We start from the raw sequence: 57,671 nt of genomic DNA on the forward strand, positions 1-57,671 counted from the left end.
AACAACGTCGTGTAATGGTTTTAAAAGCTTATTTGGATATGCAGGCACTTGCTAAAGCTGCAATTAATAAAGGCATAGATAAAACTGAAGCTTTTGGTAAGCGTATGGCGGTTATGCGTGAAAATATTCTTCAGCAGCTTTATTTTAAACAGATGGTTGTTGACAAGATCTCAGATACTGATTTGAAAGCCCGTTACAATCAAGAAGTTGCAGCTTTACCCAAAGAGGATGAAGTTAAAGCACGTCATATTTTGGTCGAAACGAAAAAAGAAGCAGAAGCTATCATTACGCGTTTGGCTAAAGGCGAAAGTTTTGAAGAGATTGCAAAAAAGAATTCAACAGATGGCTCCGCTGCTGTTGGGGGCGATCTGGGTTATTTTAGCCATGGTCAAATGGTTAAGCCTTTTGAAGATGCTGCTTTTGGCTTAAAAGTTGGCGCATACACTAAAAAGCCCGTTGAAAGTCCTTTGGGGTGGCATGTTATTAAGGTAGAAGATCGCCGTGTGAAACAACCTCCTTTATTTGATGATATTAAGGAAATTTTGCGTACACAGTTGATAAAAGAGCGCTACCAAAACCTGATTGTAGAATTGCGCAGCAAGATGGATGTAAAATATCCTGATCCTAATGTTGTAAAGCTCATGCAATCATTCAATCAAAATGGAACATCGCTTTCGGATGAAACATCAGATGAAGAAGACATGGAATAGTGGGCAACAAAAAGCAAACAGTGTTTTTTCTGGGTGTTTTGAGTGATAGGTTTTATTCAAAAAGTCTAACAGGTGTTTATTAGAGATTATTTACTTATAATAATTTTACTTGTTTGTATGGAAAGTGTACCGTGGCTTTTAAAATATCTCCTTTATCTCCCAAAAACATACAGGAGCTTCCGCTTTTATCTGGTGTGCGGATAGCAGTAGCTGAGGCCGGGATTAAATATAAAGGTCGTACAGATCTTCTTTTTATTATATTTGATGAGCCAGCGAGTGTGGCGGGTGTTTTTACGCGTTCAAAATGCCCATCTGCTCCTGTAGAGCATTGCCGTGCATCGCTTCCTCATGGCATTGCTAGGGGAGTTGTTGTTAATTCTGGGAATGCAAATGCTTTTACGGGACGCAAGGGTAAGCACACAACAAATGAGATTATATGTGCAGCAGCGAGCGCTTTACAGGTGAAAGAAAATGAAATTTTCATAGCTTCTACGGGTGTTATTGGGGAGCCAATGGATGCATCATGTATTGTAAGTTTTTTACCACGTATGGCGAAGATAGCAAAAGAAGGGAATTGGTTAGAAGCAGCAAAAGCCATTATGACAACTGATACATTTCCAAAACTTGCTACGCGTAGATTTTATTGCGGTGGAGAGACTGTTACCATTAATGGGATTGCAAAAGGTGCTGGTATGATTGCGCCAGATATGGCGACGATGCTATCTTTTGTCGTAAGCGATGCAAGGATTTCTCCAGATATGCTCCAATTTATGTTATCAGAGGCGGTTCAGGGGTCTTTCAATTCGATTACTGTTGATAGTGATACATCAACATCAGATACACTTATGATGTTTGCAACAGGAAAAGTAAAGGCACCTTGCCTTACACGTAAAGATGATCCACGCTATAATATATTTGTGAAACAATTGAATGGACTTCTGCGTGAGTTAGCATTGCAAGTTGTTTGTGATGGAGAAGGTGCTCGTCATTTAATTGAGGTTAACGTGACTGGTGCTAAAACGGATAACGCCGCGAAGACTATTGCTTTGTCAATTGCAAATTCACCACTTGTAAAAACAGCTATTGCTGGTGAAGATGCTAACTGGGGGCGGGTGGTTATGGCAGTTGGTAAGGCAGGTGTTGAAGTAGAGCGTGATCTGTTAACGATTTGGTTTGGTGAACATCGTTTGGCAATTAATGGCGAACGAGATCCTGATTATCGTGAGGAAACAATAGATGCTTATATGCAAGGACAACACATCACAATTCGTGTTGATATTGGTCTAGGTAGTGGTAAGGCGACAGTTTGGTCTTGTGATTTGACGCAGGAGTATATCATGATCAACGGTAATTACAGAAGTTAATTAGTACACCATAAGTTTTTATTGGATCCTTGTACATTTTCTCAGAGAGGGTTAAGTATTTTAATCCTTTCGTTTTTGAGTGAGGGTGTATTATAAAAGGGATGATTGTTTTTATTATTCCTGTGGGAGATGGTATGCGTGTAAAAGGTTCACTTCTTCTTGTCGTTACATGTGCATTGTTAGATCAAAATAATCATGTTTTGCTTACAGAGCGTCCTCAAGGAAAATCACTGGCTGGTTTGTGGGAATTTCCTGGTGGAAAGGTTGAACAAGGTGAAACTCCCGAAGGATCATTGATTCGTGAGTTAGAAGAAGAACTTGGTATTCATGTTCAGCAAAATGATTTGTTGCCTTTAACATTTGCAAGCCATGGCTATGAGACATTTCATCTCTTAATGCCTTTGTATCTTTGTTACCATTATGAGGGGACTGCACAAGGACGAGAAGGGCAAAATTTAAAATGGGTTTTTATTGGTGATCTTGATAAATATCCTATGCCTGATGCTGACAAACCACTGATTCGAGTATTAAAAAACTTTCTTCTTTAATGGGGCTTTGAGAAGGCAATGTCGCTTACAGATAAGAATCATCTATTTGCTTGAGTATTGATAAAAAAGATTTTTTTATGTGAATTAATTGCTTAACCATCATTTATAACGTACTTATATGACAACAAATTAATTTATAATATTAAATTACTTGTTCCGTAATGAATTATTATCCCTTTATGTTGTCTGAAAAATACCTACTTGAATGAAAACTATTAAGTAATTCGATTTATGAATTATCACAATATCAAAAAAACGCATGAATTTTGATAAAGATTTTTGAATGAATGCTTAAATATAAGATTTAAGAAAAGAGCATGTGACTAATTTAATTTGATACAAGTAAACTTTTGAAAGTGTTTTTCGTTCATATACGGTCTGTAACTAGTTGCTATTAGCATGGTTATTGTAAAGACTTCAGCAAGGATGTATCAAAGAATATAATAGTAGTAGAGGTGTTTATTAGCTGTGCTCAAATAAAAGCGTATATTATGTTTTATGTTCCTGGAATTGGACGGCGTTTTTCTATGGGATATTGGTGTTTTTGAGCAATACGCGTAACTGCCTCTTCCAATGGCTCGATCATAACATTCATAGAGAAGCCATTTGCATGAATGATGTTTTTACGATCAATCATAATGGCAACGTGATCTTTCCAAAAAACCAAGTCACCTCTTTGAAGTGTATCACTGTCTTTGAGTTGTTTTCCTATAGTTGTCTGCTGCATGTCAGTATCACGTAAAACTATTTGGTTGGCCATCATCATGGAGAGTTGAACAAGCCCAGAGCAATCAATCCCGAAACCACTGACTCCACCCCAAAGATAAGGTGTATAAACAAAAGTTTCTGCAGCTGTAACATAATCTTCGTACACGCACCCAATAGGGCTGAGATGATGGCTAACGATAGTTTTTCCGTTTTCAAGTATAGAATACATCGTACCACGGACTTCAATTTCATCAACGACACTTACTTTGCTGCCCATGGATAAGGAGCATTCCATTCGACTGCGTAAGTCAGCCTGTAAATATTGAAAGGTGCGTGGTACTGAAACGACATGTGTCTGTTTTACTGTTGAAGTACAAAGAACTGTTGTATCAATATAACCGACATAACCATCTTTGAGTGATTGCCCCCATGACATCGTTTCTCCTTGTTCAAAGATGAGGAGCTCTTCTCCTAATAAGCACTCAGTTTGTCTTTCGCTGTTTTTATTATTTTCTTTAAAAAGTCCGGTGACAGCTGTATTAACGCGCTTCTTTTCACCCTGAACAAAGCATTGGGCTGTAACTTCTGCTTCAAGACGCTTATCTGCAAGATCATTTCTGAATGCATGCAACCTTGGATCTTTATAGACCATCTATTTACCTTCCATTGGGGGACTTTTGCTTTTAAACAGACTCATAAAAACTGTATTTGTAAGATTTTTTATTTTCAAATAAAGCACTGAGTACAATTTAAGACAATAAGCAACCGTTCTCAAAGTTACAGCCTTATCCATCTTTGTGGATATTTTGTGTCAATCTTAACTTTTAAAAAGGTTATACAAGGCACGAATAGCCTGTGCAGAGCCACCGACAGGATAGCCTGGTTTTTCTTTTTGAACCCACCCATAAAGATCAAAATGCGCAAAATGTTTGGTTTTTTCAACAAAAGAGTTAAGAAATAAAGCAGCGATTATGGAGCCAGCAAAGCTACTTCCAGTTACATTGTTAAGGTCAGCAATTGGCGATGATAACATTTCTTGATAGGGTTTCCAAAGTGGCATTTGCCAAAGAGGATCGGAAACAGAATGGGCAGATTGAGAAATTTGTTGCGCCCATAGTGAATCATTGCAATAAAATGCAGGAAGGTCTGGTCCTAACGCTATATGAGCTGCTCCTGTTAAAGTAGCCATACACAGCATGAATTGAGGGCTTTCTTCATCGCCATAAGTGAGTGCATCAGCAAGGATAAGCCGACCTTCAGCATCTGTATTACCAATTTCAACACTTAAACCTTTACGACTTTGGAGAATATCTCCTGGTCTGTAAGCATTTGCAGAAATTGCATTTTCAACAGCTGGAATCAGTACGCGTAGACGAAAGGGTAATTTGGCATCCATGATAAGTTTAGCCAGCCCCAAAACATGTGCACCACCACCCATATCTTTTTTCATGCGTAACATGTTATTAGCTGATTTAATATTGAGACCTCCAGTATCGAAGGTTACTCCTTTTCCAACCAACGTTATTTTAGGATGATTTTCTTGCCCCCAGTGTAGCTCAATTAGTCGTGGTGCAGTACTGCTGGCTCGTCCTACGGCATGGATCATAGGAAAATTATGTATTAAAAGATCATCTCCACAAATGCTTTGGATTTGAGCACCATAGGTTTTCCCAAGTTGACGTGCTTCTTTCTCAAGGGCATCAGGATTCATATCATTAGCTGGGGTATTTATGAGATTACGAACAAAAAATACGGTTTCATAAATTCGTTGAAGCTCATCAAGATCAATCGTATCGTTAATGTGTATAGACAACGGTTTCGAGGAAGGGTTTTGGCGATAGCGATTGAATTGATAACTTCCAAATGCCAATCCCAGATAGCTATTTATTTCATGGGAAGCTGTGCCTTCTAAATGCCAATGTCCAGCAGGAAGGTTTTTAGCGAGAAGCCCTGTAATAAAAGGTTCATCACCGTTGCCAAGCCCAAATAAAACTTTTTTTAAATGTCCTGTTTCGTGAGGAATGAATAATGTTTCTCCTGCTTTGCCAGTGAAACCATGAACTTTCATCCACGCTATTGTTGATGAATCAAGAGCTAAATCTGAAAGATTTTTTTGGTTTACTAAAAAAATAGGGCAGCTATTATCAACACGTGTTGAGGTAAAATGAATGTGATGTAAATGCATAATTTATGAAATCCTTATAGTCGTCGAAGTGCAACATATTCGACCAAATGGTTTTTTCCCTTTCGTAAAATGAGGTTAGACCGTAGTCGTGTTGGTAATATATTTTCTTGTAAATTTTTAAAATTAATCGTTTGCCAAAGATTTTCAGCGATTTTTGAAGCCTCCTCTTCGTTGAGTTGTGCATAGCGGTGAAAGTAAGATTCAGGATTTTGAAAAGCTGTTTTACGCAAACGCTTGAAGCGTTCCAAGTACCAGCGACGAATTATTTCTGTTTCAGCATCTACATAGATTGAGAAATCAAAAAAGTCTGAAACGAAAGGAATGATTTTTCCATCTTTAGGAAGATCGCTGACTTGTAATACATTAACTCCTTCAACAATTAAGATATCGGGATGATCAATGATAATTGTTTTATTTTCCAGAATATCATAGGTCAAATGCGAATAAAGTGGAGCACTAATATTACCAATACCTGCTTTTATAGCAGAAAGAAAGCAAAGTAATTTCTTAATATCATAGGAATCAGGAAATCCTTTACGATGCATACGATCTTTTTGCTGTAAAACAGCGTTCGGGTAAAGAAAACCATCAGTTGTAATCAAATCCACTTTAAGACCGGAGGTCCAGCGCTTCAAAAGTTCTTGAAGAATACGAGCAGTAGTTGATTTTCCCACTGCAACAGAACCAGCAATCCCAATGATAAAGGGAGTTTTTTTGGTTTCTTCTTGATGCAAAAATTGCTGACGCTTGTGAAAAAGTTCCTGAACTGCTTCAACATGGCACGATAAGAGACGCGATAAGGAAAGATAAATACGCTGTACTTCTTCAAGATCAATGGGATCATCAATTGAGCGTAAACGTTTAATTTCATCAAAGGTTAAAGTAAGCGGTGTATCCGCACGAAACTGAGACCATTCTTGCGCAGTAAAGACACGATACGGTGAATATCGATTGGAAATGGATTTGACAAGGTTATCTTCTTGATCAATTTTTGAGAGAGCCGTATCAATCATGTTATTAGTCGAGAATTTTGCTACAGTAATTGATTAAATTAAGGATGGGAAAGCAAGCCGTTTTTTATTCAAATAAATTTTATTTTATAGACTCTTTGATTTAAAAATAATGGATAATTTGTTGCTAACTTATAGTCCAGTCGTTCCAGTGTACATTGATTTGTGCCAATGACAGTCCTTGTGCCAAAAAAGCCCACAAAAGTAAACGTGCTTTTACTGCTGATAAATAACCAGACATGAGGGCGCCAGAAGCAATCATATCGACTTCTGAACCTTTATAGCCATAAGTTATGCGAGTTGTTGAGCCAGTGCAGGTACGGCTAGCAATAATAATTGGTATTTTTCGTGCATATTGTCGCACGATGTCTGCTTCTTCAAAACTGCAGTGGCCTGATCCAAAGCCGGCAATAACAAGTCCATCATAATGCCCACTTTCAAGGCAGAGTTTCATTAACTGTGTATCAGAGGATAAAGAGGAGTATAGGAGAGCAATTTTACGATCAAAGTTTTGAGGAATAGCAAATGTTGTCGGGAAAAAATTTTTATCATTGAAATAAACCAATTTCCCTTCCAAAATACTGCCTAAAATGCCTGCTAGCCCTGATTGAAATGTCTCAATTTTGACAGTATGGTTTTTTTGAACCCAATAAGGTGAGTGAATGGTATCATTTATTACAACTAAAACACCTCTGTTTCGGCTTTTGGGGTGGGCGGCGACACGGGTTGCCGCTAAAACATTAGCTGGTCCATCAGCTCCTGCTTCAGAGGGTATACGCATAGCACCAGTTATAATGAGCGGCTCCGCTTTGTTCCAATAAAGAGAAAGAAAAAAAGCTGTTTCTTCTAGCGTATCAGTACCTTGGGTTAAAACAACACCTTCTGCGCCAGCTTCTATTTGTTGCGTCGCCCACTCTATTATTTTAAAAAGAATTTTAAAAGATAAAGATCCACTCGGTAATTGTGTCAGTGTTTGCGCATGAATATTAGCAATGTTGTTTAGCTCAGGAACACTTTTGATGAGAATATCTGAAGTCAATATTGGTTGCATTTGGCCAAAATTGTCAGTAGCCATTGCAATTGTTCCTCCTAATGTTCCTATTGCTATTTTTTTCATCATTCTTCCTTTGCAAGACGCAAACTGTTTTTACAGGCTATTTAACACCAATTTGCATTGATAACAATGACATCATTTTTTATTTAATAAATTGAATTGTGCTCATCATTGTGTTTTGCAATATATGTTCTTAAATAAAGACAATAATGACTGGATTCTACATTTGATGAAAAGAAATCAATATTAAGGAGTTTCCTTATGGCAGAACATAAGCCAGACATAATGTATGGTACAACTATTATTACTATACGAAAAGGTGGCAAAGTGGTGATGGCTGGTGATGGTCAGGTTTCACTTGGACAGACTATTATGAAGGGCAATGCACGCAAAGTGCGTCGCCTTGGGAAGAGTGGAGAGGTTATTGCTGGTTTTGCAGGTGCTACAGCAGATGCTTTCACCTTACTAGAAAGATTGGAAACAAAGCTTGAGCAGTATCCTGATCAGCTCATGCGTGCATGTGTAGAACTTGCAAAAGACTGGCGAACAGATCGCTATTTGCGTCGTCTGGAAGCAATGATGCTTGTGGCTGATAAAAAAGTAACTTTAGCTTTAACGGGGCTTGGTGATGTTTTAGAACCAGAAGATGGGATTATGGCAATTGGTTCTGGAGGCAATTTTGCTCTTTCGGCTGCTTGGGCCCTGATGGGTATGGATTTGGATGCAGAAACCATTGCTCGTAGAGCTATCGATATTGCTGCCAAGATTTGTGTTTACACCAATGATCATTTTGCAATTGAAACATTGGATGCAGAATTATCTTCTTTAGAGAAAGCTATTTGAATGTGTGTTGTATTTTCCCCTCGTGAGACTGTTTCTGAACTTGATCGTTTTATTATTGGCCAAAATGATGCCAAACGTTCTGTTGCTATTGCACTACGTAATCGATGGCGTAGGCAACAGCTCGATGATCCAATGCGTGAAGAGGTTATGCCAAAAAATATTTTGATGATAGGACCGACAGGTGTTGGTAAAACAGGTATAGCACGCCGATTGGCTAAACTTGCTGGAGCGCCTTTCGTTAAAGTAGAAGCGACTAAATTTACTGAAGTTGGTTACGTTGGACGTGATGTTGAGCAGATTATTCGTGATCTTGTTGAGGTTTCCATTTCTCTTGTGCGTGAAAAAAAACGAGATGAAGTTAAAGTAAAAGCTCACGTTAATGCTGAAGAGCGTGTTTTAGATGCTCTTGTTGGTAAAACAGCAAGTCTCGCTACCCGCGATAGTTTTCGCAAAAAATTGCGGGAAGGTGAATTGGATGAGAAAGAGATTGAAATTGAAATAACCGATAATAATAGCAATAGTGCTTCAACCTTTGATATTCCTGGTATGCCCGGTGCGCAAATGGGAATTATGAATTTGTCAGATATTTTTGGCAAAATGGGGAATCGTACAAAGGTTCGTAAAACAACAGTAAAGGATGCTTTTAAACCTCTTATTGATGATGAATCTGAAAAGCTTCTCGATCAAGATCACATTATTCAAGAAGCACTCCGTGTTGCTGAAAATGATGGAATTGTGTTTATTGATGAGATTGATAAAATTGCGACCCGAGATGGAGGGGCAAGCGCTGCAGTTTCGCGTGAGGGAGTTCAACGGGATCTTTTGCCTTTGGTTGAAGGAACAACGATTGCTACAAAATATGGTCAAATCAAAACAGATCATATTCTATTTATTGCATCAGGTGCGTTTCATGTTTCCAAGCCATCCGATTTATTGCCAGAACTGCAAGGACGTTTGCCCATTCGCGTGGAATTAAATGCTCTAACAAGAGAAGATTTACGGCGTATTCTGACGGAACCTGAAGCCAGTCTGATTAAGCAATATGTTGCTTTAATGGCAACGGAAGAGGTTCATTTAGAAATTACTGATGATGCGATTGATGCTTTAGCAGATATTGCTGTGGATTTAAACGCAAGGATTGAAAATATAGGGGCACGCCGTTTGCAAACAGTGATGGAGCGTGTTTTGGATGAGATTTCTTTTACTGCACCCGATAAAGCTGGAACATCGTTTAAAGTTGATGCAGCTTATGTCAGGCAATCTATAGGTGATCTTGCTTCTGATATTGATCTTTCGCGTTTTATTCTTTAAAGCTATCGTCTATCGTCTATCGGCGTGCTTTGATAACTTTGAAACCATGGTTCTTTTCATGTATCGATACCGTGCGAAAAGCATCTTTTAACAATGTTTCATAAGGCAGGTGGCGGTTAGCAACCATAAGCAAATTGCCGCCTGGCTTTAGGTATTTTGCAGCATTTATAATAAAATTTTTTCCTAACGAGACATCTGTACTTTGTTGTGTGTGAAACGGTGGATTTGAGATAATTGTGTCATACAGCTCTGTGATCGGTTCATGCACAATATCATGCCAATAAAAATGAACTGGGCAAGAAGTTGTTGTGTGTTCTATGTGCTTTTTGGCTGCTTCTAAAGCGTTGTAATCAGCTTCATAGAGGTCGAGAGTTGTTAGTTTTTCACCTCTTTCAAGGGCACTGTAAGAAAGAAAACCCCAGCCAGCACCAAAGTCTGCAGTCTTTCCAGAAATAACTTTATGCATATGCAGAGCAAGTGCGGCAGATCCAGGATCAATCCGACCGTGCGAAAACATGCCAGGGGTAGTTTGAAATTTATTTTCAAAAGTGAGCGCTGGTAAACGTAACTGCGCAATATTTTGTTTTTCTACTTTTTGTGGAACTTGAAGCCAGAAGACTAATCCATGGTTTTTTGACAATTTACCGGTGATGGGAACAAGTGTTTTTACCCATTTCATCATTGAGGCAGCACCAGCAGTTTTATTTCCACCGATAACAATCCACCCTCTAGGTTTTACACATTCTAATAAATCAAGAAAACAATTTTGATTGAAACCACGATATTTGCTCAAATGTAAAAGCGCACCATCATAGGTGAAGGCTTTATTTATTTGAGGAGAGCAGTGAAACTGAGCATTAGCAAATTTTAAAAAGTCGGGTTTCCAAGGTGTTATAACTTTTAAATTTTGTGCCCATTCTTGAGCAGGGATTTCTGTTAAACCAAAACTCAACCAAGATTGACTTGGATTAGGAAGAGGGAGGTCATGGTTTTCAAAAGGCAAAAACAGTAACACATGTGGCTCTTTCAAAGAAAAATGCCATTCTAATATTAGGATGGCAATTTACTTCATAACAAAAAGGAGGGTCACTCTTCTTTTATTGATTTATCAAAGGTAATTTCTTCACCAGTTTTTTGGTTGACGATTTTCATCGATAACCGAACTTTACCACGTTCATCAAAACCCATTAATTTAACCCAAACCTTATCACCTTCTTTAACAACGTCTGTTGTTTTTGTGACGCGTTCTGGTGCAAGTTGAGAAATATGAACGAGCCCATCACGTGAGCCAAAAAAGTTTACAAACGCACCGAATTCTGCCGTCTTTACAACTGTTCCTTGGTAAATAGAACCAACTTCAGGCTCATCAACAATGGAATGGATCCAGCGTTTTGCTGCTTCAATAGTTTTAGCATCAGCAGAAGCAATTTTAACTGTTCCATCATCTTCAATATTGATTTTTGCTCCAGTTTGTTCAACGATTTCTCGGATAACTTTACCGCCAGAGCCTATAACGTCTCGAATTTTATCAACAGAAATGTTCATAACTTCGATGCGTGGAGAAAATTCACTAAGTTCAGCACGGGCACTGGTTAAAGCTTTGGCCATTTCGTTAAGGATATGAATTCGACCATCTTTGGCTTGTTCAAGTGCGATTTTCATAATCTCTTCAGTAATACCATCAATTTTAATGTCCATTTGCAAGGCAGTAATACCATTTTTTGTTCCCGCTACTTTAAAATCCATGTCTCCGAGATGGTCTTCATCGCCTAAAATATCAGAAAGAACAGCAAAACGATCACCTTCCTTGATTAAGCCCATGGCAATACCTGCAACGGGACGTGCTAGAGGAACACCTGCGTCCATTAAAGCAAGTGAAGTGCCGCAAACAGTCGCCATAGAAGAAGATCCATTGGATTCAGTAATTTCTGAGACAGCACGAATGGTATAAGGAAAGGATTCTTTAGTTGGCAACATGGGATGAATAGCACGCCACGCTAATTTACCATGTCCAATTTCGCGGCGGCCAGGAGTGCCAAGACGCCCCACTTCGCCTACTGAAAATGGTGGAAAATTGTAATGAAGGAGGAATGTCTCTTTATACATACCCGTTAAGGAGTCAACATATTGTTCATCTTCACCGGTTCCTAGTGTTGCAACGACAATTGCTTGTGTTTCTCCACGAGTAAAAAGTGCAGATCCATGTGTGCGGGGTAAAATACTAACTTCTGATTGGATGGAACGTACTGTTGAAAGATTGCGTCCATCAATACGCTTTTCAGTTTCAAGAATATTTTGGCGAACAATTTTTGCTTGCAATTGTTTGAAAACGGTTGCAATTTGATCTGCACTAAATTTACAGTCTTCTTCTATTTCTGGCATAAGCTTATTGGTGACTTCTGTTTTTAGCGCATCAATTGCTGCATAACGCTCTTGTTTATCGGCAATTGTGTAAGCCTTTTGTATATCCTGCTCGGCTATTTCCAGCATCATTTTTTCTAGATCAGAGAGATCTTCAGGAACAAAATCGCGTGGATCTTTCGCAGCAACTTCGGCAAGTTTTATGATAGCATCAAGAACAGGCTGAAAGCCTTTTTGCCCAAACATCACAGCACCCAACATGATGTCCTCCGGCAATTCTTGTGCTTCTGATTCAACCATCAACACAGCACTTTCTGTTCCAGCAACAACAAGATCAAGTTTTGATTCTGGCATTTCATCGATGTGAGGATTAAGAACGTATTGTCCATTACAGTAGCCGACCCGAGCACCAGCAATAGGCCCCATGAAAGGAACACCTGATAGAGTTAGTGCTGCAGATGCCGCAATCATCGCGAGGATATCGGGACTATTTTCGAGATCGTGCTGTATAACAGAAACAATGACTTGTGTATCATTTTTATAACCGTCAGCAAAGAGAGGGCGAATTGGACGATCAATTAAACGTGAAATCAATGTTTCATTTTCTGTTGGCCGGCTTTCACGTTTTAAGTAACCACCAGGTATTCTACCCACAGCGTAGGATTTTTCTTGATAATTAACGGTGAGTGGAAAAAAGTCTTGATCTGGTTTTGGATTTTTTGCTGATACAACGGTTGCTAAAACAATGGTTTCTCCATAGGTAGCAACTACTGCACCATCAGCTTGACGCGCTATTTTTCCTGTTTCAATGGTGAGTGGCCGACCGGCCCATTCAATTTCTATCTTGTGCGTTTTGAACATTTTTTATCCTTAATGACCAGTGCTTACATTTTTGTTTTGCGTAGCATATTAAAAAGCTATGGATAGGACAAAAGACACTCCTGTCTTTCCACGTGAAGAGAGGAGTAAGCCGCCATTTAAATACAATGCAACTAGAAATCCTGCTCTATTATGATTATTAGTCAGTTTTTAAAGTTTTTAACTAAAAGCAGCAAGTTGAAAAAATGGGTGGTTTTTGTAAAAATACCACCCATATATTTTTCTCTTAGCGACGCAAACCCAATTTCCTTATAAGTGTCTGATAACGATCTTGGTCAATTCCTTTAAGATAATCGAGAAGACGACGACGTTGAGACACCATCTTCAAAAGACCACGACGAGAATGGTTATCTTTTTTGTGAGATTTAAAATGGTTAGTTAAATTAGAAATACGTTCAGAAAGTACAGCAACCTGCACTTCTGGAGATCCTGTATCACCAACTTTATTTGCGTATTCTGCGACAAGAGCGCGTTTACGTTCAGCTGTAATCGACATCGTGTTACCCTTTCCAAGAAATGAAGAACAAAAGCCACCCATTGCCGAGATGTCGTCCAGCGAGGGTCTATGATATGACACAAAAAGAGTTGAAGACTCTTGTTTGCTTTGGCATCTATATAGGAAAGAAGATTAAAATACTAGTCCTTGAAAATATTTTAAAGATTCTCTTTTAAAAGAGATTTTGTTTTGGAACATTAATTTTAGCAATATTTTTTATGAGAATTATTTTTGAATAATTATGCATCCTTTTTATACAAAAATTGCTGATTTACATAGTGTGCGGATAGTACCAAAAAACAATAAAATACCGATTCGGAGGTAAAAGATGCAGAACATTTCAACATTAGAACTTTTTCGTAATTCGGTATTTCGAAATTTATGGTCATCTACTCTCATTTTTAATTTAGGGCAACTCGTACAGGCTGTAGGAGCAGGATGGTTAATGGCGTTGATTAGTTCTTCACACTCCATGGTTGGGCTTGTTCAAAGTGCCACAACATTACCACTTGTTATGTTTTCTTTGATGGCAGGAGCATTGGCTGATAATTTTAATCGCCGCAAAATTATGTTATGTGCGCAGATTATAATGATGATTATATCAGTTTGTTTGACTGTTTTATCCTATGTGGGCCTTCTAACACCTTGGCTTTTATTATATTCCACGTTTTTGATTGGGTGTGGAACTGCTTTTTATAATCCTTCTTGGCAAGCAACAATAGGAGATATTGTTAGCAGGGAAAATATTCCTGCTGCCGTTAGTTTAAACAGTGTCGGCTTTAATTTGATGCGGAGTGTAGGTCCTGCTATTGGTGGTGCTATTATTGCTACTTTGGGTGCAGCTGCAGCTTTTTTATTTAATGCTATAAGTTATGCTCCTTTAATTGGTGCCTTGTTTTTTTGGAGACCACGTTATGAACACAACACGTTGCCACGGGAAAGACTTTTAGGAGCTGTCTCAGATGGTTTGCGTTATGTTGCGATGTCACCCAATCTCCTTAATATTATGGTTAGAGCATTCCTTTTTGGGTTTGGAGCGATTTCGATTCTAGCACTTTTGCCAATTGTTGTGCATAGAATTCTTGGGGGAAATGCACTGCTTTACGGTACATTACTCGGTTGTTTTGGTTTGGGAGCAATGGCAGCTGGTATTATTAATTCATCTGTACGGAACTATTTCCGCTCAGAAACGATTGTTGCAAGCGCATTTATTGGGTTTGCCTTTTCTTGCTTTTTTTTGGCAACGAGTCGTTCGTTAATTATAAGCCATATTGTCTTATTTCCTGCAGGTTTATGTTGGGTTTTGGTGTTATCGTTGTTTAATACATCTGTACAGCTTTCTACACCACGCTGGGTTGTTGCGCGTGCTTTAGCACTTTATCAAACGGCATTTTATGGGGGGATGGCTATTGGAAGTGCAATTTGGGGAGTTTTAGCTGATGCTTATTCTCCAGCAGTCGCTTTGAGTATTTGTTCTATATTTTTGGTTTTTGGAGCTCTTGCGGGAGTAAAGTTTAGAATTCAGGAAATTCTCCAGATAGACTTTGATCCGTTGGATCATTTCAGAGAACCAGAGCTCTTACTCGATTTAAAAGCACAAAGCGGCCCGATCATGATCATGATCGATTATCAAATTTATGAAAGTGATCTCGAAGAATTTCTCAAAGTTATGACACGTCGTCGCCATATTCGTTTACGTGATGGCGCTCGTCAATGGGTTCTTTTACGCGATCTTGAAAGACCTGAGTATTGGACGGAAGCATATCATATGCCAACATGGGTAGATTATTTGCGTCATAATCACCGTCGCATAAAAGCAGATGCAGAGGTAAATAGGCTTTTGCGTCGCTTAAATCGTATGCCAAATGGTATAAGAGTACACCGTATGATTGAGCGGCAGACAATACCACACGTTAATGAGATGCATTTAAAATCCTCTACTGACCAATTACCATGAGGGTAGTAAATTAGATTTAGCGCATAAGTAAAGAGCTTCATTTTCTTTATTGATAGAAAAAAATACCTTTTTATAAATAGACGGTTATAAAAAAGTGAATTAAGTTGTGAAAATCCGCCTTGGTTTAAATTGGTTTTTGTTAAGAGTGCCTATGGCAAGCAGTTGGTCTTTGTAGATGACACATACATCATCTTCATCAATAAGTGCATTTTGATCACAGAGAGGTACAGGGTTGCCCATCATAACTCTCTGTGCTTGAGTTTCGCTAAGGGTATAATGAGAGAGGCAATCCAGTGCAGCGCCTGTTTCAATTAGAAGGGCATCGAGTGCTGAAAAATTTCTTTTTGGAGAAGCACCATTTTCATTTGTTACACTTTTATTCAGTTCGGCTGTTTTTAGCGTATCCCATGTGATAAGATCACCTTCACAAAAAGGTGCCACTGCGATACGTCTTAAATCAGCAATATGTCCATAACAACCAAGATCACGTCCCATATCGCGTGCTAACGAGCGTACATAGGTTCCTTTTCCGCAGGTTATTTCAAAGATAGAACGTTCTTTTGTAGCCATGTCTATTAATTTAAAAGTAGTTACTTCAACTTCGCGCGGTGGAATTTCAACACTCTTACCTTCACGTGCTAGATTATAAGCACGGTCACCAGAAATTTTAATAGCTGAAAATTGTGGAGGTGTTTGCAAAATAACACCTGTATATTTAGGGAGAAGAGCAAGTATTTCCGCTTCTGTTGGACGTTTGAGAGATGCCCTAGTTATTTTACCTTCTAGATCGTCTGTTGAACGTTCTTCTCCCCAAGCAATTTGAAAACGATAGGTTTTTGTGTTTTGCATAACGTAGGAAACAGTTTTTGTTGCTTCGCCCAATGCAATTGGTAGAAGACCAGAAGCAAGGGGATCAAGCGTACCTGCATGTCCTGCTTTTTGTGCATGAAAGAGCCGCTTGATTCGTGTGACGGCTTCTGTTGATCTCATTCCTTTTGGTTTATCAAATATTATCCATCCAGAAACAGAGCGTCCTTTTTTTTTGCGTTGCCGTGCCATATTCTTAATCCTCAAGTTTATCACTATGGTGAAGATCACGTGCTACTTCAGGTGAGCGAAGCAGGGCATCAATTTTTGAAAAACTATCAAAACTGTTATCAAGTCGAAAGCGTAGTTCAGGCATATATTTCATTTGTCGCAATGTATGACTGATTTCTCTACGGATAAAACGGTTATATTTGTTAAGGGTATCAACAATATCAATATGAGATGCATTCTTAAGAGTACTAAAAGGAGAAATAAAGCAGGTGGCAATTTTTAAATCTGGTGACATGCGAACTTCAGAGACAGAAATCACCATGTTTTTCAAGATATCATCGAGTAAAATACCGCTCTGTAGTGTATGAGCTACTGCATGGCGTACTTGTTCTCCTACTCTTAGTTGCCGTTGTGATGGTTTTGCATTTTTCATCGAAGTTTGATCCTGGTTACGATTGCTCTTATTTTGGCTGATTTAAAAGATCAAGAAAGAACAGAGGTATTATGCATAAAATCCAATAACTTTTCTCCTTTTACAAAGAGTAAAGTTATTGGATTATTTTATAACGTACGATGAATATGCTCAATGCGGAAGGTTTCAATGATGTCTCCTGCACGCATATCTTCATAATTTTCGAATGCTATTCCACATTCTTGACCACTTTGTATTTCATTGACTTCATCCTTGAAGCGCTTGAGTGTTTTAAGTTGTCCTTCATGAATGACAATGTTATCGCGAATAAGGCGGACACCAGCTCCCCGTTCTATTTTACCTTCTGTTACGCGGCATCCAGCAACTTTTCCGATTTTTGTAATGTTAAAGACTTCTAGAATTTCAGCATTGCCGAGGAAGGTTTCACGCTGCTCTGGTGACAGTAATCCTGACATAGCAGCTTTTATATCGTCAACAAGATCATAAATGATATTATAATAGCGAATCTCAATTCCTTGTATTTTTGCGGAGGCACGTGCTTGTTTATTGGCTCGAACGTTAAAACCAATTACAGCAGAACTGGAAGCTTCAGCAAGAGAAATATCGCTCTCAGTTATACCTCCAGCACCAGAATGCACAATGCGTGCACGTACTTCTTCATTCCCTAATTTTTCTAATGCTGAAGCAATTGCTTCAATGGATCCTTGTACATCTCCTTTAATAATAAGAGGAAATTCTTTGATGCCTGTAGTTTGTAACTTAGTCATCATTTGTTCAAGAGAACCACGAGAACCAGTTTGCCGAGCTACAGCTTTATCGCGTGCTAATCGCTGACGATATTCGGAAATTTCCCGTGCCTTTGCTTCGTGAGCGACAACAGCAAAACGGTCACCAGCTTGTGGTGTTCCTTGCATGCCCAAAATTTCAATGGGTGTCGAGGGAACTGCTTTTTTTACATGGCGACCATGGTCGTCAATTAAGGCTCGCACACGACCCCATTCATTGCCAGCAACAATAATATCAGAAGGATGCAATGTGCCTTTTTGAACAAGAACTGTTGCAACAGATCCACGACCTTGATCCAGTTTGGCTTCAATAACAACACCTTCTGCTGTTCGTTTTGGATCTGCTTTTAGATCCAGAATTTCAGCTTGAAGGAGAATAGCTTCAAGAAGTTTATCAAGATTTTTACCGGTTTTAGCAGAAACTTCGACTTCCAAAGTCTCCCCACCCATACTCTCAACAAACACTTCGTGTTGTAAAAGTGCTGTACGCACTTTTTGTGCATCAGCAGTTTGTTTATCAATTTTATTGATAGCAACAATAATGGGTACTCCAGCAGATTTGGCATGATTGATTGACTCAATTGTTTGTGGCATGACACTATCATCGGCTGCCACAACTAGAACTGCAATATCCGTAACACGAGCTCCACGAGCACGCATAGCTGTGAATGCTGCATGTCCAGGTGTATCAATAAAAGTGATCTTTTGATCGTTTTTCTCTACTTGATAAGCACCAATATGCTGTGTAATACCTCCCGTTTCACCAGAAACAACATTTGCTTTTCGAATAGCATCGAGAAGGGAAGTCTTTCCGTGGTCGACGTGGCCCATAATTGTGACGACGGGTGGACGTTGCTGCATTCTTTGAGGATTATCAGCTATATTAAATATACCTTCTTCTATGTCAGATTCTAAAACACGTTTAACAGTATGACCAAATTCAACGGCGATGAGCTCAGCAACATCTGCATCAATAACATCGCCAGGTTTCATCATTTGCCCCTGTTTCATGAGAAATTTAATTACATCAACAGAGCGTTCAGTCATACGCTGTGCAAGTTCTTGAATGGTAATTGTTTCAGGTAGAATAACTTCACGAGAAATTTTTTCCCTTGGCTCTTGTTGTTGTGCACGTTTAAATTTCTCCTGCCTACGGCGCATTGCAGCCATTGAACGCCCACGTGAGTTACTTTCTTCATCCAGAGCACTATTGAGGGTTAGCTTTCCGCGACGCCGTTCATCAGCCCCTTTTACAACTTTGGGGGCACGCACTTCTGATTTAGCAGGGTTAGCACGTCGATTATGTCGGTCATCTTCTTTATTACCATCTGCTTTGCGTTTTTCAACAACAGTTGTGTTTTTAGGTGTAATAGGAATATTTATCTGTTCCATCAGAGCTTGAGCAGAGGTAGTCAGCGGCGTTTGTTGTGGGCTTTCTTCTTTTTCTTGATGTGTTTCTGCCTCTTTGATTGGTTTCCGCAAACTTTCTTCGTGTTCTTTTGCACGTCTTGCTTCTTCTTCTGCTTGTTCGCGCATTATTTTTTCTTGGATATGGGCTTCCTCTAATGCGCGAAGTCTCGCTTCCATTTCAGCAGATGAGAGATTGCTTTTAGTGATAGGTTCACTAGGCTTTGTTTCTTTGAAACGTGATTTAGGGCGTTGGGGAGCCACATGTGGCTTTGTAATCGGCTGTTGTATTTCAGCTTTTTCATCGGGTCGTGTAATTTTCCGTCTTTTTGTTTCGACAACTACAGCCTTCGTCCGGCCATGGCTAAAATTTTGCTTGACCGTACTTGTTTCTGAGATTGAGCGCTTTAGGGTTAGTGTTCTCTTGACGGTTATTTTGTCGTTATTATTTTCACTCATTGTACTTCCTTTACGGCTTGTGCAGTCATCTCACCTGGCTTGCTGTGCTTGCCATCACGATAGGCGAGCAGTTTGTGTATCGTTTTGAGAAATCCTTCAGCAGCCTTGGTATCCAATACGGCTGCATGCATTACAGGATTAGCGCCAAAAGCCGCGCGCATTTCATCACTTGTAAATAAAGATACGGTTTTTATATTCCGATTTGTTTGTTGTTGTATTGCATGTATGGCTTGTGCAATTTTCCTTTTTCCATCTTCTTTAGTTTCTTTGGCATGCAGTACAAGAATAACTTGACCAGATCGGATGGCTGCATCAACTTTTGTTGCTCCCATGACAATAGCACCTGCTTTTCGAGCCATAGAAAGGCTTCCAAGAGCAGCTTTTAGCAAAAGTGCATCAACAGTATGTGCAAGATTTGGCGCAACCTCAACATCTGTTTTGAAACTTTTATTAAAAGCTTTTCGTTTTATTGCTGTCTCAATGGCAGAATGATGAGCAGAGATCCAAACGCCCCGTCCAGGCAAATTGGATTTAAGATCAGGAATAATTTGATTGTTGGGACCCACGACAAAACGAATCAGCGTTTTTGCTGAAGCATTTTTTCTTGTCACAATGCAGGTCCGTTCATTCATTTAAAGTGTATCCACATTCAAATTGTCTGTTTTTTCATCTTTTGCAGAGCTTTCGCTTTCTGCGGGAGTTTCTGTAACAAGATCAGCCTGGTCTATCCAGCCTGCTTGTAAACGTGCAGCTAACACCATGGCTTCTGCACTAGTACGTGTAATATCAAATGGGGTCAGGATACCAGAAAAAATCTGCGTTTGACCTTCTTTGCGTTCTCTCCAGCCAGCCAAATCGTCAACCGCATAACCGGCAAAGTCTTCTATTGTTTTCACACCATCTTCACCAACAGCAACCAACATAGCGCTTGTCATGCCTGGAAGTGTTCGCAATTCGTCAGAAACACCAAGTTTTTTGCGTTTTTCATCAAGTTCTTTTTCTTTATGTTCGAGATATTCACGTGCACGACTTTGGATTTCGGTGGCAGTCTCATGATCAAAACCATCAATGGAAGCGATTTCTTCAAGATCAATATAGGCTATTTCCTCAATAGAAGAAAAGCCTTCTGATGCCATAACCTGCCCAATCATTTCATCAACATCTAAGGATTCCATAAACAGTCTACTGCGTTCGGTAAATTCTTTTTGGCGATTCTCAGATTCTTCCTGTTCTGTTAAGATATCAATATTCCAACCCGTTAATTGTGAGGCTAAACGAACATTTTGTCCACGTCGACCAATAGCAAGGCTGAGTTGGTCATCAGGTACGACGACTTCAATACGTTCTGCATCTTCATCAAGGACAACTTTGGAAACTTCTGCGGGTTGCAATGCATTGACGATAAATGTTGCAGCATCTGGAGACCAAGGAATAATATCAATTTTTTCGCCTTGCAATTCTGCAACAACAGCCTGTACACGGCTTCCTCGCATTCCAACGCACGCTCCAACAGGATCAATTGAACCGTCACGTGAGACAACAGCAATTTTAGCACGTGAACCAGGATCACGGGCAACGGATTTAATTTCTATAATACCATCATAAATTTCTGGCACTTCCATGGTAAAAAGTTTCACCATAAATTGAGGGTGTGTGCGTGAAAGAAAAATTTGCGGACCACGTGATTCACGGTGCACATCATTGACAAAAGCACGAATACGGTCTCCATAACGAAAAGATTCACGTGGAATTAATTCGTCACGCCTTACAATAGCTTCACCGCGTCCAAGATCAACGATAACATTGCCATATTCCACACGTTTTACTGTACCAGAAATAATTTCTCCAATTTTATTTTTAAATTCTTCATATTGTTGGTCACGTTCTGCATCACGCACCTTTTGTACAATAACTTGTTTAGCAGATTGTGCCGCGATGCGTCCGAAATCCATAGGAGGTAAAAGATCGGGAAAGAAATCACCAATTTTTGCATCCGTTTGGCGTTCTAGTGCATCAGATAAAGTAATTTCACTTGTATAATCTTCAACGACATCAACAATTTTAAGCAGGCGTTGTAATTTAATTTCACCTGTTTTGGAGTTTATTTCGGCACGGATATTAGTTTCTTGACCATAACGAGAACGTGCTGCTTTCTGAATAGCATCAGCCATCGCAGAAATGACAATTTCACGGTCAATTGACTTTTCACGTGCAACAGCATCTGCAATTTGCAGAATTTCAAGCCTGTTAGCGCTTGTAGCCATCAACTTTCTCCTTCTTTGTACCACACGATAAGCATTGTCACAGTGATATTAATTTTTGTAGTTTAGCATCTCTTTATGAAATTTTAGGGTTATCTTCTAGTATTAATTGTTGGCTTAAATTTTTATTTTTTTTCAATGCGTCGCGAATAAGTTCATCAGTAAGTATTAAATGAGCATTTATTATATCACAGAAAAGAATAGAGACATATATAGCCTCTCCATAAGCGGCTTTATCGGTGTTTAAAGTAAATCCATCTTGAGTGATATTTGTAAGCTTTCCACGAAATTTGCGGCGTCCATCAATTGTTATTTTTGTTTCAATTTTTGCAGTATGTCCTTGCCAATGAAAAAAGTCAGATTTTCTTACCAATGGACGATCAATTCCAGGAGATGAAATTTCTAAATGATATTTGCGTTCAATAACATTTTGTACATCAAGGAGAGGGGAAACAGTTCTGCTAACAGTTTCACAATCTTCCACGGTCAGAGAGCCATCAGCTCGTTCAATCATAATCTGAAGTGTTAAACCATTTAAACCAAGAAGTTTTACACGAACTAAACGAAAGCCTAAAGGCATAAGCAATGGTGCAACAAGAGCGGCAATGCGCGCTTCGACGCCATCTTCTTCAAACAGACGCGGTTCCTCAAGATCGCTTATTTTTTCAGCTTCGTTCATAGATTTTATCCAAGTTATTTTCACCAGCTCTATGACATTAAAAAAGAGCGGGTCCAAAGGCCCACTCTCCATCATAAGACCAAGAATTTAGTCTTTGATACTCTTAAATTCAAAATTTTTCAAGTTGTTTGTAAAGCAAAGTATTTCATCGTTTATTTTTTGATAAAGGTAAGATATGTAGGTGTTCGTCCCTCGTGTAAAGCTTTTTTTTCATAGCGAGTACTTATCCATAGCGGATAAGGAGTTTTCCAGTCCTTAGGATTTTCTACCTCCCACTCAAAGCTATTATGTTGTACACAATGGTATAAGGTCCAATTTACATAGCTCTCTATGTCGCTGACAAAGCGAAATTTTTTTCCTGTTTTAAGAACGCGAGCAAAACGGTTAAGATTTTTTATGTTAACGAAGCGCCGTTTCCAATGTTTCTTTTTAGGCCATGGATCAGGATAGAAGAGGTCTATTCCATCAAGTGATGCATTTGGGAGCCAATCAAGCAGGTGTGTGGCATCGTCATCGTAAAAGCGAATATGGTTCTGATGCTGTTTATGTTGTTCAAGAGACATCAATATTTTTGCCATGCCATTAATAAAGGGTTCTACACCAATAAAACCAGTTTGTGGAAAATGTTTCATTTCATGCAGTAAATGTTCACCTCCACCAAAGCCAATTTCAAGTCGAACTTCTCTTACCTTACTAGAAAATAAAGATGTTATGTCTAAGGGCGGAAGGGCATTTAAATCAATATTCAAAGTTGGGAGCAGCGTTTTTATACGCGCAAGCTGACTTTTTCGCAGCCGCTTTCCTTGTCGGCGGCCAAAAAAGGCTTCACGCGTATGTGCATTATGGTAAATCATGGTAATTTAATCATTGTTTGAAGTGCTTGAATCAGATCAGTTTTTTCCCATGAAAAAGAACCGTCACGTTTTGGTTTCCGTCCAAAATGACCATAGGCAGATGTTTTTTTATAAATAGGCTTATTGAGGTCAAGATGTTTTCGAATGCCTGTCGGTGAAAGATCTATTATTTTGCGGATAGCTTTTTCAAGAACTTTTTCATCGACTTTTCCTGTTCCATGGAGATTAAGATAAATGGACAAGGGTTGTGCAATACCAATTGCATAGGAGAGTTGAATGGTGCATCGTTCTGCTAAATCAGCTGCAACAATATTTTTAGCTATATAGCGTGCAGCATAAGCTGCAGAACGATCAACTTTTGTTGTATCTTTACCTGAAAAAGCCCCTCCGCCATGGGGTGCTGCACCTCCATAAGTATCAACGATAATTTTGCGCCCCGTTAGCCCGGCATCGCTTTGAGGACCACCGATGACAAATTTTCCTGTTGGATTAATATACCAACTGCATTGAGTAGAAATGGGAATATCATGTAAAGCTTGACGAATATAAGGCTCAACCACTGTACGTACCTTACTGGAATCCCAACTTTCGTCTAAATGTTGTGTCGAAAGAACGATAGATGTTACCTCTACAGGTTTTCCATTTTTATACCGGATTGTTACTTGGCTTTTGGCGTCTGGTCCCAATTTTCCGGTTTCTCCTTCTTTTTTATGGCGCGCTGCGGCAAGAAGTTTAAGAATTTTATGTGCATAATAAATTGGTGCAGGCATGAGATCTGGTGTTTCACGGCACGCATATCCAAACATGATCCCCTGATCACCAGCTCCTTCTTCACCATGTCTATCCATAGCGTTATCAACTCCGCGTGCAATGTCAGTCGATTGAGGACGTAAAAGAACATCAATTTTAACAGTTTTCCAATGGAAGCCTACTTGCTCATAACCAATTGCACGAATAGCACGACGTGCTACTTCTCTAAAAGGAGTAGGATTAATGAGTGGAGAGCCAGTCTCATCGTAGATAAATTCTCTCTTTTTATTTCTTTTTAAAAGTGTATCTGGAACACGCACTTCACCAGCTATAACAACACGATTTACACTTACTAAGGTTTCACAAGCGATTCGTACTAACCATGGATCTGTACCTGTTTTTTGAGCTTCGTTATAAATCATATCAACGATTTCATCGGAAATACGATCACAAATTTTATCGGGGTGTCCTTCCGACACCGACTCACTTGTAAAAAAATACTCTTGGTGCGGCATAGGAACTCCTTCAAAAAAGAAAACTAATAGTTGATTAATTGTCTATTAAAGTTGCTCCTATTTGCCAATCCTGCGTCAAATCGTCAATGCCGATTTATAATATGAGTGAGAAAAGATGTAATTTTTATTTCATAGCTTGTTTGTCATATCTTCTTCTTCAGAAAGTGCTTTTGCTAAGTCAATAATTTTTCGGCGCACCTTGGCGTCAGATATATTAGTAAAAGCACGCATGAGTTGAATTCCTTCGCTGCTAGAGCAAAAGTCCATAAAATCGCTACCGCTTTCAGAAAACCCTTCTACATGCTGTGTACTGATGCCTTTATCAAAAAAGTAAGAAACAGGAACATCCATAATTTCTGCGATTGCTTGAAGGCGACTTGCACCAATACGGTTTGTACCTTTTTCATATTTTTGGATTTGCTGAAAAGTGATACCCAGTTTTTCACCCAGTTTCTCTTGGGTTAGCCCTAAAATATTACGACGTAAACGAATACGGGTCCCAACATAGACATCTATAGGATCAGGCTTTTTTCTAGTCTCGGTCATAATACAACTCTTTATTTCCAGCACTTTTTTCTAAACCAGCATCAGATTTATGTGAGGTTGGTTTATCATATAATTAAAATAATACGTAACACTTTTTCCCAATACTACTGGTACGCTCAGCGTAATACCGTAGTACATGGGCATCCGATCACTTCAGCTGTTTTGTAGAACTAAAACCGACGTAGCACAATAGCATAAGAATGAATAAGATGAAAGTAGAGAATATTCTGTATTCATTACTCCATATGGGAAAAATGGGTAGTGGAATTGGTGAATCAATAACACCTACAGCGTTTTGCTGGAGAGCTACAACGATTCTTCCGTAAGAATCAATAACAGCCGATATCCCGTTGTTAGCTGCTCGTATGAGTGGGATTCCAAGTTCAATGGCACGGAGCTGTGCTTGTTGAAGGTGTTGGTATGGACCAGGTGTTACGCCAAACCATGCATCATTTGTAACATTAATGATTGCTTGGGGAGGAGAGCCTTTAAAAGTTATTTCATTAGGAAATATTATTTCATAGCAAATCAACGGAAGATAAGAAAACCCGTTTGGCATCGTGACAGTTTTACGCACACTCGCAGCAGTATATCCACCAATATCATCAGCAAGGGCACGTAATCCAATTTTTTTAAATAAATTCTTATAGGGAAGATACTCGCCAAAAGGAACCAGGTGAAGTTTATCAGAAGTATTTAAAATATTACCTTCAGCATTAATGACAGCGATTGTATTAAAGTATTGTGTTCCTGCGTTAAGCCGATCATCACTAGCGCGTACAGCACCAATAATAGCAAATTGTTTTGGACTTAGAAGAGAGGCAATGCGCATGGTAACAGCAGAGTTATCATAGAGAAGATAAGGAATAGATGCTTCGGGCCATATGATAAAGTCAGGTTCTGGATTATTATCGACTGTTGGTGTTGCACTCAGTTTCAAATGAGTGTCTAATATAGTTTGCCTTACAGTGTTATGCAATTTTATGTTTTGTTGGATAGAAGGTTGAACAATGCGCACCCAATAATTGCTTTTTTTGTAATCAGCTGTGTTTTGCGCAGTATTGAGACGGTAAAAACCAAAACCACTGTGAGCCAATATAAGAAATAACAACAATGAAAGTGCGAGTTTCTTTTTTTCATCTGTTAATAAAACTGTCGGTAAACTATAGACTAAGACAGCAAGGATATTCATTCCGTAAAGTCCAACGATTGCATCGGATTGCATGAGCATCGGGGTTGGCATAGCTGTATATGCAAGCGCATTCCATGGAAAGCCTGTGAACAATATTGCACGCAACCACTCTGCCAATCCTAAAGCAAAAGCTAAGACAAAAAAACGCGCTATCCCTTTTGTCCATAATAAACTTACAATGAAACCGGAAGAAAACCAATAAAGAGAAAGATAGATGGGGGGGCCTAAAATAGCAAAAGGCACTGCCCAACCAAAAGAATCTGGATCTACCAACAAAGCATTGGATAACCACCAAAAGCTGCAAATAAAATAACTGAAGCCAAATATTCCACAGCTGAGAGCGTGGGTGAGAAAGCGTTTTTTATTATCTTGAATGGTATGTATTGAATCAAGTAAAATAATAAAGATGGGGAAAGTTAAAAAGCAGAGGGGCGTCAAATAAAAGGGTGGAAGTGCAAAAGAAGTAAAAGCACCACATAGAAATACACATATTTGCCGCTTCCATCCAGTAACAGAAAACAAGAATAGTGTGAAATTTTTTAAAAGTTTTTGGCTATTTTTTAGAGACAGCATTGTTTTCCAAACTCTCATTTTCTGAAATACGAAAAATGCGTAACCGCTTAATTCGGCGTTTATCAGCTTCTAAAATACGAAATCCATAGCCAGGGACGGCTTCAACAACTTCACCTTTTGCAGGAATACGATCCAGAATGGAAACAATTAAACCACCAATGGTATCGACCTCATCACCATATTCTCCTACAACAAAATCAGGACCAAGAGCTTTCTCCACATCTTCTAGCTCGGTTTTTGCGTCAATAAGCCATTTATTATTGGGCTCGCGCACAATAGCATTATCGACATCATCGTGTTCATCTTCGATATCACCAACGACCAATTCGACGATATCTTCCATAGAAATTAAACCATCTGTGCCACCATGTTCGTCAATAACCAAAGCCATTTGTATTCGTGTGGTTTGCATCCGTGTTAATAATTTGCTTGCCAGCATAGAACTTGGAACAAAGAGGACTGTTCGAATTAGATTTAGTTCGCCGATTGGGGTATGCAAATCCGTATGGTTTAACTGAAGCAAGTCGGATTTTTGCTCAGATTGAGTTGAGTTTATAATAAAGCGAGTCATATAACTAAGAATATCTCGAATATGAATCATGCCTCGCGGGTCATCTAAAGTTTCAGCATAAACAGGTATGCGAGAATGTCCAACTTTTGCAAAACATTTAAGAGCATCTCCAAGTGAGGTGTTTATTTCTAGTGCCTCGATTTCAGAACGTGGAATCATAACATCATCAACGCGTGCTTCATGCAAGCGTAAGATATTATGCAGCATCGTACGTTCTTCAGGTGAGAAGAGAGCAGTATCTTTTTCATTGTCAGTGGTGAGTGCAGCGGCACGATCATTACGCGGTGATGCGTAATTGCGACCACGCAAAAATGAAAATAAATGATTCATCAGGGAATATTTTTCCGTATGATTTGCCTGTTGAGAAGGATTGTCTTCAATATTGGAAGATATTTGACTGTTATTTTGTGTATTTATTTTGTTTGCCATGGTTTTTAAATATTCTAAATTTTCCTTTATAATAGCGGCATAAGAGCTTAAATTGTGTGGTGGTCGTCTTGATTTAAAAAGTGCGTTTTTATCATTTTAAGACAATTCAGTATAGGGATCTTTTATAAAAAGCTTTTGAAGAATTTCTCTTTCAAGCTTTTCCATTTCAAGAGCTTCGTCATCTGTTTCATGATCGTAACCCAGAAGATGAAGAACACCATGAACAATCATATGTGTCAAATGATCCTTAAATAATTTTCCTTCTTTCTTTGCTTCAAGCATAACAGTTTCTTGTGCAATGATAATATCACCAAGCATAAGTCCAGGTGTCTGTCCCACTTTTAGTGGAAAAGCAGGAAAAGATAGTACGTTTGTGGGTTTGTTTTTATTGCGCCATTGGGCATTAATCTGTGCCATATGTTTATCATCTGTAAAAAGTAGGCTAATTTCGCTTACAACATTTTCCAATGAAAGGTGATGCATTATCATTGTCAATACTTTTTCGGTGATATTATAAAGCATTTGCTCATCATTCCACCCAGGGCTCTCAACAGTTATATCAATAGAAATCATGACAAATTGAATTCACTCTTTTGATGAAGTGCTGGTAGATGGTACCCTTTGAGCTTGTAAACTAGAATCATGATCATAAGCACGAACGATAGCAGCAACAAGGGGGTGGCGCACAACATCTTTTTCATTAAAACGAATGATTGCAATATTTTCTACGTGTGAGAGAACGCGTATAGCTTCAATTAAACCCGACTTTTGTCCGGTAGGTAAATCAATTTGGCTAACATCACCTGTCACAATCATACGTGTTCCTTCTCCAAGACGTGTGAGGAACATTTTCATTTGCATAGGCGTGGCATTTTGTGCCTCATCAAGAATGACAGCTGCATGTGAAAGTGTTCGACCACGCATGAATGCAAGAGGGGCAATTTCTATAATTCCAGAAGCTAAAATGCGCTCTACTTTTTCAATGGGAATCATATCATAGAGGGCGTCATAAAGTGGACGTAAATATGGATCTACTTTTTCTTTGAGATCACCTGGAAGAAAGCCAAGACGCTCCCCAGCTTCAACGGCGGGACGTGAGAGGATGATTCGTTCAATGACGCCGCGTTCTAGGAGCATTGCAGCGTGGGCAACAGCAAGGTATGTTTTCCCTGTTCCTGCTGGCCCTACACTAAAAACAAGTTCACTATGATCCATTGCATGTATATAAGCATCTTGTGTTGGAGTGCGAGCATGGATTGTTTTTTTGTGGGTACTTAACCGTGCGGGGATACATTTTTTTGCAGATTGGGCTGTTGTTGATGTTTCTTGTTGTTCATGTAGCAAACTTGCCATGGCAATCGCTCCTTCTGTATCTGATAAAGTGAGCTCTTTATGTGTTTTTGCGCGTTCATAGAGATGCTGTAATACATATTGCGCACGTTTTACTGCAGCAATATTGCCAAGGATTAAAACTTCATTTCCGCGTGGGTGAATGCTAAGTCCGAGTTTGTGTTCGATATAAACAAGATTTTCGTCGAGTTTACCAAAAACTGCTTTTGCATATTTATTGTTTTCAAAAATTAAAACAATGCGATCAATATCTGATGCGCTTGCTTTTCCCAAGATATCAGTATTTTTAGGGTAAGTTCTCACTTTTTGGGTTGAAGTTTTCAACCTATTCTCCAATATTTGCACAAGTGTTGCATACTTTCTTGAGTATACTTTATAAAAGACAAACGGTTTTTCATAGAGTCCAGGCTTTAGATGTAATCACTTTCTTTAAAAATAAAAAATTTTCTAAAATCTACGTTGCAAATAAGAAGTTAGAAGCATGTCTATACATTTGTCATTTCGCCGACAAAGCTGTTTGAACCTGCACTTTTAATATTAATTGTCATTACGGTGCCCGTAGAGACATCTGTATTTACTACAACAGGTAAAAGCCAAGGTGAACGACCTATCATCTGTCCCGAGTGACGCCCAGCTTTTTCAATGAGAATATCAGTTTTTTGGCCAATTTTAGAACGCAAAAATGCGTTTTGTTGTTCAAGAAGAAGAACTTGTAAATGTTGCAGCCGAGCATCTTTCACAGCATCATCAACGTGATTTGTCATTGTGGCACCAATTGTCCCAGGACGAGGCGAATATTTGAAAGAATAGGCGGAACTGTATTGTACCTGTTGAATAAGTTTAACAGTTTCTTCAAAGTCTTGATCTGTCTCTCCTGGAAAACCTACAATGAAGTCACCTGAAAAAGCGATATCTGGTCGTGCGGTACGAATTTTTTCGATGAGGTGAAGATAATGGATGCTTTTATGTTGGCGGTTCATCGCTTTTAAGATGCGATCCGAGCCTGACTGGACAGGGAGATGCAGATAAGGCATTAATATATCGAGATCTCTGTGGGCGGCAATAAGGCTGTCATCCATATCTCGTGGGTGGCTGGTTGTGTAACGTAGACGCTTTAAACCATCTAGTTTGGCGAGATGATAGAGTAGATCACCAAGACGCCAAGTTTTGCCATTAGTGCTTTGTCCGTGCCAACCATTTACATTTTGTCCAAGGAGTGTAATTTCTTTGACACCAGCTTCAATGAGTTGACGAGCTTCTTCGGTAATTTGCTCAACAGATCGTGACATTTCTGCACCGCGTGTGTAAGGCACAACACAAAAAGTACAAAATTTATCACAGCCTTCTTGTACTGTTAAAAATGCACTAACACCACGTTTTCTTACAGCACGTTTATTGTGAGGCATTAAATAAGCAAATTTATCTTCGACAGCATAGTCTGTTTCGACGATTTTTTCTCCTTGTTTGGCTTTTTCTAACAAGTCTGGCAAACGATGGTACATTTGTGGACCAATGACAAGATCTACCGTTGGAGAGCGGCGTAAGATTTCACTTCCCTCAGCTTGTGCAACGCAACCGGTTACACCAACCATCAACGGCTTATCAGGTGTACGTTCTCCTCGCATTACCCGTAAACGACCAAGATCAGAATAAAGTTTTTCGGCTGCTTTTTCACGGATATGACATGTGTTAACGAGAATAAGGTCAGCATCATTTGGTGTTTCTGTAGTAACATAACCATGTGAACTGAGACTATCGGTCATTCGTTGGCTGTCATAAACATTCATTTGACAACCATAGGTCTTGATAAAAACTTTTTTAGGAGCAGCAGAAGGTTTATTGTTAGGGTTTACTTTATTCATAGCGCTTATCTAAATGTTTTTTACGTAAATCTCAATCTATTTGCTTAAAAGTTTTTTGCATAATGATAGCATCTCCACGGTTATTGGGGGACTGGTAGTAGGCAAGGCGTTTAGAGATTTTTTGAAATTCAAAGCGACGATAAAGGCTTAAAGCAGAAAGATTCGTTTCTTCTACTTCTAGAAATAATTTTATAGCGCGTTCATGATGAAGGTGGCGAAGTGTGTTATCGATAAGCAAATAGCCAATTCCTTGTCGACGAAAATGGGGATGGACAGCAATTGTGATAATTTCTGCTTCATCAAGAATGAGACGGCAAAGGCAAAAGCCTAAAATTTTATTAGGTTGACCAATGAGAGAAGCTTTGTATCCAAAGATAGATTGATCTTGCAGGAAATTATCAAAAGCTTGTTTTTCCCAAGCAGGGACAAAACAATGTTGGTGAATTTTCTGCATAGGAACACTATCAGTTGTTTGTAAAGGAGAAATCCAAAAGTGCTTTTTTTTAAACGAAAATTTAGACATTATTTTTTCGTGGTAAAGCAAAACCGGTTTGTTTTTTTGCATCAGCATTGCGTAAATAAAGTGGATGAGGTGAATCTTGTGGTTGTTTGTTTGCAGCAAGATGAGCGTAAGTTACAATATCAGCTACTTCGCATAGGGTTTTATCTCGTACAATTTTCCTTTTTATCTTACTGTTTTTAATGTGCAGCTCAACGATATTAGCTGCTGGACCGGTTAGTTTCGTTTGTTGTGGTAGATCTTCAATGATATTTTCAATTGTTTTTAAGCTGGGTGCTCCTAGAGGTGTTAGATCTTCATTGAAGTTTTGATAGTAGAACATCTCTCTTCCGGCTTCAATGACAACGGTGATTGCTGATGCAGTATTTTTATTAGTTTTTGTCTGTGCTGCTAATGCTTCAAGTGCACTTATTCCAACAGCTGGTATTTCGAGTGCTAGTGCTAAAGCTCGTGCGGTTGAAACTCCGACTCGTACACCGGTAAATGATCCAGGTCCAACATTGACAGCAATACGATCAATTTGATTAAGAGTAATATTGGCTTGGTCGGTTATTTGTGCAATCTGTCCAATAAGCCTTTCAGCATGTCCTTTATTTATACGTTCGCTGCTACACGCAATGACTGTTTTATGATGAATGAGTGCAGCGGTACAATAAATTGAAGCAGTGTTTATAGCGAGGATGAGCATAAAAATATTTTAGTTGAATAATATGGTAAACAAAAGGCCTTCTATGTTTTTAGGGTTTTTTAATATTCTTAAGAATTGTTATTAATGTCAATAAGAAGCAATATCTCTTTGATTATACGGAAGCTGATCCAATTCTATTATACCATGTTACAATACATGATTAGTAAAAGCAATGTAAAAGGAAAAAACTATAAACTTACATTTATTTTTTCCTAATAAGACCATATATTATAAAAGCTTTATTTTGGCTAGAGAAGGTAAAATAAAAAATATGGCATAATTTTTTTATGAATTATGTATTTTGCACTATATTGCTTAAGAAAATATTTGAAGTTTTACTTAGTTTTATGAAAGAGCTACTCTAATATTGGAACGCATGTGGACTGACTGGATGCTATGTCGAAAAAAGAAAAGTATTTGAAAATACACATTTTACAATGCTACAAGGTTTATATCGGCAAATTTTTATGGTAAGGCTACAAACACTAAGAGTGATGAGTCTGGATTTGATTGAAGTTAAAATGATATACGCATCTTGTTGTGTTTAATGTGTGAATATTAATTCTTAAATATGATACTTCCACTGAAGTTATAGTAAATAATTTAAAGAGATAGCAGATAAAGAAGTTTTAAAAGTTTGTTCTTGCCTGTAAGGCTGCTGCTAAAGTTCCATCATCAAGGTAATCAAGTTCACCACCTACAGGTACTCCATGAGCAAGTCGGGTAACTTTAACTGAAGAATTAGAAAGCTGATCAGTGATGTAGTGAGCTGTTGTCTGTCCTTCAATAGTAGCATTGACAGCTAGAATAATTTCCGTAATAGGATTTTGTACAACGCGTTGTATTAAGGACGCGATGTTAAGTTCATCAGGGCCTATTCCATCTAAGGGAGAGAGTCGCCCTCCCAATACGTGATAACGTGCTGCTAAAGTTTTTGCGCGTTCAAGAGCCCAGAGATCAGCAATATCTTCAACAACAATAATTGTTGTGTTGTCGCGGCGTGGGTCTGTACAAATTGAACAAGGATCAATTGTATCTACATTCCCACAAACCGAACAAATGCAGACTTTATCTACAGCTGCTTGTATTGCAGCTCTTAAAGGTTCAAGCAATGTTTCCTTTTTTTTGATAAGGTGAAGGGCAGCACGCCGAGCTGAACGTGGGCCAAGACCCGGTATACGTGCCAAAATCTGAATAAGACGCTCTATTTCAGGTCCTGCAATGTATTTAGGCATATCATTATCTCAGGGGATTAAATAAAATCTGGTTGACTATAATGGAAGCTTAAAACCTGATGGGAGTGGTAGCCCCAGTGTTATGCTTTTTGTTTTTTCTTCTATAGCTGCTTCAATTTTTGCTCTAGCTTCATTATAAGCTGCCATAATCAGATCTTGAATGATTTCATTTTCTTCAGGTTTGAGTAATGAAGGATCAATTTTAATCGCTGTTATGGTACTTTTTCCACTTAAAGTGATGTTGACAAGACCACCGCCTGCAGAGCCAACGGCTTCCAGATTCGCTATTTCCTTTTGGATTTCCTGCATTTTTTCTTGCATCTCTTTAGCTTTTTTCATCATGTTCATCATTTCACGCATAGGAATGGGTGTCCTTATCCATCATTGATATCGCTATCGTTTTTAAACGTATCAGCATTTTTAAAGGTATTGGGAAGTAAATCAAGATCGTTCTCTTGCTTATTTAGGCGAATATCGACAATTTTTGCTTCTGGGAAATAGTTGAGTATTTTTGCAATATCAGGATCTGCTTCTGCCTTAGAAAAAAGAGTCTTTTGGACAGCTACACTTTCTTCCTCTAGAGTTGGTCCTCCTCCTTCATTGACAAATGTTATAGTCCAATGTTTTTTAGTCCATTGGAAAAGCATTTTTTCTATATCACGAGCAAATGAACGTGGAGCATTTTCAGAGAGTCTCAATGTAATATGCCCAGGTTCAAAAGAAACAGGATGAACAAATTCTTTAACAAAGAATTTGAAAGGAATTTCATTATGTTGCTCGGCTAATTTAACAATATCGTGCAAGGAATCGATAACTATAGTTTTGGGTGCAATAACTTCCTCTGATGTTTGTGTGGGATGATGCGATAAATTTGCAATATTTTCAGGAGGGTTAAAAGATTGAAAAGTGTCAAAAGTTTCTGTTATTTCAGGAGCGTTAGTGCTTTTAACAGTTTGAATTTTTAGTGATTTTTCTGATTGTAAGGAGCAACCTAATTGATTTCTCAAGGATATTTTTAAATCTTGTTTGTTAGGTGATACATTTGAAATCTGCGAGAAAGAATGTTCATATACGGTTGTTTCTGTGGTCGTGTTGTCATTAGCATTTGTGGATTCTTGATGAGAAGAGTTTGGGACAACTGTAGATAATATTTTTTCTTGTGAAAGCTTTTTCAAGGCTTCATCAAGAGTTGGCAGATCAGCAGTATGAGCAAGGCGAATCAATAACATTTCGGCAGCTTGAAGCGGGTGTGTGGTTTGACTAACTTCCTGTATGCCTTTGAGCAGCATTTGCCAGGTTCGTGATAAAACAGGAACGGAAAGTTTTTGTGAAAAGTCTAAACCTCTTAAACGCTCATCTTCAGTTAGTGAAAGATCTTCGGCTACCTCTGGAGTAAAACGTAAACGTGTAACTAGATGATTGAAATCGGCCAATTCTGTCAATATAGTGAGAGGATTAGCGCCTGCATCATATTGGCTGCGTAATTCATGCAATGCATTTACAACGTTACCTTGCATGATGAATTCAAAGAGATCAATAATACGTACTTTATCCGCTAATCCTAACATCGTACGGACTGTCACGGTATTGACGTTACCATGGCTATGAGCAATCGCTTGATCAAAAATTGATAGTGCATCACGTACAGAGCCTTCTGCGGCACGAGCGATCATAGAGAGCGCTTTGTCTTCTACTTCTACGTTTTCATGTGTTGCAATTTGGCGTAAATGCGAACTCAAAACTGCAGACTCAATACGCCGCAGGTCAAAACGCTGGCAACGTGAAAGAATTGTAATCGGAACTTTGCGAATTTCTGTTGTTGCAAAAATAAATTTTACATGCGCTGGTGGTTCTTCAAGTGTTTTCAATAAGCCGTTAAATGCTTGCGTTGATAACATGTGCACTTCATCGATAATATAAATCTTGTAGCGTGCAGAAACAGGACGGTAACGTATTTGTTCAATAATTTCCCGAATATCATCAATACCCGTATGGGAAGCCGCATCCATTTCTATGACATCGATATGGCGTCCTTCAATAATTTGCGCGCAATGTTCACCAAGTGTATTCAAGATAGTCGTTGGTTGATTAATATCCTTTGTTTTGTAGTTAAGTGCACGTGCCAAAATACGCGCTGTGGTAGTTTTACCCACTCCACGAATTCCGGTTAGCATCCATGCTTGCGCAATGCGACCTGCTTCAAAGGCATTAGTGAGGGTACGCACCATAGCTTCTTGACCAATGAGGTCAGAGAAATTTTGAGGACGATATTTACGAGCAAGAACCCGATAGGTTTTTTCTACCGACATATTTCCCATCAATGATTCCAATTTTAAAGCTCTTTATAAGTACATTCTAGTAATATGAGAGTGCGAGCTTAATATTCTAAATATAAAAAGATTTCTTTTCGATCAACCTATTTTTTGAAGGACAGGAAAATTTGCTTAAACATATACCAAACCCTGTACTTAACTAAATGCAAAACACTACTCCGAGAAATAAAGATATTTCACAGAAAAACAACAAAAACATGTTCTTTAAAGTAAATATAGGAGGTTGATACAATGACCCGCACCCGAACTCGTTGGGGCTGCTTCTTTCCAGACCTGACCCGGTTGGCGAGGGGTTCGTCCATCGTCAACCTCCCAAATTCATATTGTCAATTTAAAATGAAAAATCAAGCCAAGAAATGAAAAATCTGGAAATAATGATAAAAATTTTTTCTTTGAGTTTAATCTCTAATGATTGGATGTAGGGAAATGGTCATTGGGTAGGATCTATTTAAAGATTTAGCAGTAAGGATTTTTGTTTGCTGAAATTGGAAAGCTAGGAAGAATGTTGTTGCTGACTGGTGCAATATCATTCACATTTTTACTATATTTGATTTGCGTAAAACTTAGAACATAATTTTAAGTCTTTGAAATAGGGTTCGTTGTGTTTTTCTCTTTGTATTCTACAAGAAGAAATAAACTGGTGTTTTAGCTTTATAAAAACTAGTTTAAGAATTGGTAGAATCTGAGCATTTGAATATAATATAGTCGTTTCATGTATCCTGATAATAATCTAAATTCGTTTTGATTTTATTATGAAGTTTTGTATTTTCTCCTTTGGAATAAATTGTCATGGAGGATCGTTTATCTTCTCAAGGGTTCTCTATTTGTGTTGGCTAAATTCACGTCTGTTATTCTGTAAATTTGCGGAAGCATGTTATTGGAAATAATTTTATGAGTATCCAGTTGGTGGATGCTATCACTCATTAGTTTTTATAAAGGGAAGTTATATAGCTTTGTCCTTTATAAGTTCGCCATTCGAACATTTTTAGCAGGATAAGTGCCAATAATATGCAGTTCAGCAGAGAAGAAATTTAGTTCTTCCAAGGAAAGTTGCATCATAGGCTCTTCGGGGTGTCCTTCAATATCAACAAAAAATCGTGTTGCATTGAAATTTCCGCCAATTTGGTAGCTTTCTAACTTTGTCATATTGATACCATTTGTTGTAAATCCTCCCAGAGCTTTATAGAGTGCAGCTGGGATATTGCGAAATCGAAAAAGAAGGCCTGTAATGATTTTTTCACCATTTTTAGGTTTTGGCACGTGCCATTGAGACCGCGAAAGGATAACAAAATTGGTAATATTATTAGAGCTATCTTCGACATTTTTTCAAGAATATCAAGCCAATAGAGTTTCGCTGCGATTAGAGGTGCTAGTGCTGCTTGTGAACGTTTAGCACTTTTTTTATAGATTTTGCTGCTCCAGCTGTATCTGGGGAAATGACCGGTTTCCAGCCATTATTGCGTATAATTTTGCGGCATTGTGCAAGGTTATGAATATGGCTGTGTACGGTTTCAATTTCTTTATGTGTAACACCGGATAAAACTATCAATTGAAAATGGATAGGTAAAAAATATTCATCAATAATATAAAGGGATGGTTGCGGTAAAAGATGGTGAATATCTGCAACGCGTCCAGCAAACGTATTTTCAATAGGAATCATAGCAAGATCAGCTTTCCCATTTTCCACTAAGTTGAGCACGTCTTCAAAAGTAGCAGAAGGTACGATATCTATATTGGGAAACATATTGCAGCAAGCAATATGGGAATTAGCACCGTATTCTCCTTGAAAAGAGATTTTATTGGTTTTTGCGGTTATGTTCGTGCTAAAATTTTACGTATTCTATCAAGATCATGTTGTGTATCTACCCCTAAGGGAATTGTGTTAACTATTTCTACGTCGATACGCATATTATGCTCTAGTGCGCGTAATTGTTCAAGTTTTTCACGTTTCTCGAGTGGAGAGGGTTTAAGTGTTACAAATTGTTCGAGCGTTTTGCGTCGATAGGCATAGACTCCAATATGGTGATAAAGAGGACCATTTCCATAAGGCGCTTTTGCACGGGTAAAATAAAGAGCGCGAAGACGATTTTGAGAAAGTGGTGTGCCAATAATTTTTACTATATTTGGGTTTATTTTTTCTTCTTCTTCAGCGATTATTGTACCCAAGGTTGCAATATCAGTTAAGTTATTTTCTAGGGGCTGTAAAGCACTAATGATCGCGCTAGGAGTTATCGTTGGGAGGTCACCTTGTACATTCAGAATGGCATTATAGCGTTGTTCAGGATCAATATTTGTTAAAGCTTCATAAATGCGATCAGATCCAGATTTATGATCTTTACTTGTTATAATACATTCATGCCCGTAGGCTCTAACGGCTTTGGCTATATCACTATGATCTGTTGCAACGATAGTACGTCCTAGAGCAGCTTTTTTTGCTCTTTCGGCAACATGAACAACCATCGGCTTTCCAGCGATTTCCGCTAGGGCTTTTTTTGGTAAACGGGTTGAGCCTATACGGGCAGGAATAAAAATAATTGGTTCAATAGCCATCGTAAAATTCCAAACGTCGTGTGCATGATGTGTTTATAATATTGTGTATTATACAGAAAAAGCTTAAACTAAAAGCAGTAATAAAATATCTATGGTTTGAAGTTTATGAATCGTTTGAAAATTGCCTATATCGTTTGCATTTGTCTATTTTTGCTAATTATTTTCGTGGGCGGTTTAGCTATTAGTAGTCTAATTTATGGTGATTTTACGTCGGTTCAACATTCTGATAAAATTGCAGAAAATGCTGTGCTTAAAGAGACACAGCAGGCGTCCACCATGTCTCTGTCATTGGATAGACGTTTGCAACAAGGTGATCTTGAAAATGGGCGTAAAATTTTTCGTCAGTGTGCCATGTGTCATGCTTCTGGACGTAATGATTCTAATCGTGTTGGTCCTGTGCTTTGGGAGGTGGTTAACCGTCCTTTTGCAGCTACAGCGGGGTTTGCTTATTCACGGGTATTGCGCGCAAATTCTGATAGAAAATGGGACTTTGCAACTTTGGATCGTTATCTGCAATCACCGCGTGAAGCATTTCCGGGGACAATTATGTCATTTCGTGGAATAAAAAACGATCAAGATCGCGCTGATCTTTTACTTTATTTACGTAGCTTATCTGATGATCCAGCTCCCTTACCAATGAATAATAAAGAATCTGAGCCAAACTGAGCATACATGGAAGTATAAGAAGAGATTGTGATTGATTTTTATTTGTAATTTGGATTTTCACAGATTTATAATAAAAATAGTTGTTTATGTGTCATTGTAAAATGGACTCGATACAGGTGTATCGGGAGGTAAGAATAAAAAACTCTAGCCTATATTTTCTAGAATTTTTTACTAAGTTAACCAATACTTATTGGGGGCTTTGCCAAATACGATGAGGGATGCTGTAACTTATATGCCTTTGTTTATTAATCTTAGAAGTGATGAGGCAGGCTACCATCAATTTAAACAATTTTTGGATTGGTATTTCTGGATTTGTTGTAATTGCTGGGATTTGTTCGTGAGGTTATATGAGGCGCTTTTGACTCGATAAAGATATTACAACGATACATTTGCTTTCAGTAGGTGATTTTTCGGTTGCACTCCGTCAAACATAAGAAAAAGAAATACAACTCAGCAAGAAGGAGAAACACTTGCACAGGTAGGGAATATAATTTTGGAAAATTGTTAACAGTATTGCTTATTCTAGATTTATTGTCTTTTTAAAAGGTGTTTTATCAACTTTTGAAAATTGTATTAATAATAATGAATTATAAAATTAAAGTCCGATGAACGCTCTTAATTTTTTGTATCGTTTAGAATGCTAAACAGGTTAAGTTTTCAAAATGCATACAGATGTAAAAATCAATTCCTGAGCGCGCGTGTTATTGATTTCTTGACAAGTATAGGAATTTATGAGCCACACAAGCGTTAGGGTTTATTTCCTTATTGATTGTTGTGTGCGCAATAGCAACGTGTAATTATTGTAATGGTGTTTACAATAATTCACGGTTATTTATTGCTGATAAGTCGCAATGGTATGTGGTGTGACTATTTTAAGAACGAATTTTCAAGTTTTTGGTCCAACTTAAAAAATAAAATAATATGTAAATATGCAAACGCAGGTTATTAATCTTTTACGTTGTTTACAACAAAGATATTATTTGGGTTATTTTGTTTACTAGTCATGATGTTAAAGTTGTTAAAGCGTTTGCATATGAAGTAATTGTTATGCGTAATGGAGCAATGGTTGAGAATGAGCTTGCTGATCATATTTTTCTTGTCCCCAATTTTATACGCAAACTTCGATATTTTTTGCATTAGCGTTGGGGGTTGATTGTTTATAGGTAATAATATTAAATTGTGCCGACAATCCATTATAGAGGAGAATTCTTCCCACTAATGGTTCACCAGTGTTTGTGATAAGTTTAATGACTTCCATTGCTTGTAGATTTCCTATCACTCCGGGTAAAACGCCTATGATTCCGATTTCAGCACATGTAGGGATAGTGCCGGAAGCAGGCGGATTTGGGAATAGATCGCGATAGTGGGGATTATTATCTTTATAAGGCATGAGCACAGTCAGTGAGCCGCTAAAGCGTTCTACAGCACCACTTATTAAAGGTTTTTCACATTTGGCAGCATGGTCAGCAAGCAGATAGCGTGTGGCAAAATTATCGCTTCCATCAACAATGATATGGTAGTCCTTGAGAAGTTTATCCACATTACTTTTATTTAAGCGTAGATTATGTTTTTTTACAGTAACATGGGGATTTATAGCTTTGATATTGGCTTCAGCACTATCAGTTTTGCATTGATTAATTGTGTTTGTTTTGTGAATAATTTGGCGTTGTAAATTGGAAAGCGTAACGATATCGTCATCAACAATTCCAAGGGTACCAACACCTGTAGCTGCTAGATAAGTTAGGACAGTAGAACCAAGACCACCTGCGCCAATAACAAGAACGCGTGCAGTTTTGAGCTTCTGTTGTCCTGCACCACCAATTTCAGGCAAAATGATGTGGCGTGTGTAGCGTTCGATTTCTTCTTTACTTAATTTTATATCTGCTTCTTGTATCATAAGTTTTCTCTTGTCATAGTTTCTTTATTGTTTACTAAGTTTATGGCGCACAGACTAGCCCGCTTTCGATTATAGGAAGGTTTTATTCATGAAAATTGCCATTCAGATGGATCATATTTCAACACTTCGGATTCAAGGAGATACGACGTTTGCACTTGCTTTAGCAGCACAAGAACGTGGACACTCTCTTTTCCATTATACACCAGATCGCTTATCTTTGCGTGATGGTTGTGTGATTGTGCGACTAGAGCCATTGACGGTACATGATGAAGAGAGGTGTCATTATAAATTAGGAAAATCTATTCGCACGCGGTTAACGGATATGGATGTGGTTCTTTTACGTCAGGATCCGCCTTTTGATCTCAATTATATCACCACAACTCATTTGTTAGAGCGTGTTCATCCTAAGACGCTTGTTGTGAACGATCCAGCATGGGTACGCAATAGCCCAGAAAAAATTTTTGTGACTGAGTTTGCAGATTTAATGCCAGAAACGTTGATTACGAAAGATATTGAAGAAATAACGGCTTTTAGAGCTATGTTTGGTGACATTATTGTTAAGCCGCTTTATGGCAATGGAGGTGTTGGTGTTTTTCATTTGAAAAAGGAGGATCGCAATTTTGCATCACTGCTGGAAATGTTTGCAGAACTTTATCGAGAACCTTTTATTGTGCAGCGATATTTAGATGCGGTGCGGAAAGGAGATAAAAGGATTATTTTGATTGATGGTAAGCCTGTCGGAGCAATTAATCGGATTTCAGAAGAGACGGATATTCGTTCTAATCTGCATGTTGGAGGTCACGCAGAAAATATTGATTTAACAAAACGTGATTATGAGATTTGCGAACGCATAGGTCCAGCTTTGCAGGAACGTGGGCTTCTTCTTGTGGGAATTGATGTGATTGGAGATTATATAACAGAAATAAATGTGACATCTCCTACTGGAATTCGAGAAATTAAACGTTTTAGTGGCACAGATGTTGCTCAACTTTTCTGGGACGTTGTTGAGTTCAAGTGTTCAAGTTAAATTTACTTGCACAGAGAGTGAAGACCTGTTTTTTAAATTATCAATGTTACTTTATTTTATATTTATTATACTGCATCTATGAACGGGAATTATCGTATGCTATGAACGAGAGGCCTTGGTCTAAACTTTAGGGAGTTTATGGATGAGCAGAGTGTTATCAGTTGTGGTGGGAGCGGTTTTGGCAGCACTGTTGTCCATTAATGTTGGCAATGCGCGTGATCAAATTCAGATTGTAGGCTCGTCTACAGTTTTACCTTATCAAAGAATTGTTGCTGAGATATTTGGAGAAATTTATCCTCATTTTAAGGTTCCAGTGATCGAGTCTGGCGGGACAGGGGCTGGTATTAAGGAGTTTTGTCGTGGCATTGGGGAGAATGCAATTGATATTGTTAGTGCTTCGCGACCAATGAAGATGAGTGAATTGCACTCTTGTTTTGATGCTGGTGTAAAAGATGTTGAAGAAATACGCATTGGGTATGATGGCATTGTGCTTGCAACAGATATAAATAGTCCTGATTGGAAATTGCGTCCAGTGGATGTTTACAGAGCACTGGCTGCTCAGGTTGTTATAAATGGAAAGTTGCAGCCAAATAAAGTTTCAAAATGGAGCACAGTCAATAGCGCTCTTCCTGATTGGGAGATAGAGGCCTATATTCCTGGAGAAAAGCATGGAACGCGTGAGATTTTTGAAGAAAAACTTTTATCTGTAGGGTGTAGGGATAGTGGAGCAATTGAAGTAATGCAAGCTTTGGGGATGGATAATAAAGCGATTAATGCTGCTTGTGTTGTTGTGCGTAAGGATGGAAAGGTCATTGATATTGATGGTGATTATTCTGAAACGTTTGCTCGTCTAGTTTCTAATAGAACAGGGATTGGTGTTTTTGGTTTTTCTTTTTATGAAAATAATGTTGATAGATTAAAGGTTGCAAATGTTAATGGTTTTGCGCCAACCGCTGAAACAATTTCCAGTGGTGAATATCCGGTTTTTCGTCCACTGTTTTTCTACGTTAAAAAAGCACATTTAGGTATTATTCCAGGTTTACGGGAATATGTCGACTTTTTTATTTCTGATCAAATGATTGGCCCAGATAGCCCATTGGCTGAATATGGTTTGATTGTGGCGTCTGAAAAAGAGCGGCAGGTACAGCGTTCTGCTTTTTCCACTGGTACTGTAATGATTTTGAAATAATCCTTTGAATTTGCAATGTAGGGGGTTCTTGTGTTGCTTTTTTGTAAAAGTTGAAAAATAATATGCGTATTTTCTCCATTATTTTTCTATTATTAATTTTTGGTTGTATTGGCTTTTGTATTTCTTATATACGGGCTCGCTATCTTGAATACGCGAAATATAAAATGCATTCTCGCGCGTATTATTATGGCTGGTGGACATTCTTAATAACGGTTATTCCAGCTTTTGTCTTTTTGATTTTTTGGGATTGTGGAAGTGCAGTTTATTTAGATTATAGCGCTTCACGAGAACTCGGAGCATATAGTGCGCGTGTAGCAGAGATTGTTAATCATGACCTTATTTTGGGGACTATTCGCAATCTTGTCAAAGTTATTCATTGCTTTGAGGGAAATCTTGTCAGTGCTTCGTATGAAGAAGTACGGACGCAATTATTATCAAAGGGGATAATTTTACCTAATGAAGTACCAGATGATGTGTTAAGGATAGCACAGTCATGGTATTTTTCTTCTGAAAAGCTGCAGTTTATTGGGTATTGTTTCCTTTTTATAATTGCAATCTTTGGCTTTATCTGTGGGATTATACAGATTACTCCGCATCAACGTGCCCGCAATAAGGTTGAGTATTTGATTGTAGCTGCATTGGTTTGTGCGTCTATAGTTGCGATCTTGACGACAGTCGGTATTGTGCTCTCCATGTTTTTTCAGACGATAAGTTTTTTTCAGTATGTATCCTTTTCAAATTTCTTTTTTGGAACAGTTTGGGATCCACGTTTTTCGGCTGGCGGTTCAGGAAATGAGGTGGGAGAATTTGGTTTAATACCGTTACTCGCCGGCACGCTTTATATTGCGTTTGTCGCAATGTTTTTTGCTGTTCCTATAGGATTATTTTCAGCTCTTTATATGGCTGAGTATGCCTCTGCTCGATTGCGGTCAGTTGTGAAGCCATTGTTGGAAGTCCTTGCCGGTATTCCAACCATTGTTTATGGTTTTTTTGCTTTGAAGATTGTGGGACCATTTTTACGTGATCTTTCTGCTTCTCTCTCTGGTGGTGTTGGTTTTATTATGGCTCAAAGTGTTTTGACAGCTGGAATTGTGATGGGAATTATGTTGATTCCTTTTGTTTCCTCTTTATCAGATGATGTTATTACGGCTGTTCCACGTTTTTTGCGTGAAGGATCTTATGGTTTAGGAGCAACGCAATCTGAAACGATTAAAAAGGTAATTATACCGGCGGCGCTTCCAGGAATTATAGGGGCGATTTTGTTGACAGCTTCACGTGCAGTTGGGGAAACAATGATTGTGGTTCTTGCGGCAGGTGTTGCCCCAAATTTAACCTTTAGTCCATTCGAAGCAATGACTACTATGACGGTTAAGATTGTTAATCAATTGACGGGTGATTTTGAGTTTAATTCTCCACAAACTCTTGTAGCTTTTGCTTTGGGTATGACACTCTTTATTATGACTCTTTTAATGAATATTCTTGCTCTTTCTGTTGTGCGTAAATATCGGGAACAATATGAATGAATGAGGATTTTTTTTCGCATCGACGTAATATTGGTCTGAGACGTCGATATTGGGCTGAACGCCGTTTCCGTGCATATGGTTTGATTGCCATTTTTATTGGTTTGTTTTTTTTGTCTGCTCTTGTCTACTCTGTAATTAGTCAGGGTTATCCAGCTTTTTTTCAAAGTAAAATGACATTATCTGTTTATTTAGATGAAGAGGTGATTGATCCAAGTGGCCAACGTAATACAAATCCACAGATATTAATGACTGCGAATTATCCACTTCTTGTACGTAATGCTTTGTTGAAAAAACTTGGTATTGATCAAAATGATCGGGCGTCTTTGCGAGATGTTAATCGTATGTTTTCAAAAAGTGTACGGATTCAGTTGCGTGAGATGGTGATGAAGAATCCAAAATTGATTGGGACAACACAAAAAATCACAGTTTTAGCGGAAGCTAATATTGATTCCGCCTATAAAGGGCAGATTGATTTGCATGTAGCAGAAAAAAAGCGCAAAATTTCCAATCGCCAAATAAAATGGATGAGGGATTTGGTTCATGACGGTACACTTTATAAAACATTCAATTTCGGTTTTTTTACACTTGGTGCCTCAAGTCGTGCTGAAACTGCGGGGTTAGGCGTTGCAATAGTTGGCTCTTTTTATATGATAGCTATAGTTTTAGCCGTTTCGTTACCACTAGGAGTAGCAACGGCTCTTTATCTTGAAGAATATTCACGTAAAAATAAGTTTACAGATTTTATTGAGGTCAATATCAATAATCTTGCAGCTGTTCCTTCGATTGTTTTTGGTCTTTTAGGGCTTGCTGTTTTTGTTAATTTTTTTGGGTTACCACGTTCAGCGTCTTTCGTTGGTGGACTTGTTTTAGCTCTTATGACGCTGCCAACGATTATTATTGCGACACGCTCTGCTTTGCGAGCTGTTCCTCTTTCTATTCGTGCGGCAGCTTTAGGATTGGGGGCATCGAAAACACAAATGGTATTTCATCATGTTATTCCTTTAGCTGTGCCTGGTATTCTGACTGGTACGATTATTGGTGTGGCTCAGGCATTGGGTGAAACTGCTCCTTTGCTTTTGATTGGAATGGTTGCTTTTGTTGCGAATGTTCCTACTACACCAATGGATCCAGCGACAGCTTTGCCTGTTCAGATTTTTATGTGGGCTGGTGAAGCAGAACGCGCTTTTGTTGAAAAGACTTCGGGTGCTATTATCGTATTAATGATTTTTCTCGCTATCATGAACATTTTTGCTGTTTTTTTACGTCGGCGATTTGAGCGACGCTAGCAATTTTTATAAGACGTTGATTTTTATATTTTTTTATTTTTAAGTAAGGTGAGTTGTTGTAATGAAAATTAAAATGCGTGGTCAGGATGTGAAGGTTTCTTATGGGGGCAAAGAAGCGCTTCATGGTGTTACTCTTGATATTCCTGAACATCAAGTTACAGCTTTGATAGGCCCTTCAGGTTGCGGAAAATCTACTTTTCTGCGTTGCTTTAATCGTATGAATGATATGATAGAAGGTGCTAAAATAACGGGCCTTATTACTTTAGATGGAGAAAATATTTATGACCCGCGGATTGATGTTGTAGAATTGCGTGCTCGTGTTGGGATGGTTTTTCAAAAGCCAAGTCCTTTTCCAAAATCTATATTTGAAAATGTTGCCTATGGACCACGCATTCACGGTTTAGTCAAATCGCGTACAGAATTGCATGATGTGGTTGAAAAGAGTTTGAGGCAGGCGGGTTTATTTGAAGAAGTAAAAGACCGTCTTCATGAGGCAGGAACAAGTTTATCAGGAGGACAGCAACAACGCTTGTGTATTGCGCGCGCTATTGCGATAAGTCCCGAAGTTATTTTGATGGATGAACCTTGTTCGGCTCTTGATCCAATTGCAACAGCACGTATCGAAGAACTTATTGATGCATTGCGGAAAAATTATACTATTGTTATTGTTACGCACTCCATGCAACAAGCTGCGCGTGTTTCTCAATATACGGCTATGTTTCATTTGGGGCATTTGGTGGAAGTTGCTACGACTGAAATGATCTTCACCTCACCAAGAGAACAGCGTACGCAGGATTATATTACAGGGCGTTTTGGCTAGGCAAATTGAGGAGTATTAAGGTATGTCTCTGAACCATACTGTTCGTTCTTATGATGCAGAACTAAAATATTTGAAAGCAAGAATTACAGAAATGGGTTGTCATGCAGAAAAAATGATTGAACGTTCTGTAGCGTCAATTGTATGTAGCGATCTTCAGCTTGCGACGAAAGTTATAGCGGATGATTTGGTTTTAGATGAAACAGAACGTGATATTGATGAGAAAGCGATTACCATTATTTGTAAACGTCAACCTATGGCTGTTGATCTTCGTGAAATTGTTGGTGCCATTCGGATTTCTTCTAATCTTGAGCGGATTGGGGATATGGCTAAAAACATTGCTAAACGGACGGTTATTATTTCAAAAACACGTCAATCTGCAGCTTTTTATCATGGGTTTGAAAAAATTACAGCTTTAGCAATAAATCAGTTAAAAGAGGTACTAAATGCTTACACCGATCGTTTATTGGATAGTGTTGATGCGGTACGCGAGCGTGATGGTGAAATTGATGCTCTGTATACTTCTCTTTTTCGTGAGCTTTTGACTTATATGATGGAAGATACGGACAATATTACAGTTTGTACGCACTTACTTTTTTGTTTAAAAAATATTGAAAGAATTGGTGATCATGTCACCAATATTGCTGAAATGCTGCATTATATCATAACGGGTTACCATATGTCTTCTGATCGTCCTCGCGATGATCTTACTTATAAAGTTGGGGTAAGTAAGAAGGAAATAGATTAAAGTTCTCTTCTTGTATATAAGATATAATCGTTAAAGGTAAAACAATTGAGCACTTTCTTGTAGTATGGTTGTACTATGGAATATGATAGGCGTAATGGTCAAGTGCATAGAAGTGATGGAGAGACTTTTCAAGGTAATATAGCGGATCTTTAGTTCTTAATTTAATATATTTGGGTATTGGGTGATATCACCGTTTATATTTTAGTAAGAAGGTAAGTTTCCTTTTACCTATTTTAGAAGATTTGCATACAACGTGATGTTCATGTTGATTTTTTAAATATTGATGTAAGAAGTTTTAGTTGTGTAGGTTTTTCGTATTGAGAATCACTTGAGGTGTTTTATTACGGTTGCGGTTGAAGTATGAGGGTTGATATTGTGTGGTTAAATTTTGCCATTAATAATGAAAATATTTATCTGTAAGTTAAGAGTTTTTTATTTTATTTTGTATAAGTATACTTTAGTTACTGCTTATACCAAAATTTTACTAAGTGGTGACACTTAATCGTGTACGCTCTTTGAAGGTGCATTAAAATTCTTTGATTTTGTGAATACTTCAAAGGTATAAAAATTTGTTGTGTAAGATGAAAAAAAATTGCTGGACTGTTTTGGTTGCTTGTTGTTTAGCGCCGTTGGTTATTGCGGGATGTACTTCAAATCATTTTGGTGCTGGAAAAGTGAATGATAAGGAGAGACCAAAAACAGTAATGTATCCATTAACAGAGCGTCAGTGCCTTATGCGTGCAATGTATTTTGAATCGAATCGTACAAGCCGTGAAGGAATGATTGCAGTTGGGACAGTTGTTATGAATCGTGTTAATTCAACGGTCTATCCAAAAACGATTTGTGGTGTTGTTGGTCAGTATAAACAGTTTGCTCCCGGTGTTTTAACGCGTCCTATGGCTGAGCCGGCATCTGTGGATCGTGCTAGAGAGGCAGCTGATGCTGTTTTACACGGTGAACGGGATAAAAAACTTAAAAACGCTAAGTTTTTTCATACCGCAGGTTTATCTTTTCCCTATAAAAATATGCACTATGTTCGTGTTGCAGGAGGGAATGCTTTTTATGAAAAACGTTCACGTGATGGATCACTTCAGGTTCCTACTAATGATCGTCCTTATAATGTTGCGTATGCTTTTGCTCAAGAGCGCTTTAGTAATGCACCGAGTTTTATGGATGAAAGTATAATAAGTGAAGAAATTAAAGCAGAAGAAAAACGAAGTATATCTTCTTCAATAAAAGTAGCACAAGAGAACGAGGCACATACTGCGTCTTTTTTTGTAGTACAGCTTGATAAAGTTCCTATTCCTGCATATGCACCTAATCGTCAAGATGAGGAAGAAGAAAGCAAATTAATTATGGCTCATGCTGTGCCCTCATCATATCAGTTAAGAACAATTGTTGCAGTATTAGAAAAGCAATACAGAAGTCGATAGTTTTTTATAACGAAAGAAAGATATTGCTAGTGTACTCTGATATTCCTGAGATAATTTCGCCTGCAATGCTGAACCGTCTTGCAGAAGTTGCAGTAAAAGTCGGGTTGAATTTACAAGAAGGGCAGGATCTTGTTTTGACTGCTCCAGTTTCGGCATTACCTTTTGTTCGGCGTGTTGTATATCATGCTTATAAGCTTGGTGCTGGTGTAGTAGTACCACTTTTCAGTGATGATATGTTATCGCTTATTCGTTTTGAAAATGCACATGCTGCTAGTTTTAATTGTGCACCTTCTTGGCTATATGCGGGGATGGCGAAAGCGTTTGAAAATGGAGCTGCGCGTTTAGCTATAGTTGGGGATAATCCTTCGCTGCTCTCTAATCAAGATTTTGATAAGGTCGCGCGTTTAAATAAGGCTACTTCAATAGCTTATCAGCCAGCTCTCAAAGAAATATCAAATTTTGCTATAAATTGGTCGATTGTTGCTTATCCAACAGCCGGATGGGCTGAGACTATGTTTCCTTCTTTGCCACTTAATAAGGCAATTAAGAAGTTAGCTGACGCAATCTTTTCTGCTTCACGTGTTACAGAAGAGGATCCAGTGTATGCGTGGACTGTGCATAATACGACTTTGAAAAAACGGTCATCTTGGCTTAATGAGAAGCGTTTTTCTTCTTTGCATTTTAAAGGATTTGGAACCGATTTACTAGTTGGTTTGGCGGATGATCATGAATGGCATGGGGGTGCATCCACTGCTAAAAATGGTGTTGTCTGCAATCCCAATATTCCGACAGAAGAAGTATTCACCACTCCTCATGCTTATAAGGTTGAAGGTTTTGTTAGTTCTACGAAGCCTCTTTCTTATCAAGGGACACTAATTGATAATATTGAGGTGCGATTTGAAGCGGGACGTATTGTTGATGCACGTGCTTCGAAGGGGCATGAAGTTTTGCAAAAGATTTTGCAAAGTGATGAAGGTGCGAGTCGATTAGGCGAAGTTGCTCTTGTTCCACATTCTTCACCGATTTCTAGGAGTAATCTTCTTTTTTATAATACGTTATTTGATGAGAATGCTTCATGTCATATTGCATTAGGACAGTGTTATTCGAAGTGTTTTTTAGGTGGATCTACATTAACTGCAGAGGAAATTGCAGCGCGTGGTGGCAATAAAAGTGTGATTCATATTGATTGGATGATTGGATCAGGAGATCTCGATATAGATGGCATTATGCAGGATGGTATGAGAGTTCCCGTATTTCGCAAGGGTGAGTGGGCTTAATATTATTGTTTTTTTATGGTATTGTTGGAAAAGCGCGTAGTGATTAGAAATAGATGCCTGAGCTTCCTGAAGTAGAGACGGTTCGTCGTGGACTTGAACCTGTTGTGACTGATGCAAAGATTATATCTGTCACACTTAATCGCAGAGATTTACGGTTTCCTTTTCCTGAGGCATTTTCTGAACGGCTCATGGGTAGGACAATTATAGAACTTTGTCGGCGTGCAAAATATTTGTTATTTCATCTTTCGCAGCATGAGACTATTTTAAGTCATTTAGGAATGTCAGGATCATGGCGTGTAGAGAGTGATTTTTTAAAAAAAACGTCTTCTGCTTCCGGTAAATTTATTACGCATGATCATTTTGTCATGGACGTTCAAGTAAAAGCAGGCAACGTTTATCGTCTGGTTTACAATGATGTTCGTCGTTTTGGATTTATGCTTTTAGTAGATACAAGCAAGCTTTATGAACATCCGCTTTTAAAAAAGCTAGGGCTTGAGCCTATGGATAATGCGTTTTCTGGTAGTTATTTACAAGAGGTGTTTGTTAATAAAAAAAGATCTCTTAAAAGTGTTTTGCTTGATCAATCTGTCGTTTCTGGTCTCGGGAATATTTATGTTTGCGAAGCGCTTTGGCGTAGTCGCTTGTCTCCACAACGGAGTGCATTTACATTAGCATCAAGTAATATATGTGCACGCAAATTTGCAGATTCTTTAGCGCAGAATATACGCAATGTGATTATTGAAGCTATTTTGTCTGGTGGATCTTCTTTACGTGATTATATACATGTAGATGGCTCACTTGGTTATTTTCAGCACACTTTTTCAGTTTATGGAAGAGAAGGCGAGAAATGCTTGCGGTGTGGAACGCCTATCGTGCGTATTTTACAGTCTGGGCGTTCAAGTTTTTACTGTTCACAGTGCCAAAAATGAAGAAGATATCTTGCAAAATCTTATAAGAGGCTTAAAGTCATATTTACAATTATACAAGGTTCGAGAGATTTTTTTATGTTGAATAAAGTATTAACACATCTTGATGCGAATTTAGACAATAGCCTTGAACGTCTTTTTTCTCTTTTGCGTTTTCGATCAATTTCTACAGACCCATCTTATAAGGACGCATGTCGTAAAACAGCTGATTGGTTAGTGGAGGATTTAAAAAGTATAGGATTTGATGTTTCACGCCGAGATACATCTGGCCATCCGATGGTTGTTGGGCATCATCCAGGGGCTTCTGAGGGTTGTTTACATGTTTTGTTTTACGGGCATTATGATGTTCAACCAGTTGATCCCCTAAGTTTATGGGAAGGTGATCCATTTGAACCTTCTTTAAAAGAACGCAATGGAGAAAAAGTTATTTGTGCTCGTGGTGCCTCAGATGATAAGGGGCAACTTATGACCTTTATTGAAGCATGTCGTGCCTTTAAGCAGGAGGTAGGGCAGCTTCCTGTTAAAGTTACTGTTTTATTTGAGGGGGAAGAAGAAAGTGGCTCTCCTTCTCTTATTCCTTTTTTGAAAGCAAATGCCGATGAGCTGAAGGCTGATTGTGCATTGGTGTGTGATACAGCAATGTGGGATGCAGATACACCGTCAATCGCCGTTGGTCTTCGGGGTATTTTAGGAGAAGAGGTTACTATTAAAGCCGCTAATTGTGATTTGCACTCTGGTTCTTTTGGAGGAGCAGCAGCCAATCCTATTCGTATTTTAACCAAAATTTTAGCTGGGCTTCATGATGAAAATGGTCGGGTAACACTTCCTTGGTTTTATGATGGTGTGGAAGAAACGCCTTCACATATTTTGCAATCATGGAATGAGCTTGGGTGTAATGCTGAGACGTTTTTAGATCCTGTAGGTCTTTCCATTCCTGCTGGCGAAAAGGGACGGACTATTTTAGAACAAATATGGGCTCGTCCTACGGCAGAAATCAATGGTATTAGCGGTGGCTATGAGGGTGAAGGATTTAAAACGGTCATTGCTTCTCAAGCAAGTGCAAAAATTTCTTTTCGCTTAGTGCATAAGCAAGATCCAAAGAAAATACGTCAAGCTTTTCGGGACTATGTGTGCAACTCTATTCCTGCTGACTGTACAGTCTCATTTAAAGAGCACGGTGCTTCTCCAGCGATTCAGCTTTCCTACGATTCACCTTTTATTGAAGCGGCAAAGGGTGCTTTATCGAAAGAGTGGAAGAATCCTGCTTTATTAACCGCTATGGGTGGCTCTATACCAGTTGTTGGAGACTTTCAGTCAATTCTTGGTATGGAAACCGTTTTAGTTGGATTTGCACTAGATAATGATCGTATTCATTCGCCTAATGAAAAATATAACCTGAAATCATTTCATAAGGGACAGAGGTCTTGGGCGCGTATTCTTGCAGCTTTAGAAAAAATAGGAGAATAGATGACAGAGATTCGTGTTCACCAAGGTGATTTACCAAACTTAGATAATTATAAAGTTGATACCGTTGCGATTGATACCGAAACTCTAGGATTGCAACCGTATCGTGATCGTTTATGTGTAGTTCAACTTTCTTCTGGAGATGGTACTGCTGACGTTATACAGATTGCTAAAGGACAAAAAAGTGCGCCAAATTTGGTAAGATTGCTTGAAGATAAGGCAATCACTAAAATATTTCATTTTGGGCGTTTTGATCTTTCTATTTTAGCGCATACATTCGGCGTTATGCCAGATGTGGTTTTTTGTACAAAAATTGCTTCAAAACTCACGCGGACTTATACGGATCGTCATGGATTAAAAGAAATTTGTAATGAATTGTTGAATGTGAATATTTCTAAGCAACAGCAATCCTCGGATTGGGCAGCAGGAACATTATCACGCGCGCAAATTGAATATGCTGCATCAGATGTTTTGTATTTGCATCGCTTAAAAGATATATTTGAAGAACGTTTAAGACGTGAAGAGCGGGAAGATGTTGCAAAGGCATGTTTTCAATTTTTGCCTATGAGAGCAAAACTTGATCTTTTGGGATGGTTAGAGGTTGATATTTTTGCGCATAGTTGAGTTCAAAAATTTGCTATTTTGAATAGAAGTAAGAAGAAGTGAAATATTGATACAACAGAACAAAATGCTTCATATATTTATGGGTGTTTTGTTCTGCTGTTTATTTTGATGATAGTGTTATTACGGTATAACTCTTAGTATAGTCAGTACTACTGAATTTGAACATAGAAACAAGAAAGTATATTATCAATATGTGCTTTTGTGAGTAGCTCTTTTTTTAGTCTACAAGAAGCAGTTTTATGGAAGGAGGAGAAAAGTATAACCCATAATATCGTATAACAGGTTTCTAGTTATACGAGTGCTGTTGCAATCGCACTGAATATATGAGCAAAAATATTTTCGCTAGAGAGGTATGTTGGTAACAGCTGGTTTTGTTTATTTTGTGACTGATGCTGGGTTGTATTTTTTTGTAAAAAAACAAGTGATTTCTATCTTGGTATAGTTTAAAATTTTAATTTATCTTCAAATTAAAGTGCTGTAAGTATCCGTTTTTTGAGAGTTCTGTATTTTTATCTATAAGTGTATCATTTTTTTTATGGAAATTTGAAGTGAGAGCACTACGTAAAATACATTATGGATATTTGTATGGAGATAGATCTATGAATTTGAAATATTTTATTATAGCTTTTGCAACTTTTATTTCAGTTACTGTAGCTCAAGGAGCTAGTCTTGTAACTTCTCAAAAGCTGGTACAAGGAATATCTTCTGTTGTTTCTTCTAAAAGTTTTCTTGAGAGTCTACAGCTTAGTAACCCTTTAGCTGAAGCTTTTCAAAGAAAATTTTCTGGTATTGATAGTGAGCAAGAGAAAGCGGCTGTTAAGTTTGTGCCTGTATTATCTTCGCCTAAAAGAAGAGGTTCAAGGTTTTCGGGCAAAAGAACACGGACAAACCTGTTTTTGAGAAGCCCGATGAGTTTTTAGTAAACGAAGAAACGACGTTAAGATATGTATTTTGCTCTTGAATAATCTACAGGGTTTTGAGGGGAGGACTAGCTTAAAACTTGGGGGGAGGGCCTTTTTGGTGGTTAATGTTTTCAAGTGTTTTTTATTCGTCAGAAGTTTTTTCTGGGGTGAGTTAATATAATTTAGTTTTATAGAGAGCTATAAATAGATGAAAAATCATCATGCCAGACAAATAAAGATTCTTTAGAGGGTCGGAAGGAAGCGTAGAAGTAAGATGATAAGCTTCTATTTCAAAAAAATAAATACGTAAAATTTTATTTTAAAAAAAGAAGCTAGAATATGGAGAAGGGCATATCATCTTATTACAGTTTGTGTGGCGTTATTAATGGATAAGCGGACTTTTTGTTTTTTTTGTGAGTGTGTCATTTTTGCTACAGATATCTATCATTGGGGCTCTATATGAAACCGTGTGTTCAAATATTAAGTTATGGAGAAAAATTATGAATATGAAACGGTTAATAACAGCTTCTGCTTTCGCTTTTGTTTCGGCTTCGGCAGCGCATGCAGCGGATGTTATTGTTCCCCAAAATCCTACACCCGTTGCACCGGTTATTGTTGCTCCTACTTTTTCTTGGACAGGTTTTTATCTTGGTGGTCAGGTTGGTAATTTTGCAAGTAAACCTAAAATGGATATTCTTGCGGAAAAAAATATCCTTATTAATAAAGAGTTTGTACCTAAACCTTCTGGTTTCATTGGTGGTCTTTATGCAGGTTCTAATATTGATCTCAGCGGTGGTCTTATTTTAGGTGTTGATACAGATATTATGTGGTCTGATAAAGATGATACTAAAGCGGCGAAAGCATATGGGATTGTTGAAAATCAATTGCCACCTTTGGAAGAAATCCTAAAAGGGGTCGGTATTAATGTTGGTGGGCGGGGACTCCATAATGGCGATAAAGTAGTGCACAGCTTCACATTGAGAGAAAAGTGGTCTGGTGCTACGCGGGTACGTCTTGGTTTTGCTGCTGAACGTATCATGCCTTATATTGCTGGTGGTATTGCTTATACACAGCTTCAAGATATCAAATCGATATTAATAACAGAAAAAGACAAAGGTGGTGTATTAGTTTCTGGTAACCTGTCTGATGAAAAAAAGACGCTGGTTGGTTACACCCTTGGTGCTGGTGTTGATTTGGCAGTGACCAATAATGTTGTCCTCCGTGCGGAGTATCGTTACTCGGATTTTGGTAAAAAGAAATTCTCAAAGGATAAATATGAAACTGCTTACAAAACGAATGATTTTCGTGTTGGTGTAGCTTACAAGTTTTAATGTTGCTGTAAGTTTAACTTAACTAATTAGAAGCTTAGTTTACAAAATTACTCAGAGGCTCTGTCTTTGACAGGGTCTCTATATTTTTTACTAGTGTGTCATTTTTACTACAGATTTTTTTTAAGTAGTCGTATAGCATTGCGTATATAAATTGAATAGGAGCAAAATTTATGAATGTAAAATGTTTGATGGCAACTTCTTTTGTCGCTTTGAGTTCAGCTTTTGCAGCACATGCTGCGGATGTTGTAGCTCCCTCTCATGAGGTAGCACCAGTTGTTGAGGCTTCCACCTTTTCTTGGACAGGTTTTTACCTTGGTGCTCAAGCTGGTGGTTTTTTGAGCAAGACTCAGGTGAGTGATTCAGAAACGAATAAAGTTGTCCTTCCTAAAGAAGCTACACCTAAGCCTTTTGGATTTATGGCTGGTGTTTACGCAGGTGCCAATATGAATATTGGTAACGGTCTTATTTTAGGTGTTGAAACGGATGCTGCTTGGGCGGATCAAAGTGATACAAAAACGATTGTGGATTTCGAACAATATACTGCGCGTGATATTGATGCTGCTGTTGTTGCTGGTGGTGCTGAAGAAGTTGCTGTCGATCCAGGCAAGAATTACTTCGAGCATGATGTTCGCGAAGTTAGCTTCACTTTAAAAGAAAAATGGTCTGGTGCTACACGCGTACGTCTTGGTTTTGAAGCGGCTCCTCGTTTTCTGCCTTATGTCTCTGCTGGTGTTGCTTATACACAGGTACAGAGTCTAGGAGAATCTAAAGTAGCTCGTGTTGCATCTAACATTGAAAGTCCAGTATTTGTTGTGGATAAAGACGGTGCTACAAATGATACAAATACTCTGTTTGGTTACACGCTTGGTGCTGGTGTTGACCTCGCAATGACTGATAAAGTTATTTTGCGTGCTGAATATCGTTATGCAGATTTTGGTAAAAGTAAGTACGCAGGAGAAGGGTACAAACTTAAATACACAACGAATGATTTCCGCGTTGGTGTAGCTTACAAGTTCTAATTTAGTAGAAAACTAAATTTCTTAAAGAGGCTCTGTTTTTAACAGAGCCTCTATTTTTTTTATCATTGTGTTATTTTTACTACAGATATTTTAGATGAGATGTCCTATATAGATTCCATTTTGGATATTTGGAGATATTTTATGAATACAAAATGTTTAATAGCGACATCTATTTTTGCTTTGGTTTCAGCTTCTGCAGTGCAAGCAGCCGATCTTGTGATTACTCATAAACCAGCAGAAACTGCAGCACAAACTGTTGTGGCTCCTAATTTTACGTGGACGGGTTTTTATTTGGGTAGTCAGGCTGGTGGTTTTTCAAATAAAGCTGATGTGAGTATTATTGTTGGTAAAGACCAAACTATTCAGATGAGTAAGGATTTGTCACCTAAACTTTCAGGATTCGTAGGTGGTTTTTACGCAGGTTCTAGCATTGATCTTGGCGATAGCTTCATTTTTAGTATCGATACGGATTTAATTTGGTCTGGAAAAAAGCACACAAAAACTATTACTATAGGTGCATCTGATAATGTTGCAGTGGAAGGTTTAGCACCAGGATCTCGGCAGTCAGCCCATGTAGTAGTAAAGCCGGTGCCACACGATGGAGGGCATCACAACGGTGCACCGCGTGATGGTGTTTATAATCATCAGCATTATGGTGCATCGAATGTGAATGTCCATGCTTATCCTCACGGTGCGTTGAATGCAGCTGGACATGACGTACAAAATGTACAATCTATGGATAAAAAAGGCAGTGCTGTGTATAGTATAGAACAAGTTAGGAGTATGATTTCTGCTCTTGGTTTTGAACAGGAAAATAGAGTTGAGGCTTTAGGTCACGCTTTAAAGCAGAATTGGACTGGTGCCACGCGGATGCGTATCGGTTTTGCTACTGATCGCTTTATGCCTTATATTTCTGGTGGTTTAGCTTATGCGCAGCTCCAAGATACTGTATCGGTATCACTTAAGGAAGAAAATAGACAGGAAGCTGTTTTTAAAAACATAGCTGATGACACGAAGACGATACTTGGTTACACTCTTGGTGGTGGAGTTGATTTTGCAATGCTAGACAATGTTATTGTGCGTGCA

The 57,671-nt window shown here is 38.4% G+C and carries 49 protein-coding genes, 1 other RNA gene and 2 pseudogenes (2 of these 52 cut by a window edge); 22 read left to right on the top strand and 30 right to left on the bottom strand.

Annotated elements, in window-relative coordinates; translation table 11 throughout:
* The 3 genes from WCP76_RS04410 to mutT all read left to right on the top strand — a co-directional run.
* Positions 1-710, top strand: partial view of a peptidylprolyl isomerase gene (locus tag WCP76_RS04410; RefSeq protein ID WP_336294471.1) — the 3' portion only. Its footprint begins 244 nt before the window's first position; 710 of the gene's 954 nt are visible here — the last part of the coding sequence; its start codon lies beyond the left edge, outside the window; it ends in the stop codon at positions 708-710.
* A gap of 131 nt (positions 711-841) precedes the next feature.
* A complete protein-coding gene (gene argJ / locus WCP76_RS04415; protein ID WP_336294472.1) occupies positions 842-2,074 on the top strand; it encodes a bifunctional glutamate N-acetyltransferase/amino-acid acetyltransferase ArgJ in 1,233 nt (410 codons plus the stop codon).
* 134 nt (positions 2,075-2,208) lie between these two features.
* The gene (gene mutT / locus WCP76_RS04420) at positions 2,209-2,622 is read left to right on the top strand and encodes an 8-oxo-dGTP diphosphatase MutT (protein WP_336294528.1); all 414 of its coding nucleotides are present in this window, start codon (positions 2,209-2,211) and stop codon (positions 2,620-2,622) included.
* Between the two features lie 496 nt (positions 2,623-3,118).
* On the opposite strand, the gene WCP76_RS04425 is transcribed toward mutT, so the two are convergent.
* The 4 genes from WCP76_RS04425 to WCP76_RS04440 all read right to left on the bottom strand — a co-directional run bounded on the left by WCP76_RS04425 (position 3,119) and on the right by WCP76_RS04440 (position 7,642).
* Positions 3,119-3,982 carry a C40 family peptidase gene (locus WCP76_RS04425; protein WP_336294473.1) on the bottom strand — a complete coding sequence of 288 codons (864 nt, stop codon included), beginning with the start codon at positions 3,980-3,982 and terminating at the stop codon, positions 3,119-3,121.
* Between the two features lie 165 nt (positions 3,983-4,147).
* Complete coding sequence (locus WCP76_RS04430; protein WP_336294474.1) at positions 4,148-5,515, bottom strand: leucyl aminopeptidase family protein; 1,368 nt, start codon at positions 5,513-5,515, stop codon at positions 4,148-4,150.
* A gap of 14 nt (positions 5,516-5,529) precedes the next feature.
* Entirely contained in the window at positions 5,530-6,474 is a 945-nt protein-coding gene (coaA, locus tag WCP76_RS04435) for a type I pantothenate kinase (protein WP_336294529.1), read from the bottom strand.
* A gap of 178 nt (positions 6,475-6,652) precedes the next feature.
* On the bottom strand, positions 6,653-7,642 hold the full coding sequence (locus tag WCP76_RS04440) for an asparaginase (protein WP_336294530.1): 990 nt from the start codon (positions 7,640-7,642) through the stop codon (positions 6,653-6,655).
* Between the two features lie 198 nt (positions 7,643-7,840).
* On the opposite strand from WCP76_RS04440, the gene hslV reads away from it, so the two are divergent.
* Both hslV and hslU read left to right on the top strand, forming a co-directional pair.
* A complete protein-coding gene (gene hslV / locus WCP76_RS04445; protein ID WP_336294475.1) occupies positions 7,841-8,422 on the top strand; it encodes an ATP-dependent protease subunit HslV in 582 nt (193 codons plus the stop codon).
* Positions 8,423-9,733, top strand: coding sequence for an ATP-dependent protease ATPase subunit HslU (gene hslU / locus WCP76_RS04450; RefSeq protein WP_336294476.1), 1,311 nt, complete (start codon positions 8,423-8,425; stop codon positions 9,731-9,733).
* A 16-nt stretch (positions 9,734-9,749) separates the two neighbouring features.
* Here hslU and WCP76_RS04455 read toward each other — a convergent pair whose 3' ends face one another.
* From WCP76_RS04455 to rpsO, 3 genes are all read right to left on the bottom strand, one after another.
* On the bottom strand, positions 9,750-10,748 hold the full coding sequence (locus WCP76_RS04455) for a class I SAM-dependent methyltransferase (RefSeq protein ID WP_336294477.1): 999 nt from the start codon (positions 10,746-10,748) through the stop codon (positions 9,750-9,752).
* 71 nt (positions 10,749-10,819) lie between these two features.
* Positions 10,820-12,955: a polyribonucleotide nucleotidyltransferase gene (pnp, locus tag WCP76_RS04460; RefSeq protein ID WP_336294478.1), complete on the bottom strand. Its 2,136-nt coding sequence runs from the start codon at positions 12,953-12,955 to the stop codon at positions 10,820-10,822.
* 244 nt (positions 12,956-13,199) lie between these two features.
* The gene (gene rpsO, locus WCP76_RS04465) at positions 13,200-13,469 is read right to left on the bottom strand and encodes a 30S ribosomal protein S15 (protein ID WP_336294479.1); all 270 of its coding nucleotides are present in this window, start codon (positions 13,467-13,469) and stop codon (positions 13,200-13,202) included.
* A gap of 328 nt (positions 13,470-13,797) precedes the next feature.
* Here rpsO and WCP76_RS04470 point away from each other — a divergent pair, with 328 nt between their 5' ends.
* The gene (locus tag WCP76_RS04470; RefSeq protein ID WP_336294480.1) at positions 13,798-15,426 is read left to right on the top strand and encodes an MFS transporter; all 1,629 of its coding nucleotides are present in this window, start codon (positions 13,798-13,800) and stop codon (positions 15,424-15,426) included.
* A gap of 99 nt (positions 15,427-15,525) precedes the next feature.
* Here the strand turns inward: WCP76_RS04470 and truB are convergent, their stop codons facing one another.
* The 22 genes and pseudogenes from truB to WCP76_RS04580 all read right to left on the bottom strand — a co-directional run bounded on the left by truB (position 15,526) and on the right by WCP76_RS04580 (position 38,456).
* The gene (truB, locus tag WCP76_RS04475; protein WP_336294481.1) at positions 15,526-16,485 is read right to left on the bottom strand and encodes a tRNA pseudouridine(55) synthase TruB; all 960 of its coding nucleotides are present in this window, start codon (positions 16,483-16,485) and stop codon (positions 15,526-15,528) included.
* A gap of 4 nt (positions 16,486-16,489) precedes the next feature.
* Positions 16,490-16,939: a 30S ribosome-binding factor RbfA gene (rbfA, locus tag WCP76_RS04480; protein WP_336294531.1), complete on the bottom strand. Its 450-nt coding sequence runs from the start codon at positions 16,937-16,939 to the stop codon at positions 16,490-16,492.
* A gap of 86 nt (positions 16,940-17,025) precedes the next feature.
* On the bottom strand, positions 17,026-19,548 hold the full coding sequence (infB, locus tag WCP76_RS04485; protein ID WP_336294482.1) for a translation initiation factor IF-2: 2,523 nt from the start codon (positions 19,546-19,548) through the stop codon (positions 17,026-17,028).
* A complete protein-coding gene (locus WCP76_RS04490; protein ID WP_336294483.1) occupies positions 19,545-20,180 on the bottom strand; it encodes an RNA-binding protein in 636 nt (211 codons plus the stop codon). The genes infB and WCP76_RS04490 overlap by 4 nt, the downstream gene beginning before the upstream one ends.
* On the bottom strand, positions 20,181-21,812 hold the full coding sequence (gene nusA / locus WCP76_RS04495; protein ID WP_336294484.1) for a transcription termination factor NusA: 1,632 nt from the start codon (positions 21,810-21,812) through the stop codon (positions 20,181-20,183).
* 48 nt (positions 21,813-21,860) lie between these two features.
* Positions 21,861-22,488 (bottom strand): annotated as a pseudogene (rimP, locus tag WCP76_RS04500) (ribosome maturation factor RimP).
* A 152-nt stretch (positions 22,489-22,640) separates the two neighbouring features.
* Positions 22,641-23,342, bottom strand: coding sequence for a tRNA (guanine(46)-N(7))-methyltransferase TrmB (locus tag WCP76_RS04505; RefSeq protein ID WP_336294486.1), 702 nt, complete (start codon positions 23,340-23,342; stop codon positions 22,641-22,643).
* The gene (gene metK / locus WCP76_RS04510; protein ID WP_336294487.1) at positions 23,339-24,607 is read right to left on the bottom strand and encodes a methionine adenosyltransferase; all 1,269 of its coding nucleotides are present in this window, start codon (positions 24,605-24,607) and stop codon (positions 23,339-23,341) included. The genes WCP76_RS04505 and metK overlap by 4 nt, the downstream gene beginning before the upstream one ends.
* Before the next feature lie 129 nt (positions 24,608-24,736).
* Positions 24,737-25,153 (bottom strand): helix-turn-helix domain-containing protein, encoded by a 417-nt coding sequence (locus WCP76_RS04515; protein WP_336294488.1) that lies wholly within the window; start codon positions 25,151-25,153, stop codon positions 24,737-24,739.
* A gap of 148 nt (positions 25,154-25,301) precedes the next feature.
* Positions 25,302-26,918, bottom strand: a complete 1,617-nt coding sequence (gene lnt / locus WCP76_RS04520; protein WP_442894708.1) for an apolipoprotein N-acyltransferase — start codon at positions 26,916-26,918, stop codon at positions 25,302-25,304.
* On the bottom strand, positions 26,899-27,918 hold the full coding sequence (locus tag WCP76_RS04525) for a hemolysin family protein (protein ID WP_336294490.1): 1,020 nt from the start codon (positions 27,916-27,918) through the stop codon (positions 26,899-26,901). Before WCP76_RS04525 ends, lnt begins: the two co-directional genes overlap by 20 nt.
* 96 nt (positions 27,919-28,014) lie before the next feature.
* Entirely contained in the window at positions 28,015-28,491 is a 477-nt protein-coding gene (gene ybeY / locus WCP76_RS04530) for an rRNA maturation RNase YbeY (protein ID WP_336294491.1), read from the bottom strand.
* A gap of 12 nt (positions 28,492-28,503) precedes the next feature.
* Entirely contained in the window at positions 28,504-29,592 is a 1,089-nt protein-coding gene (locus WCP76_RS04535; protein WP_336294492.1) for a PhoH family protein, read from the bottom strand.
* 161 nt (positions 29,593-29,753) lie between these two features.
* Complete coding sequence (miaB, locus tag WCP76_RS04540; RefSeq protein WP_336294493.1) at positions 29,754-31,130, bottom strand: tRNA (N6-isopentenyl adenosine(37)-C2)-methylthiotransferase MiaB; 1,377 nt, start codon at positions 31,128-31,130, stop codon at positions 29,754-29,756.
* 31 nt (positions 31,131-31,161) lie between these two features.
* A complete protein-coding gene (gene rimI / locus WCP76_RS04545; RefSeq protein ID WP_336294494.1) occupies positions 31,162-31,653 on the bottom strand; it encodes a ribosomal protein S18-alanine N-acetyltransferase in 492 nt (163 codons plus the stop codon).
* Positions 31,646-32,338: a tRNA (adenosine(37)-N6)-threonylcarbamoyltransferase complex dimerization subunit type 1 TsaB gene (gene tsaB / locus WCP76_RS04550; protein ID WP_336294495.1), complete on the bottom strand. Its 693-nt coding sequence runs from the start codon at positions 32,336-32,338 to the stop codon at positions 31,646-31,648. Before tsaB ends, rimI begins: the two co-directional genes overlap by 8 nt.
* A 629-nt stretch (positions 32,339-32,967) precedes the next feature.
* A complete protein-coding gene (gene recR, locus WCP76_RS04555) occupies positions 32,968-33,573 on the bottom strand; it encodes a recombination mediator RecR (protein ID WP_336294496.1) in 606 nt (201 codons plus the stop codon).
* A 36-nt stretch (positions 33,574-33,609) separates the two neighbouring features.
* The gene (locus WCP76_RS04560; protein ID WP_336294497.1) at positions 33,610-33,933 is read right to left on the bottom strand and encodes a YbaB/EbfC family nucleoid-associated protein; all 324 of its coding nucleotides are present in this window, start codon (positions 33,931-33,933) and stop codon (positions 33,610-33,612) included.
* Between the two features lie 14 nt (positions 33,934-33,947).
* The gene (locus tag WCP76_RS04565) at positions 33,948-35,891 is read right to left on the bottom strand and encodes a DNA polymerase III subunit gamma/tau (RefSeq protein ID WP_336294498.1); all 1,944 of its coding nucleotides are present in this window, start codon (positions 35,889-35,891) and stop codon (positions 33,948-33,950) included.
* Positions 35,892-36,121: 230 nt separating this feature from the next.
* An RNA gene (gene ffs, locus WCP76_RS04570) (signal recognition particle sRNA small type) lies at positions 36,122-36,219 on the bottom strand.
* A 647-nt stretch (positions 36,220-36,866) separates the two neighbouring features.
* Positions 36,867-37,722: pseudogene (locus WCP76_RS04575) on the bottom strand (prephenate dehydratase).
* Positions 37,719-38,456, bottom strand: a complete 738-nt coding sequence (locus tag WCP76_RS04580; protein ID WP_336294499.1) for a 3-deoxy-manno-octulosonate cytidylyltransferase — start codon at positions 38,454-38,456, stop codon at positions 37,719-37,721. The pseudogene WCP76_RS04575 and the gene WCP76_RS04580 overlap by 4 nt, the downstream one beginning before the upstream one ends.
* A gap of 105 nt (positions 38,457-38,561) precedes the next feature.
* Between WCP76_RS04580 and WCP76_RS04585 the strand changes: the two genes are divergently transcribed.
* The gene (locus WCP76_RS04585; RefSeq protein ID WP_336294500.1) at positions 38,562-39,122 is read left to right on the top strand and encodes a c-type cytochrome; all 561 of its coding nucleotides are present in this window, start codon (positions 38,562-38,564) and stop codon (positions 39,120-39,122) included.
* A 1,108-nt stretch (positions 39,123-40,230) separates the two neighbouring features.
* Here the strand turns inward: WCP76_RS04585 and WCP76_RS04590 are convergent.
* Entirely contained in the window at positions 40,231-41,019 is a 789-nt protein-coding gene (locus WCP76_RS04590) for a molybdopterin-synthase adenylyltransferase MoeB (RefSeq protein WP_336294501.1), read from the bottom strand.
* Positions 41,020-41,107: 88 nt separating this feature from the next.
* Here WCP76_RS04590 and gshB point away from each other — a divergent pair, with 88 nt between their 5' ends.
* The 15 genes from gshB to WCP76_RS04665 form a co-directional block, all read left to right on the top strand.
* Positions 41,108-42,046, top strand: coding sequence for a glutathione synthase (gene gshB, locus WCP76_RS04595; protein ID WP_336294502.1), 939 nt, complete (start codon positions 41,108-41,110; stop codon positions 42,044-42,046).
* A 142-nt stretch (positions 42,047-42,188) separates the two neighbouring features.
* A complete protein-coding gene (locus WCP76_RS04600) occupies positions 42,189-43,235 on the top strand; it encodes a substrate-binding domain-containing protein (RefSeq protein ID WP_336294503.1) in 1,047 nt (348 codons plus the stop codon).
* Between the two features lie 62 nt (positions 43,236-43,297).
* Positions 43,298-44,758, top strand: a complete 1,461-nt coding sequence (gene pstC / locus WCP76_RS04605) for a phosphate ABC transporter permease subunit PstC (protein WP_336294504.1) — start codon at positions 43,298-43,300, stop codon at positions 44,756-44,758.
* Positions 44,755-46,044 (top strand): phosphate ABC transporter permease PstA, encoded by a 1,290-nt coding sequence (gene pstA, locus WCP76_RS04610; protein ID WP_336294505.1) that lies wholly within the window; start codon positions 44,755-44,757, stop codon positions 46,042-46,044. Before pstC ends, pstA begins: the two co-directional genes overlap by 4 nt.
* A 61-nt stretch (positions 46,045-46,105) precedes the next feature.
* Entirely contained in the window at positions 46,106-46,864 is a 759-nt protein-coding gene (gene pstB / locus WCP76_RS04615; RefSeq protein WP_336294506.1) for a phosphate ABC transporter ATP-binding protein PstB, read from the top strand.
* 22 nt (positions 46,865-46,886) lie between these two features.
* Positions 46,887-47,609, top strand: a complete 723-nt coding sequence (gene phoU, locus WCP76_RS04620; protein WP_336294507.1) for a phosphate signaling complex protein PhoU — start codon at positions 46,887-46,889, stop codon at positions 47,607-47,609.
* Between the two features lie 581 nt (positions 47,610-48,190).
* Complete coding sequence (locus tag WCP76_RS04625) at positions 48,191-49,042, top strand: cell wall hydrolase (RefSeq protein ID WP_336294508.1); 852 nt, start codon at positions 48,191-48,193, stop codon at positions 49,040-49,042.
* Positions 49,043-49,071: 29 nt separating this feature from the next.
* A complete protein-coding gene (locus WCP76_RS04630; protein ID WP_336294509.1) occupies positions 49,072-50,319 on the top strand; it encodes an aminopeptidase in 1,248 nt (415 codons plus the stop codon).
* A 53-nt stretch (positions 50,320-50,372) separates the two neighbouring features.
* Positions 50,373-51,248, top strand: coding sequence for a bifunctional DNA-formamidopyrimidine glycosylase/DNA-(apurinic or apyrimidinic site) lyase (gene mutM, locus WCP76_RS04635; protein ID WP_336294510.1), 876 nt, complete (start codon positions 50,373-50,375; stop codon positions 51,246-51,248).
* 75 nt (positions 51,249-51,323) lie between these two features.
* Positions 51,324-52,712: a M20/M25/M40 family metallo-hydrolase gene (locus WCP76_RS04640; protein WP_336294511.1), complete on the top strand. Its 1,389-nt coding sequence runs from the start codon at positions 51,324-51,326 to the stop codon at positions 52,710-52,712.
* Positions 52,713-53,333, top strand: coding sequence for a ribonuclease D (locus WCP76_RS04645; RefSeq protein ID WP_336294512.1), 621 nt, complete (start codon positions 52,713-52,715; stop codon positions 53,331-53,333).
* A gap of 599 nt (positions 53,334-53,932) precedes the next feature.
* Positions 53,933-54,253: a hypothetical protein gene (locus WCP76_RS04650; protein ID WP_336294513.1), complete on the top strand. Its 321-nt coding sequence runs from the start codon at positions 53,933-53,935 to the stop codon at positions 54,251-54,253.
* A 482-nt stretch (positions 54,254-54,735) separates the two neighbouring features.
* On the top strand, positions 54,736-55,566 hold the full coding sequence (locus WCP76_RS04655; protein ID WP_336294514.1) for an outer membrane protein: 831 nt from the start codon (positions 54,736-54,738) through the stop codon (positions 55,564-55,566).
* A 170-nt stretch (positions 55,567-55,736) separates the two neighbouring features.
* On the top strand, positions 55,737-56,585 hold the full coding sequence (locus tag WCP76_RS04660) for an outer membrane protein (RefSeq protein WP_336294515.1): 849 nt from the start codon (positions 55,737-55,739) through the stop codon (positions 56,583-56,585).
* 141 nt (positions 56,586-56,726) lie between these two features.
* Positions 56,727-57,671, top strand: partial view of an outer membrane protein gene (locus WCP76_RS04665; protein WP_336294516.1) — the 5' portion only. 105 nt of this gene lie beyond the right edge of the window; only the first 945 of its 1,050 coding nucleotides appear in the window; its start codon is at positions 56,727-56,729; its stop codon lies beyond the right edge, outside the window.

It is taken from the genome of Bartonella vaga, from assembly GCF_037070895.1.
Taxonomy (GTDB): Bacteria; Pseudomonadota; Alphaproteobacteria; order Rhizobiales; family Rhizobiaceae; genus Bartonella.

Bases quoted from the DNA above. Each gene is read 5' to 3' on its own strand.
- ybeY (WP_336294491.1), bottom strand. From the start codon at position 28,491: ATGATTTCTATTGATATAACTGTTGAGAGCCCTGGGTGGAATGATGAG.
- WCP76_RS04590 (WP_336294501.1), bottom strand. From the start codon at position 41,019: ATGATACAAGAAGCAGATATAAAATTAAGTAAAGAAGAAATCGAACGC.
- WCP76_RS04640 (WP_336294511.1), top strand. From the start codon at position 51,324: ATGTTGAATAAAGTATTAACACATCTTGATGCGAATTTAGACAATAGC.
- WCP76_RS04490 (WP_336294483.1), bottom strand. From the start codon at position 20,180: ATGAATGAACGGACCTGCATTGTGACAAGAAAAAATGCTTCAGCAAAA.
- WCP76_RS04560 (WP_336294497.1), bottom strand. From the start codon at position 33,933: ATGCGTGAAATGATGAACATGATGAAAAAAGCTAAAGAGATGCAAGAA.
- WCP76_RS04585 (WP_336294500.1), top strand. From the start codon at position 38,562: ATGAATCGTTTGAAAATTGCCTATATCGTTTGCATTTGTCTATTTTTG.
- WCP76_RS04515 (WP_336294488.1), bottom strand. From the start codon at position 25,153: ATGACCGAGACTAGAAAAAAGCCTGATCCTATAGATGTCTATGTTGGG.
- WCP76_RS04645 (WP_336294512.1), top strand. From the start codon at position 52,713: ATGACAGAGATTCGTGTTCACCAAGGTGATTTACCAAACTTAGATAAT.
- WCP76_RS04440 (WP_336294530.1), bottom strand. From the start codon at position 7,642: ATGAAAAAAATAGCAATAGGAACATTAGGAGGAACAATTGCAATGGCT.
- hslV (WP_336294475.1), top strand. From the start codon at position 7,841: ATGGCAGAACATAAGCCAGACATAATGTATGGTACAACTATTATTACT.
- WCP76_RS04655 (WP_336294514.1), top strand. From the start codon at position 54,736: ATGAATATGAAACGGTTAATAACAGCTTCTGCTTTCGCTTTTGTTTCG.
- pstC (WP_336294504.1), top strand. From the start codon at position 43,298: ATGCGTATTTTCTCCATTATTTTTCTATTATTAATTTTTGGTTGTATT.
- WCP76_RS04470 (WP_336294480.1), top strand. From the start codon at position 13,798: ATGCAGAACATTTCAACATTAGAACTTTTTCGTAATTCGGTATTTCGA.
- hslU (WP_336294476.1), top strand. From the start codon at position 8,423: ATGTGTGTTGTATTTTCCCCTCGTGAGACTGTTTCTGAACTTGATCGT.
- truB (WP_336294481.1), bottom strand. From the start codon at position 16,485: ATGGCACGGCAACGCAAAAAAAAAGGACGCTCTGTTTCTGGATGGATA.
- mutM (WP_336294510.1), top strand. From the start codon at position 50,373: ATGCCTGAGCTTCCTGAAGTAGAGACGGTTCGTCGTGGACTTGAACCT.
- recR (WP_336294496.1), bottom strand. From the start codon at position 33,573: ATGCCTAAATACATTGCAGGACCTGAAATAGAGCGTCTTATTCAGATT.
- lnt (WP_442894708.1), bottom strand. From the start codon at position 26,918: ATGCTGTCTCTAAAAAATAGCCAAAAACTTTTAAAAAATTTCACACTA.
- pstA (WP_336294505.1), top strand. From the start codon at position 44,755: ATGAATGAGGATTTTTTTTCGCATCGACGTAATATTGGTCTGAGACGT.
- metK (WP_336294487.1), bottom strand. From the start codon at position 24,607: ATGCCGCACCAAGAGTATTTTTTTACAAGTGAGTCGGTGTCGGAAGGA.
- phoU (WP_336294507.1), top strand. From the start codon at position 46,887: ATGTCTCTGAACCATACTGTTCGTTCTTATGATGCAGAACTAAAATAT.
- WCP76_RS04650 (WP_336294513.1), top strand. From the start codon at position 53,933: ATGAATTTGAAATATTTTATTATAGCTTTTGCAACTTTTATTTCAGTT.
- rimI (WP_336294494.1), bottom strand. From the start codon at position 31,653: ATGTCTAAATTTTCGTTTAAAAAAAAGCACTTTTGGATTTCTCCTTTA.
- WCP76_RS04580 (WP_336294499.1), bottom strand. From the start codon at position 38,456: ATGGCTATTGAACCAATTATTTTTATTCCTGCCCGTATAGGCTCAACC.
- mutT (WP_336294528.1), top strand. From the start codon at position 2,209: ATGCGTGTAAAAGGTTCACTTCTTCTTGTCGTTACATGTGCATTGTTA.
- WCP76_RS04625 (WP_336294508.1), top strand. From the start codon at position 48,191: ATGAAAAAAAATTGCTGGACTGTTTTGGTTGCTTGTTGTTTAGCGCCG.
- WCP76_RS04425 (WP_336294473.1), bottom strand. From the start codon at position 3,982: ATGGTCTATAAAGATCCAAGGTTGCATGCATTCAGAAATGATCTTGCA.
- WCP76_RS04565 (WP_336294498.1), bottom strand. From the start codon at position 35,891: ATGGGAAATATGTCGGTAGAAAAAACCTATCGGGTTCTTGCTCGTAAA.
- infB (WP_336294482.1), bottom strand. From the start codon at position 19,548: ATGAGTGAAAATAATAACGACAAAATAACCGTCAAGAGAACACTAACC.
- WCP76_RS04505 (WP_336294486.1), bottom strand. From the start codon at position 23,342: ATGATTTACCATAATGCACATACGCGTGAAGCCTTTTTTGGCCGCCGA.
- miaB (WP_336294493.1), bottom strand. From the start codon at position 31,130: ATGAATAAAGTAAACCCTAACAATAAACCTTCTGCTGCTCCTAAAAAA.
- WCP76_RS04525 (WP_336294490.1), bottom strand. From the start codon at position 27,918: ATGGCAAACAAAATAAATACACAAAATAACAGTCAAATATCTTCCAAT.
- WCP76_RS04660 (WP_336294515.1), top strand. From the start codon at position 55,737: ATGAATGTAAAATGTTTGATGGCAACTTCTTTTGTCGCTTTGAGTTCA.
- pnp (WP_336294478.1), bottom strand. From the start codon at position 12,955: ATGTTCAAAACGCACAAGATAGAAATTGAATGGGCCGGTCGGCCACTC.
- rpsO (WP_336294479.1), bottom strand. From the start codon at position 13,469: ATGTCGATTACAGCTGAACGTAAACGCGCTCTTGTCGCAGAATACGCA.
- tsaB (WP_336294495.1), bottom strand. From the start codon at position 32,338: ATGCTCATCCTCGCTATAAACACTGCTTCAATTTATTGTACCGCTGCA.
- WCP76_RS04600 (WP_336294503.1), top strand. From the start codon at position 42,189: ATGAGCAGAGTGTTATCAGTTGTGGTGGGAGCGGTTTTGGCAGCACTG.
- pstB (WP_336294506.1), top strand. From the start codon at position 46,106: ATGAAAATTAAAATGCGTGGTCAGGATGTGAAGGTTTCTTATGGGGGC.
- WCP76_RS04430 (WP_336294474.1), bottom strand. From the start codon at position 5,515: ATGCATTTACATCACATTCATTTTACCTCAACACGTGTTGATAATAGC.
- gshB (WP_336294502.1), top strand. From the start codon at position 41,108: ATGAAAATTGCCATTCAGATGGATCATATTTCAACACTTCGGATTCAA.
- nusA (WP_336294484.1), bottom strand. From the start codon at position 21,812: ATGGCTACAAGCGCTAACAGGCTTGAAATTCTGCAAATTGCAGATGCT.